This is a genomic window from Micromonospora sp. NPDC049175, assembly GCF_043197345.1.
In the GTDB taxonomy this organism is placed as follows: domain Bacteria; phylum Actinomycetota; class Actinomycetes; order Mycobacteriales; family Micromonosporaceae; genus Micromonospora.
The window spans coordinates 112727-168039 of the sequence record NZ_JBICSY010000009.1; the positions used below are offsets into that span (position 1 = coordinate 112727).

Annotated in this window: 59 protein-coding genes (2 of these 59 running past the window's edge); 35 read left to right on the forward strand and 24 right to left on the reverse strand. The window is 72.9% G+C overall.

Annotation, left to right across the window (positions count from 1 at the left end; translation table 11 throughout):
* Together ACGFH8_RS29235 and ACGFH8_RS29240 are read right to left on the reverse strand one after the other, a co-directional pair.
* On the reverse strand, positions 1–903 hold the 5' portion of the coding sequence (locus ACGFH8_RS29235) for a glycosyltransferase (RefSeq protein WP_393373331.1). It extends 255 nt beyond the left edge of the window; 903 of the gene's 1158 nt are visible here — the first part of the coding sequence; it begins with the start codon at positions 901–903; its stop codon lies beyond the left edge, outside the window.
* A 76-nt stretch (positions 904–979) separates the two neighbouring features.
* Positions 980–1963: a glucosyl-3-phosphoglycerate synthase gene (locus tag ACGFH8_RS29240; protein WP_393373593.1), complete on the reverse strand. Its 984-nt coding sequence runs from the start codon at positions 1961–1963 to the stop codon at positions 980–982.
* Positions 1964–2190: 227 nt separating this feature from the next.
* Between ACGFH8_RS29240 and ACGFH8_RS29245 the strand changes: the two genes are divergently transcribed.
* The 8 genes from ACGFH8_RS29245 to ACGFH8_RS29280 all read left to right on the forward strand — a co-directional run bounded on the left by ACGFH8_RS29245 (position 2191) and on the right by ACGFH8_RS29280 (position 11767).
* Complete coding sequence (locus tag ACGFH8_RS29245) at positions 2191–3201, forward strand: Gfo/Idh/MocA family protein (RefSeq protein WP_393373334.1); 1011 nt, start codon at positions 2191–2193, stop codon at positions 3199–3201.
* Positions 3194–4282, forward strand: coding sequence for a zinc-binding dehydrogenase (locus ACGFH8_RS29250; RefSeq protein WP_393373336.1), 1089 nt, complete (start codon positions 3194–3196; stop codon positions 4280–4282). The genes ACGFH8_RS29245 and ACGFH8_RS29250 overlap by 8 nt, the downstream gene beginning before the upstream one ends.
* 55 nt (positions 4283–4337) lie before the next feature.
* Positions 4338–6143: an ABC transporter ATP-binding protein gene (locus ACGFH8_RS29255; protein WP_393373338.1), complete on the forward strand. Its 1806-nt coding sequence runs from the start codon at positions 4338–4340 to the stop codon at positions 6141–6143.
* 74 nt (positions 6144–6217) lie between these two features.
* Positions 6218–8509: an accessory Sec system translocase SecA2 gene (gene secA2, locus ACGFH8_RS29260; protein WP_393373341.1), complete on the forward strand. Its 2292-nt coding sequence runs from the start codon at positions 6218–6220 to the stop codon at positions 8507–8509.
* Between the two features lie 179 nt (positions 8510–8688).
* Positions 8689–9429: a GAF and ANTAR domain-containing protein gene (locus ACGFH8_RS29265; RefSeq protein ID WP_393373343.1), complete on the forward strand. Its 741-nt coding sequence runs from the start codon at positions 8689–8691 to the stop codon at positions 9427–9429.
* Positions 9430–9814: 385 nt separating this feature from the next.
* Entirely contained in the window at positions 9815–10306 is a 492-nt protein-coding gene (locus ACGFH8_RS29270; protein WP_393373346.1) for a DUF2231 domain-containing protein, read from the forward strand.
* 155 nt (positions 10307–10461) lie between these two features.
* Positions 10462–10656, forward strand: coding sequence for a DNA-binding protein (locus ACGFH8_RS29275; RefSeq protein WP_393373349.1), 195 nt, complete (start codon positions 10462–10464; stop codon positions 10654–10656).
* 352 nt (positions 10657–11008) lie between these two features.
* Positions 11009–11767: a class I SAM-dependent methyltransferase gene (locus tag ACGFH8_RS29280; RefSeq protein ID WP_393373352.1), complete on the forward strand. Its 759-nt coding sequence runs from the start codon at positions 11009–11011 to the stop codon at positions 11765–11767.
* Between the two features lie 101 nt (positions 11768–11868).
* Here the strand turns inward: ACGFH8_RS29280 and ACGFH8_RS29285 are convergent, their stop codons facing one another.
* Entirely contained in the window at positions 11869–12819 is a 951-nt protein-coding gene (locus ACGFH8_RS29285) for a DUF3500 domain-containing protein (RefSeq protein ID WP_393373355.1), read from the reverse strand.
* Positions 12820–12851: 32 nt separating this feature from the next.
* The gene (locus ACGFH8_RS29290; protein WP_393373358.1) at positions 12852–13244 is read right to left on the reverse strand and encodes an ankyrin repeat domain-containing protein; all 393 of its coding nucleotides are present in this window, start codon (positions 13242–13244) and stop codon (positions 12852–12854) included.
* Positions 13245–13471: 227 nt separating this feature from the next.
* On the opposite strand from ACGFH8_RS29290, the gene ACGFH8_RS29295 reads away from it, so the two are divergent.
* The 10 genes from ACGFH8_RS29295 (at position 13472) to ACGFH8_RS29340 (ending at position 19384) form a co-directional block, all read left to right on the forward strand.
* On the forward strand, positions 13472–13849 hold the full coding sequence (locus tag ACGFH8_RS29295; RefSeq protein WP_393373361.1) for a signal peptidase I: 378 nt from the start codon (positions 13472–13474) through the stop codon (positions 13847–13849).
* A gap of 109 nt (positions 13850–13958) precedes the next feature.
* A complete protein-coding gene (locus ACGFH8_RS29300; RefSeq protein WP_393373364.1) occupies positions 13959–14414 on the forward strand; it encodes a cysteine dioxygenase in 456 nt (151 codons plus the stop codon).
* A 46-nt stretch (positions 14415–14460) separates the two neighbouring features.
* Entirely contained in the window at positions 14461–14949 is a 489-nt protein-coding gene (locus ACGFH8_RS29305; RefSeq protein WP_393373367.1) for a rhodanese-like domain-containing protein, read from the forward strand.
* Between the two features lie 50 nt (positions 14950–14999).
* Positions 15000–15548: a winged helix-turn-helix domain-containing protein gene (locus ACGFH8_RS29310; protein WP_393373369.1), complete on the forward strand. Its 549-nt coding sequence runs from the start codon at positions 15000–15002 to the stop codon at positions 15546–15548.
* Positions 15549–15796: 248 nt separating this feature from the next.
* A complete protein-coding gene (locus ACGFH8_RS29315) occupies positions 15797–16402 on the forward strand; it encodes a winged helix-turn-helix domain-containing protein (protein WP_393373372.1) in 606 nt (201 codons plus the stop codon).
* A 99-nt stretch (positions 16403–16501) separates the two neighbouring features.
* Positions 16502–17164 (forward strand): uridine kinase, encoded by a 663-nt coding sequence (locus tag ACGFH8_RS29320; RefSeq protein WP_393373374.1) that lies wholly within the window; start codon positions 16502–16504, stop codon positions 17162–17164.
* Positions 17165–17328: 164 nt separating this feature from the next.
* Complete coding sequence (locus ACGFH8_RS29325; RefSeq protein ID WP_393373377.1) at positions 17329–17727, forward strand: TraR/DksA family transcriptional regulator; 399 nt, start codon at positions 17329–17331, stop codon at positions 17725–17727.
* Between the two features lie 48 nt (positions 17728–17775).
* Entirely contained in the window at positions 17776–18648 is an 873-nt protein-coding gene (locus ACGFH8_RS29330; protein WP_393373380.1) for a DUF72 domain-containing protein, read from the forward strand.
* Positions 18649–18777: 129 nt separating this feature from the next.
* Positions 18778–18963, forward strand: coding sequence for a hypothetical protein (locus ACGFH8_RS29335; RefSeq protein WP_393373383.1), 186 nt, complete (start codon positions 18778–18780; stop codon positions 18961–18963).
* The gene (locus ACGFH8_RS29340; protein WP_355029128.1) at positions 18956–19384 is read left to right on the forward strand and encodes a DUF2267 domain-containing protein; all 429 of its coding nucleotides are present in this window, start codon (positions 18956–18958) and stop codon (positions 19382–19384) included. The genes ACGFH8_RS29335 and ACGFH8_RS29340 overlap by 8 nt, the downstream gene beginning before the upstream one ends.
* Before the next feature lie 48 nt (positions 19385–19432).
* Here the strand turns inward: ACGFH8_RS29340 and ACGFH8_RS29345 are convergent, their stop codons facing one another.
* Positions 19433–20212: a DUF72 domain-containing protein gene (locus ACGFH8_RS29345; RefSeq protein WP_393373386.1), complete on the reverse strand. Its 780-nt coding sequence runs from the start codon at positions 20210–20212 to the stop codon at positions 19433–19435.
* Between the two features lie 157 nt (positions 20213–20369).
* Between ACGFH8_RS29345 and ACGFH8_RS29350 the strand changes: the two genes are divergently transcribed.
* Entirely contained in the window at positions 20370–20675 is a 306-nt protein-coding gene (locus ACGFH8_RS29350; RefSeq protein ID WP_007459745.1) for a hypothetical protein, read from the forward strand.
* Between the two features lie 9 nt (positions 20676–20684).
* The gene (locus ACGFH8_RS29355) at positions 20685–21962 is read left to right on the forward strand and encodes a cupin domain-containing protein (RefSeq protein WP_393373389.1); all 1278 of its coding nucleotides are present in this window, start codon (positions 20685–20687) and stop codon (positions 21960–21962) included.
* On the opposite strand, the gene ACGFH8_RS29360 is transcribed toward ACGFH8_RS29355, so the two are convergent.
* The 7 genes from ACGFH8_RS29360 to ACGFH8_RS29390 form a co-directional block, all read right to left on the reverse strand.
* Positions 21959–22474, reverse strand: a complete 516-nt coding sequence (locus tag ACGFH8_RS29360) for a trypco2 family protein (RefSeq protein ID WP_393373392.1) — start codon at positions 22472–22474, stop codon at positions 21959–21961. The genes ACGFH8_RS29355 and ACGFH8_RS29360 overlap by 4 nt on opposite strands.
* 40 nt (positions 22475–22514) lie before the next feature.
* On the reverse strand, positions 22515–25172 hold the full coding sequence (locus ACGFH8_RS29365; protein ID WP_393373394.1) for a CHAT domain-containing protein: 2658 nt from the start codon (positions 25170–25172) through the stop codon (positions 22515–22517).
* Positions 25173–25260: 88 nt separating this feature from the next.
* Complete coding sequence (locus tag ACGFH8_RS29370) at positions 25261–25923, reverse strand: hypothetical protein (protein WP_393373396.1); 663 nt, start codon at positions 25921–25923, stop codon at positions 25261–25263.
* The gene (locus tag ACGFH8_RS29375) at positions 25920–28595 is read right to left on the reverse strand and encodes an FtsK/SpoIIIE domain-containing protein (RefSeq protein WP_393373399.1); all 2676 of its coding nucleotides are present in this window, start codon (positions 28593–28595) and stop codon (positions 25920–25922) included. Before ACGFH8_RS29375 ends, ACGFH8_RS29370 begins: the two co-directional genes overlap by 4 nt.
* Positions 28588–29706, reverse strand: coding sequence for a hypothetical protein (locus tag ACGFH8_RS29380; protein ID WP_393373401.1), 1119 nt, complete (start codon positions 29704–29706; stop codon positions 28588–28590). The genes ACGFH8_RS29375 and ACGFH8_RS29380 overlap by 8 nt, the downstream gene beginning before the upstream one ends.
* Positions 29707–29712: 6 nt before the next feature.
* Complete coding sequence (locus tag ACGFH8_RS29385; RefSeq protein ID WP_030504016.1) at positions 29713–29973, reverse strand: hypothetical protein; 261 nt, start codon at positions 29971–29973, stop codon at positions 29713–29715.
* Between the two features lie 152 nt (positions 29974–30125).
* The gene (locus ACGFH8_RS29390; RefSeq protein ID WP_393373404.1) at positions 30126–30506 is read right to left on the reverse strand and encodes a hypothetical protein; all 381 of its coding nucleotides are present in this window, start codon (positions 30504–30506) and stop codon (positions 30126–30128) included.
* 140 nt (positions 30507–30646) lie between these two features.
* Here ACGFH8_RS29390 and ACGFH8_RS29395 point away from each other — a divergent pair, with 140 nt between their 5' ends.
* Genes ACGFH8_RS29395 through ACGFH8_RS29405 form a run of 3 tightly spaced genes read left to right on the forward strand, consistent with a single transcriptional unit; the run spans position 30647 to position 33755 of the window.
* Positions 30647–33205 (forward strand): ATP-dependent Clp protease ATP-binding subunit, encoded by a 2559-nt coding sequence (locus tag ACGFH8_RS29395; protein WP_393373406.1) that lies wholly within the window; start codon positions 30647–30649, stop codon positions 33203–33205.
* The gene (locus ACGFH8_RS29400; protein ID WP_393373408.1) at positions 33202–33405 is read left to right on the forward strand and encodes a hypothetical protein; all 204 of its coding nucleotides are present in this window, start codon (positions 33202–33204) and stop codon (positions 33403–33405) included. The genes ACGFH8_RS29395 and ACGFH8_RS29400 overlap by 4 nt, the downstream gene beginning before the upstream one ends.
* Positions 33405–33755 (forward strand): DUF3140 domain-containing protein, encoded by a 351-nt coding sequence (locus ACGFH8_RS29405; protein ID WP_393373411.1) that lies wholly within the window; start codon positions 33405–33407, stop codon positions 33753–33755. Before ACGFH8_RS29400 ends, ACGFH8_RS29405 begins: the two co-directional genes overlap by 1 nt.
* 57 nt (positions 33756–33812) lie before the next feature.
* Here the strand turns inward: ACGFH8_RS29405 and ACGFH8_RS29410 are convergent, their stop codons facing one another.
* The 3 genes from ACGFH8_RS29410 to ACGFH8_RS29420 all read right to left on the reverse strand — a co-directional run bounded on the left by ACGFH8_RS29410 (position 33813) and on the right by ACGFH8_RS29420 (position 35781).
* On the reverse strand, positions 33813–34058 hold the full coding sequence (locus ACGFH8_RS29410; protein ID WP_393373414.1) for a hypothetical protein: 246 nt from the start codon (positions 34056–34058) through the stop codon (positions 33813–33815).
* 47 nt (positions 34059–34105) lie between these two features.
* Entirely contained in the window at positions 34106–35086 is a 981-nt protein-coding gene (locus ACGFH8_RS29415) for a LysR family transcriptional regulator (protein WP_393373417.1), read from the reverse strand.
* An 86-nt stretch (positions 35087–35172) separates the two neighbouring features.
* Complete coding sequence (locus ACGFH8_RS29420) at positions 35173–35781, reverse strand: hemerythrin domain-containing protein (protein ID WP_393373420.1); 609 nt, start codon at positions 35779–35781, stop codon at positions 35173–35175.
* 183 nt (positions 35782–35964) lie between these two features.
* Between ACGFH8_RS29420 and ACGFH8_RS29425 the strand changes: the two genes are divergently transcribed.
* Both ACGFH8_RS29425 and ACGFH8_RS29430 read left to right on the forward strand, forming a co-directional pair.
* The gene (locus tag ACGFH8_RS29425; RefSeq protein WP_393373422.1) at positions 35965–37293 is read left to right on the forward strand and encodes a M20/M25/M40 family metallo-hydrolase; all 1329 of its coding nucleotides are present in this window, start codon (positions 35965–35967) and stop codon (positions 37291–37293) included.
* Between the two features lie 57 nt (positions 37294–37350).
* Positions 37351–38013, forward strand: a complete 663-nt coding sequence (locus ACGFH8_RS29430) for a hypothetical protein (RefSeq protein ID WP_393373425.1) — start codon at positions 37351–37353, stop codon at positions 38011–38013.
* A 47-nt stretch (positions 38014–38060) separates the two neighbouring features.
* Here ACGFH8_RS29430 and ACGFH8_RS29435 read toward each other — a convergent pair whose 3' ends face one another.
* From ACGFH8_RS29435 to ACGFH8_RS29445, 3 genes are all read right to left on the reverse strand, one after another.
* Positions 38061–38252, reverse strand: a complete 192-nt coding sequence (locus tag ACGFH8_RS29435) for a DUF5703 family protein (RefSeq protein WP_013734349.1) — start codon at positions 38250–38252, stop codon at positions 38061–38063.
* A 145-nt stretch (positions 38253–38397) separates the two neighbouring features.
* On the reverse strand, positions 38398–39153 hold the full coding sequence (locus ACGFH8_RS29440) for an SseB family protein (RefSeq protein ID WP_393373428.1): 756 nt from the start codon (positions 39151–39153) through the stop codon (positions 38398–38400).
* Entirely contained in the window at positions 39150–39563 is a 414-nt protein-coding gene (locus ACGFH8_RS29445; protein WP_393373430.1) for a YbaB/EbfC family nucleoid-associated protein, read from the reverse strand. Before ACGFH8_RS29445 ends, ACGFH8_RS29440 begins: the two co-directional genes overlap by 4 nt.
* A 93-nt stretch (positions 39564–39656) precedes the next feature.
* Here ACGFH8_RS29445 and ACGFH8_RS29450 point away from each other — a divergent pair, with 93 nt between their 5' ends.
* From ACGFH8_RS29450 to ACGFH8_RS29460, 3 genes are read left to right on the forward strand one after another with little or no spacing between them, the layout of a single operon-like run.
* Entirely contained in the window at positions 39657–39989 is a 333-nt protein-coding gene (locus ACGFH8_RS29450) for a hypothetical protein (RefSeq protein ID WP_393373433.1), read from the forward strand.
* On the forward strand, positions 39986–41047 hold the full coding sequence (locus tag ACGFH8_RS29455; RefSeq protein ID WP_393373436.1) for a WXG100 family type VII secretion target: 1062 nt from the start codon (positions 39986–39988) through the stop codon (positions 41045–41047). Before ACGFH8_RS29450 ends, ACGFH8_RS29455 begins: the two co-directional genes overlap by 4 nt.
* A gap of 12 nt (positions 41048–41059) precedes the next feature.
* Complete coding sequence (locus tag ACGFH8_RS29460) at positions 41060–41965, forward strand: hypothetical protein (RefSeq protein ID WP_393373439.1); 906 nt, start codon at positions 41060–41062, stop codon at positions 41963–41965.
* 13 nt (positions 41966–41978) lie between these two features.
* Here the strand turns inward: ACGFH8_RS29460 and ACGFH8_RS29465 are convergent, their stop codons facing one another.
* Positions 41979–42950: an aldo/keto reductase gene (locus ACGFH8_RS29465; protein ID WP_393373441.1), complete on the reverse strand. Its 972-nt coding sequence runs from the start codon at positions 42948–42950 to the stop codon at positions 41979–41981.
* 186 nt (positions 42951–43136) lie between these two features.
* Here ACGFH8_RS29465 and ACGFH8_RS29470 point away from each other — a divergent pair, with 186 nt between their 5' ends.
* From ACGFH8_RS29470 to mshC, 6 genes are all read left to right on the forward strand, one after another.
* Complete coding sequence (locus ACGFH8_RS29470; protein ID WP_393373443.1) at positions 43137–44189, forward strand: LLM class F420-dependent oxidoreductase; 1053 nt, start codon at positions 43137–43139, stop codon at positions 44187–44189.
* On the forward strand, positions 44186–45022 hold the full coding sequence (locus ACGFH8_RS29475; RefSeq protein ID WP_357254159.1) for an undecaprenyl-diphosphate phosphatase: 837 nt from the start codon (positions 44186–44188) through the stop codon (positions 45020–45022). Before ACGFH8_RS29470 ends, ACGFH8_RS29475 begins: the two co-directional genes overlap by 4 nt.
* A 146-nt stretch (positions 45023–45168) precedes the next feature.
* Positions 45169–45873, forward strand: a complete 705-nt coding sequence (locus ACGFH8_RS29480; protein ID WP_393373445.1) for an MSMEG_4193 family putative phosphomutase — start codon at positions 45169–45171, stop codon at positions 45871–45873.
* A gap of 157 nt (positions 45874–46030) precedes the next feature.
* Entirely contained in the window at positions 46031–46618 is a 588-nt protein-coding gene (locus ACGFH8_RS29485; protein ID WP_393373448.1) for a DUF3090 domain-containing protein, read from the forward strand.
* Complete coding sequence (locus ACGFH8_RS29490) at positions 46615–47433, forward strand: SCO1664 family protein (RefSeq protein WP_393373451.1); 819 nt, start codon at positions 46615–46617, stop codon at positions 47431–47433. Before ACGFH8_RS29485 ends, ACGFH8_RS29490 begins: the two co-directional genes overlap by 4 nt.
* A 66-nt stretch (positions 47434–47499) precedes the next feature.
* On the forward strand, positions 47500–48738 hold the full coding sequence (gene mshC / locus ACGFH8_RS29495) for a cysteine--1-D-myo-inosityl 2-amino-2-deoxy-alpha-D-glucopyranoside ligase (RefSeq protein ID WP_393373454.1): 1239 nt from the start codon (positions 47500–47502) through the stop codon (positions 48736–48738).
* A 142-nt stretch (positions 48739–48880) separates the two neighbouring features.
* On the opposite strand, the gene ACGFH8_RS29500 is transcribed toward mshC, so the two are convergent.
* The 5 genes from ACGFH8_RS29500 to ACGFH8_RS29520 form a co-directional block, all read right to left on the reverse strand.
* On the reverse strand, positions 48881–50053 hold the full coding sequence (locus ACGFH8_RS29500; RefSeq protein WP_393373456.1) for an alpha/beta hydrolase family protein: 1173 nt from the start codon (positions 50051–50053) through the stop codon (positions 48881–48883).
* Between the two features lie 250 nt (positions 50054–50303).
* Positions 50304–50636 carry a winged helix-turn-helix domain-containing protein gene (locus ACGFH8_RS29505; RefSeq protein WP_393373459.1) on the reverse strand — a complete coding sequence of 111 codons (333 nt, stop codon included), beginning with the start codon at positions 50634–50636 and terminating at the stop codon, positions 50304–50306.
* Positions 50633–51367: a hypothetical protein gene (locus ACGFH8_RS29510; RefSeq protein ID WP_393373460.1), complete on the reverse strand. Its 735-nt coding sequence runs from the start codon at positions 51365–51367 to the stop codon at positions 50633–50635. Before ACGFH8_RS29510 ends, ACGFH8_RS29505 begins: the two co-directional genes overlap by 4 nt.
* 117 nt (positions 51368–51484) lie before the next feature.
* Positions 51485–52276 carry a GntR family transcriptional regulator gene (locus ACGFH8_RS29515; RefSeq protein ID WP_393373595.1) on the reverse strand — a complete coding sequence of 264 codons (792 nt, stop codon included), beginning with the start codon at positions 52274–52276 and terminating at the stop codon, positions 51485–51487.
* 121 nt (positions 52277–52397) lie between these two features.
* Positions 52398–53267, reverse strand: a complete 870-nt coding sequence (locus ACGFH8_RS29520) for a PAC2 family protein (protein ID WP_393373463.1) — start codon at positions 53265–53267, stop codon at positions 52398–52400.
* Positions 53268–53544: 277 nt separating this feature from the next.
* Between ACGFH8_RS29520 and metH the strand changes: the two genes are divergently transcribed.
* Positions 53545–55313, forward strand: partial view of a methionine synthase gene (gene metH, locus ACGFH8_RS29525; protein ID WP_393373598.1) — the 5' portion only. The gene runs 1732 nt beyond the window's last position; 1769 of the gene's 3501 nt are visible here — the first part of the coding sequence; its start codon is at positions 53545–53547; its stop codon lies beyond the right edge, outside the window.

Consider the following 55313-nt stretch of genomic DNA (forward strand, 5'->3'; position numbering starts at 1 on the left):
CAGCGACTCGACGACCGCCGTGCCGCCCGGCTCCTCCCAGCGCAGCGGGAACAGCGACGCGCGGGCGCTGGCGAGCAGGTCGTCGCGCTCCTGACCGGCCACGGTGCCGACCCAGCGGACCAGGTCGCCGTCGACGTGGGGCGCCACCTCGTCGAGGAAGAAGCGCACGTCCGGGTTCTGCCGGGCCTCGTCGCCGGCCGCGGCGAGATCGGCGGGCCGGTGATACGGGCCGACCGGCCCCGCCAGGACCAGCGGGAAACCGACGCGGTGCGCGAGTCGGGCACCCACGTCCTGCCCCTTGCCCGGGTTGATCCGGCCCAGGATGAGCAGGTGCTCGCCCTTCTCGGGTCGGGGCCGCCGGTCGGCGTCGACGGCGAGCGGGGTGGACAGGTGCACGTGGCCCACCGAGTGCTCCCGCAACGCCAGCGGCGCGCGGGCCAGCTGCGACGCGGAGACGCCGTTGACCCGGACCCGGTCGCCGCCGTCCAGGGCGCCGTAGAGCGCCGGATGCTTGGCCAGGTCCCAGTGCAGGGTGTGCAGGGTCGGCGGGCCGGCCGGTCCCATCGCCGCGAGAGTGGCCAGCCCGACCGCCTCCACGTGGTCGTGCACCAGGTCGATGTCGTCGCGGGAGTGCAGCTCCCGTACCACCCCGGCCAGGTGCGCCTGGGCGATCCCGCAGACCTGGTTGTACGGCCGCTGCAACGCGGCGAACTGCCCGTCGGCGAAGACCGACAGCTGTTCGTCCACCGGCAGGGTGCTGCTGCCCACCGAGGCGAGCACCACCCGTACGCCGAGTCGCCGCAGCTCCGGCACCAGCGTGGCGATCACGTTCTCGATGCCGCCGTAACCGGGCGGCGGCACGGACAGCCACGGGCCGGCGTTCATCAGCACGGTCAGGCTCATCGTGCCCGTCCCTTCCCGGCGGCTGCGCTTCCGGTCCCCGACTGCGGGGCTCGCACGATCGGCTCGCTCCTCGCGCTCACGCGGCGGCCACCCGGCGACGGGGCACCCGGTGGCGCAGCTCGGCCAGTGGTGGGCGCTCCTCGATGGACACGTCGCTGACCACGATCTCGCGGTCGAGGTTGGGCAGCGTGTCGGAGCCACCGCGACGGAACTGCGTCAGCAACGCCTCCGGCGTCAGCCCGGGGGTCGCCCAGCCACGCCGCTGCAACCGGGACCAAGCGGTCAGCATGATCTGCGCGGACATCCGGCCGAGGGCGGCCGTGTCCTGGTGCCGGTGCTTGCGCTCACCGAGGTCGACCTGCGCCATCGCGTCCAGGCCGACCAGGTCGAGCAGGTCGATCATCATGGCCGTCTCCACCCCGTACCCGGAGACGAACGGCACCCGGGCCAACACGTCCCGGCGGCCCGCGTACTCGCCGGCGAGCGGCTGCACGAAGCCGGCCAGCTCGGGCCAGAACAGGTTGAGCAGTGGCCGGGCCATCAGCTCGGTCACCCGGCCTCCGCCGTCCTGCTCCACGTTGGCGGCGCCCACGAGTGGGCGGTGGTAGAAGCCCTTCACGAAATCGACCGACGGGTCGGTCAGCAGCGGGCCGAGCAGCCCGCTGACGAAGTGCGGGCGAAACTCCCGCAGATCGGCGTCGATGAATGCCACCACGTCACCCTCGGCGGCGGCCAAACCGGCCCAGAGCGCGTCGCCCTTGCCGGCCAGTCGGGGCAGCCCCCGGGTCATCGCGTCCTGGCTGACCACCTCCGCACCGGCGGCGCGGGCCACCTGCGCGGTCCGGTCGGTCGACCGGGAATCCACCACGATCAACTCGTCGACCAGGGCGACCCGATCCATCAGGTGCTCCCGGATGGTCGACACGATCGCGCCGACGGTGGCCTCCTCGTTGCGGGCCGGCAACACCACACTGACCCGCGTCGCTCCCTTGGCACGCAGCAGCCGACGTGCCGGCCAATCCCCCGCCGACGTCGTCCGGTACGTGGCCCAGGCCTCCACCACCGGTGACACGTTCGCTGTCGTATCCCGCACGGGCACCCCTCCGTTCGTGCGTGGAAAAACCGAAAGTAGTTGTTCCCATTCGGCATCACGCTCTAACCGCTTTCCTGGCAACAGCTTGATCACAAAGGTGACATGTCAGCGTTCCCAGGTGATGAACGTTTGATTGCGCGCACCCCAGGGGACTGCTCCCGGCGCAGGATGAAAGGTCTTCGAAGGGATGTCGAATGCGTGTATGCCGGGTGGGTCTGGTCGGAGCCGGTGGAGTGGCACAACGGCACGCGCGGGTGCTGGCCGGCTTCGACGACGTCGAGCTGGTAGCTGTCACCGACGTCACACCGGAGGCGGCGTCCGCGCTGGTCGGGCGGCACGGCGGGCGAGCCTGCGCCGACGTCGCCGAGGTACTGGCCACCGGCCCGGACGCGGTCTACATCTGTGTGCCGCCGTTCGCGCACGGTCCGGCGGAGGAAGCCGTGATCGAGGCCGGCGTGCCGATGTTCGTGGAAAAACCCGTATCGGTCGACCTGAGTACCGCCGAGCGGATCGCCGACCTGGTCGCCCGCAGCGGGCTGCGTACCGCCGTCGGCCACCACTGGCGTTACCTGACGGTGCTCGACGAGGCCCGCGAACTGCTCGCCGACCGTCCGGTGCGGATGGTCAGCGGCGCCTGGCTGGACAAGGTGCCGCCGGTGGCGTGGTGGTCGCGGCGGGACCGCTCCGGTGGCCCGGTGGTCGAGCAGGCCGCGCACGTGCTCGACCTGATCCGCGTGCTGGCCGGGGAGGTCACCGAGGTCACCGCGTACGGCAACGGCACCCCGCCGCCTGTCGACGGCGCCGACATCGACTCGGTGACCACCGCCGCCCTGCGCTTCGCCGACGGCGCGGTCGGCACACTCAGCGCCGCCTGCGTGCTGGGCTGGAAGCACCGCGCCGGATTGGAGATCCTCGCCGACGGGCTGGCCCTGGCGCTGAGCGAGGACGGCCTGTCGATCCGGGACGCCGACGGGGAACGACACGTCCCCGCCGACCCGGACGCCGCCCGGGTGGCGGTGGACCGCGCCTTCGTCGACGCCGTCCGGGGCGTCGGCGACGACGTGCGCGTCCCGTACGCCGAGGCCCTCGCGACCCAACGGCTGGCCCTCGCGGTGGCCGACTCGGCCCGTACCGGCGCGACCGTCCGACTCGCCGCCCCGGGCCTGCCGGCGGCCCTCGGCACGGGGGTGACCGTCGATGCGTGACACGGTCGTGGTGGTCACCGGCCCGGGCCGCGTGGAGCTGGTGGAGCAGGACGCCGCCCCGCTGCGCCCCGGCACGTTCCGGGTCGAGACGCTGTTCAGCGGCGTCTCGGCCGGCACCGAGCTGAGCTACGTCAAGGGCACCAACCCCTACCTCAACGTCACCTGGAACGCCGACCTGGGGCTGTTCCAACCGGGAGCGGCGAGCACGCCGTACCCGGTGACCCGACTGGGCTACATGCAGGTCGGCCGGGTGGTGGAGAGCGAAACCCCGGCCGTCGCGGTGGGCACGGTCGGCGCGATGACCTACGGGCACCGCACCGGCTGGCTGGCCGACCCGGTCGCCGAGCGGTTCGTGGAGCTGCCCGACGACCTGGACCCGCTGCTCGGCGTCTACGTCGCGCACATGGGCCCGATCTGCGCCAACGGCCTGCTGCACGCCGCCGCCGACCTGCACGGCGTCGACGTGCGCGCGCTCGGCGACGGGGTCCGCGGCCGGCGCGTCGCCGTGGTCGGCGCGGGAGTGGTGGCGCTGCTGACGGCGCTGTTCGCCCGACGCAACGGCGCTGCCTCGGTGGTGGTGCTCGACCCCACCCCGCACCGCCGGCAGATCGCCGAGGCGCTCGGTCTGGAGACCCTCGACCCGGACGCGGACGATCCGGCGGTCGTGCTCAAGACCCGGTGGGCGCACACCGCCGGCGACCGGGGCGCCGACGTGGTGTTCCAGTGCCGGGGGCAGGCGTGGGCGTTGCAGCTCGCCCTGCGGCTGCTGCGGCCCCAGGGCACCGTCATCGACCTCGCCTTCTACCAGGGCGGGGCGGACGCGGTCCGGCTCGGTGAGGAGTTCCACCACAACGGCCTGTCGCTGCGCTGCGCGCAGATCGGCCGGGTGCCGCGCGGACTCGCCCCCACCTGGGACCGGGAGCGGCTCTCCGCCGAGACCGTCGACCTGCTCCGCGCCTACGGAGACGTGATCCGTAAGCACGTCGTCTCCGCGGTGGTGCCGTTCGACGAGGCGCCGACCCTGCTCACCGACCTGGCCGAGCGTCGCCGCCAGGAGCTACAGGTGGTGCTCTCCACCTGAGCGGCCGCGCCGGACCGGGCACCGCGGGGTGACCGGGCCGGTTACCGTTCGCGGGATGAGCGCCTCAACGCACCGGCCGGCCGGTGGCACCTCGACGGACCGGTCGGCCGGTGGCACCGCCGCGGGCCGCCCGGCCGGTCTGACCGCGATGCTGCCGTACCTGCGGGAGCATCGCGGCACCCTGGTCGTGGTGGGCGTCCTGTCGCTCGTCGGCGCGGCGGCGTCGCTGGCCCAACCGCTGCTCACCCGGTCGGTGCTCGACCGGATCAGCGCCGACGAGTCGGTCTCCGACCTGGTGGCGGTGCTGGTGTCCCTCGTGGTGCTCGCCGCGGCGATCGGCGGGCTGCGCGACTATCTCCTGCAACGCACCGCCGAAGGGCTGGTGCTGGGTACCCGGCGGCGGCTGGCCGGGCACCTGCTGCGGTTGCCCATCGCCGAGTACGACAGCCGGCGCACCGGTGACCTGCTCTCCCGGGTCGGCTCGGACACCACCCTGCTGCGGGCGGTCGTCACCGCCGGGCTCTTCGAGACGGTCACCGGGACGGTGATGGTGGTCGGTGCCGGCACCGCCATGGTGCTGCTCGACCCGCTGCTGTTCGGCGTCACCCTGCTCGGGGTGGGGCTCGGGTTGGGCTTCGCGGCCACCTTCGCCCGGCGGGTCCGGGCGTTGGCCCGCACCGCCCAGGAGCGGATCGGGGAGATGACCTCGGCGGTGGAGCGGGCCATCTCGGCCGCCCGGACCATCCGGGCCAGCCGGGCCGAGGCCCGGGAGACGGAGGCCGTCACCGGCAGCGCCCGGGAGGCGTACGAGGCGGGGCTGCGGGTGGCCCGGGTGCAGTCGCTGATCGGGCCGATCGGCTCGCTCACCGTGCAGGGCGCGTTCCTGCTGGTGCTCGCCATCGGCGGCGCTCGGGTGGCCGCCGGGGCGATCACCGTGGGTGACCTGGTCGCCTTCGTCATGTACCTGTTCTTCCTGGCCCTGCCGCTGGCCCAGGTGCTGCGGGCGTACACCCAGTTGCAGTCCGGCCTGGGCGCCCTGCAGCGGATCGAGGAGATCCTGGCCGTGCCGGCGGAGGGCGCGGCGGACCGGCCGGCGTCGGCCGTCGTGACGGCGACCCCGCGCGTCCCCGCCCCCATGATCGAGTTCGACCGGGTGGGGTTCGGCTACCCGGGCGGCGAGCCGGTGCTGCGCGAGGTCAGCTTCGCGGTGCCCGCCGGCACCCGTACCGCGCTGGTCGGGCCCTCGGGCGCCGGCAAGTCGACGCTGCTCGCGCTCGTCGAGCGCTTCTACGAGGTGAGCGCCGGGGCGGTCCGGATCGACGGCAGCGACGTGCGGGACCTGCCCCGCGACGCGCTGCGCGCCCGGCTCGGCTACGTGGAGCAGGAGGCCCCCGTGCTGGCCGGCACGCTGCGGGAGAACCTCCTGATCACCACCCCCGACGCCACCGACGACAGGTTGCGCGGGGTCCTCGACGAGGTCAACCTGAGCCACCTGGCGGAACGCACCGCCGAGGGCCTGGACGTCCAGGTGGGCGAGGGTGGGGTGCTGCTCTCCGGGGGTGAGCGGCAGCGGCTGGCCATCGCCCGCGCGCTGCTCGCCAGCCCGCCGGTGCTGCTGCTCGACGAGCCGACGAGCAACCTCGACTCGCGCAACGAGGTCGCGCTGCGCCGCGCCATCGACGCGGTGGCCGTCCGTCGCACCCTGTTGATCGTGGCGCACCGGCTCGCCACGGTTGTCGACGCCGACCAGATCGTCGTCCTCGACGGCGGTCGGGTGGTGGCCGTCGGCACCCACGCCGAGCTGGCCGCCACCGACCCGCTCTACCGGGAATTCGCAGCCCATCAGCTGCTCGTCGGCTGACACCGTCGGATCGGAGTCAACTTGCCGGCGGCCGGGCCGCGCAAGCCGCTTCGAATCGCGTACCGTTGCCGCTCATGGGTGTGTCGCAACGGTTCAAGAGCAAGTTCCGGCGGTTCCTCCAGCGCCCCGGCTCGACCGTGGATCTTGCTCCGCTGGAGAAGCTGCTGCCGGCGATCGAGGCGCGCGAGGATGACCTGGCCGCGCTCGACGACGCCGAGTTGACCGAGGCCGCGGGCGCCGCCGTCGGCTACGAGGAGATCTGCGCCGTCGGCCGTGAGGCCGCCCGCCGGGGCCTCGACCAGCGGCCGTACGACGTGCAGCTGCTCGGCGCGATGGCGCTGCTGTCCGGCAAGGTCGCCGAGATGGCCACCGGTGAGGGCAAGACGCTGACCGCCACGATCGCCGCGTACGGGCACGTCCGGCTCGGCAACGGGCCGGTCCACGTGCTCACCATCAACGACTACCTGGCCCGCCGCGACGCCCAGTGGATGGAGCCGGTCTACACCCTGCTCGGCCTCACCGTGGGCTGGGTCAACGAGGCCTCCACCCCGCAGGAGCGGCGCGACGCGTACGCCTGCGACGTCACCTACGTCTCGGTCAGCGAGGCCGGCTTCGACTATCTGCGCGACCAGCTCGTCACCGACGTCGACGACCGGGTGCAGCCGGCGCTGAGCACCGCCATCGTCGACGAGGCCGACTCGATCATGATCGACGAGGCCCGGGTGCCGATGGTCCTCGCCGGCGCGGTGCCGGGCGAGCAGGACCCGGTGCACGCCGCCGCCGCGCTGGTCCGCGGGCTGCGGAAGGGCAAGCACTACACGGTCGCCGAGGACGGGCGCAGCGTGGCGTTCACCTCCGCCGGCCTGGCCGCCGTCGAGGCCAAGCTCGGCATCGACCTGTACGACGAGGAGCACGTCACCCAGCTCTCCGCGGTCCACGTGGCGCTGCACGCGCACGCCCTGCTCAACCGTGACGTGGATTACATCGTCCGGGACGGTTCGGTCGAGCTGGTCGACGAGATGCGCGGCCGGGTGGCCCAGCGCCGCCGCTGGCCGGACGGGCTCCAGGCCGCGGTCGAGGCCAAGGAGGGCCTGGACGCCACCGCCGAGGGCGAGGTGCTCGGCACGATCGCCGTGCAGGCGTACATCGCGCTCTACCCGAAGGTCTGCGGGATGACCGCCACGGCCGTGCTGGTCGGCGACCAGTTGCGGGAGTTCTTCGACCTCGAGGTCGCGGTGATCCCGCCGAACACCCCGTGCATCCGCGAGGACGAGCCGGACCGCATCTACGCCACCCGGGCGGAGCGGGACGAGGCGCTGATCGACGAGATCCAGCGCTGGCACGCCAAGGGGCGTCCGATGCTGATCGGCACGCTCGACGTCAAGGAGTCCGAGAGCCTGGCCGCCGGGCTCAACGCGGCCGGGGTGCCCTGCGTGGTGCTGAACGCCAAGAACGACGACGAGGAAGCGGCGATCATCGCCGAGGCCGGCGCGTACGGTGCGGTGACCGTCTCCACCCAGATGGCCGGCCGCGGCGTCGACATCCGGCTCGGCGGCAGCGACCAGAGCGACCAGGAGCGGGTCACCGAGCTGGGTGGGCTCTACGTGATCGGCAGCGGCCGACACGACAGCCGCCGGGTGGACGACCAGTTGCGCGGTCGGGCCGGCCGGCAGGGCGACCCGGGCGGCTCGGTCTTCCTCGTCAGCCTGGAGGACGACCTGGTCGTCCGGCACGCCGCCGACGCGGTTCCGCCGTCGCCGCGGATGAACGCCGACGGCCTGGTCACCGACGAGCAGGTGGACTACGCGGTGGAGCACGCCCAGCGGGTCGCCGAGGGCGTCAACCACGAGATCCACCGCAACACCTGGCGCTACAGCGTGGTGATCGAGCAGCAGCGCAAGGCCCTCGCCGCACGGCGGGAGCGGCTGCTGACCAGCGACGTGGCCGCGGTGATGCTGCTGGAGAAGGAGCCCGAGAAGGCCGGCGAGATGGACGAGGACCTGCTCGCCAAGGCGGCCCGGTCGATCGCGCTCTACCACCTGGACCGGCTCTGGGCCGAGCACCTGGCCGAGCTGTCGGAGGTCCGCGAGGGCGTGCACCTGCGCGCGCTGGGCCGCCTCGACCCGCTCGACGAGTTCCACCGGGCCGCCGTGCCGGCGTTCAACGACCTCGTTCCGGAGATCGAGGCCCGCACCATCGCCACCTTCAACGAGACCGAATTCGACGAGGACTGGCAGCCCGACGACGGCACCCTGGTCCGGCCCACCGCCACCTGGACCTACCTGGTGCACGACAACCCGTTCGGTTCGGAACTCGACAGGTTGATCGCCTCGATCGGTAGGCGACTCAGCGGCGCCTCGCGCTGACGTCCGCAGTCGGGCCCCTGTCACCGCGCATCCGGGTGGCAGGGGCTCCGATTTGCGTCGTTTCGACCCTGGTTTCGCCGGGTAGTAGCACTGATCGGTTGAGGCGGAAGAGAGCAGACGATGACACAGGTGACGATGCCCGCTGGGCAGGCGCGAGGGTGCACGGAGGCTGCGAACCGGTGAACCTCGACACGCGGGAACCGGTGGTGCAGAGTCTCGGCGTCCTGGAAACCGCCGCACTGTTGCGGGAACTGACCGCCGGCCTGATCGCGCTTACCGACTTCGACGAGGCGTTGCTGGCGTTGGTCCGGGTCACCCGGGACGCGGTGGCCGGTGTGCGCTGGTGCGGGTTCACCGCCCTGCGTGCCGGCGAACCGGCCGGCGTGGCCGCCTCCGACGAGCGGCTGGCCGGCCTGGACGACCTGCGGCACGGGCCGGACTCGCCGGCGATGAGCGCGATCCACCGCCGGGAGATGATCCTCGCCGTCGACCTGGCCGCTGAGCAGCGCTGGCCGGTCTGGACGCCGCGCGCCCGCGACCTCGGTGTACACGGGGTGATCTCGGCCCCGGTCGACATCGACGACCAGGTGATCGGGGCGATCAACCTCTACGCGGGTTCGCCCCACGTGCTCACTCCACAGCACCAGTTGACCGCGATGCTGCTCGCCGAACACGCCGGCCTGCTGCTGGCCGCCGTCCGCGACCGCGGCCGACAAACCGCTCTCGCCGGGGAACGCGACGCCGCGCTGCTCCAGGACGGGGTGGTGGGCCAGGCCATCGGCGTGATCATGACGCAGCGCGGGTGCCCATCGGTCGAGGCCCTGGAGGTGCTGCGTACCGCCGCGTCGTCCTTGGACATCCCGCTGCGCGAGGTGGCCGAGCGACTGATCCGAACGGTCTCCCGCCAGCGCGACACCTGACCGCCCACCGCCCGCGTGCTGCGGCCGTCCGCTGGCCGCCCGCGTGCGCTGGCCGCCCGCGTGCGCCGGCCGCCCGCGTGCGCCGGCCGCCCGCGTGCGCCGGCCGCCCGCGTGCGCCGGCCGCCCGCGTGCGCCGGCCGCCCGCCGGGCCATCGTCTGCTTGCGGGCGCTGATCGACTCGGGTTCCCTGACGTCGGGGTGTCCGGTGCTCGCCGATGGGCCGGTTTCCCGGAACCCGAGTCGATCATCCGTTCCGGCCCCGGCGGGGTGGGCCAGGGATGCCCGTTCTCCCTGCCAGCGGCGAGTCGGGCGGCGTCGTTTCACGGTGAGTGCTCTCGGGTAGCACTCTGGGTCAGGTGCGGTGCGCCGACCCGGGGGAGGACCGATGCAGAGTCGTCTACGGGTGCGGGGCCACCCGATCCAACCGATGCTTGTGACGTTCCCGCTCGGGCTCTTCGTGAGCGCCGCCGTCTTCGACCTCACCGACGTCCTCGGCGGGCCGGCGTTCCTGGGTGAGGTCGGCTACTGGACGGCCGTCGCCGCTCTCGTCGCCGCGGCGCTGACCGCGGTGGCCGGCATGGTCGACCTGTGGGACGTGCCGGGTGACCGCACCCGCCGCATCGCGGTCACCTTCAATCTGGTCAACACCGCGATGGCCGCCATGTTCCTCCTCGCCTGCCTGGTCCGGTCGCACTCCCCGCAGCGCGGCGCGTCAGCCGCGATCCTGATCACCGAGCTGGTCGCGTTGGCTGTCGGCGGGGTCGGCGTGCACCTGGGCGCCCAGCTGATGCGCCAGTTCGACACCGGCCGCGCCGAGGCCGGCGGCCTGGACACGCTCGCCGGCTCCACGGTGGAGATGACCCGCCCACGCCCCTGACCGGATCGGGCCCACGCCCCTGACCGGACCGGGCCCAAGCTCCTGACCGGATCGGGTCCACCTCCCTGACCGGGATCGGGGCCCGCCGCCCCCTGGCCGGATCCGGCCCGCCGCGGCGCGCCGGTCGTGTCGGAGCTGGTCATTACTATCCGCGAATGACCTCGCCGCTGGACACACTTCCGAAGATCGGCGCGCCCGCGACGCGCGCCCTGCAGGGTGCCGGCTACACCACCCTGCGCCAGCTCGCCGGCGTCCCCCGGTCGGACCTGGCCAAGCTGCACGGCATGGGGCCGAAGGCGCTCGGCATCCTCCAGGCCGCCCTCGAAGAGCACAACCTCGGGCTCGGCTGAGACCCGCCCCTGCCAGTCGACACCGGTGACGCCCGCCAACGCCGCGCGACCGCCGGCCCGCCGCGATCGAGAGACGTAGCCCGCGCCGGCCCGGCCCCCGTCCGCCCGGCTCCCGCAACACCGCCATCGCCGTCGCCCGCTGCGGCTGCGTCGTGATCGCCGAACCTGCCCGGCCTCCGTCCGGCGTCCGCGCCGCCTCCGGCGACGCTGCCCGCTGCGGCTGCGTCGTGACCGCTGAACCTGCCCGGCTCGGCTCGGCCTGCCGCGCTTGCCCGGTCCGGCGAGGCCTGCTCGGCCGGGCCGTGGGCAATTGGGTTGCCGGCCGCGCGGCCGGCGGGCGAGGCTGATCGCCGTGAACGCCAAGGATGATGCCGAGGAGTTGATCGCACAGGGTGCGGCCGCGCCGGTCGACGGTTGGGGGTTCGGGTGGCTTGCCGGCCGGGCCACCGAGGAGCGTCCATCCTGGGGGTACGCGCGGCTGGTCGCTGACCGGATGGCGCGCGCCGACGCGGCCCTGGACGTGGACACCGGCGGTGGGGAGGTGCTCGCCGAGGTACCGCGTCCACCGAGGCTGCTGGCGGCCACCGAGGGCTGGCCGCCGAACGTGGAGGTTGGCCGGCGGACGCTGCGCCGGGTGGGCGCCACGGTGGTGGCGGTCGCTCAGGAGGGGCCGTTGCCGTTTCGCGACGCCTCCTTCGACCTGGTGGTCAGCCGGCACCCGGTGCGTACCGACTGGGCGCAGACGGCGCGGGTGCTGCGACCCGGCGGCACGTTCCTGTCCCAGCAGATCGGGGCGGGCACCATGCGGGAGTTGAGTGAGGCGATCCTCGGCCCGCTGCCGCCGCCGGCCTTACGGCACCCCGAGCACGCGGTTGCCGCTGCCGAGGCCGCCGGCCTGCGGGTGGTGGATCTGCGTCGGGCCACCCTGCGCGCGACCTTCGCCGATGTCGGGGCGGTGGTGTGGTTTCTGCGCAAGGTGATCTGGACGGTGCCCGGGTTCACCGTCGACCGCTACCGCGACCAACTGCGCGCCCTGCACGACCGCATGGTCAGCGAGGGCCCTTTCGTGGCTCACGCCCAGCGCTTCCTCATCGAGGCCACCCGCCCCTGACCCCCAAGCGCCGTCGATCATGGAGTTGTGCTGCCGAACGGAAGCCGCGCACCGGGGCAAGCCACCCACCACAACTCCATGATCGACGCCAGGTGGGGGTGTTAGTGGGGTTGGGTCCGGTGGTGGGTGGCCAGGATGTCGGCGCCGAAGTCGCTGGCGGGGCGGCGCAGCACGGTGTGCGCGTGGTTGCCGTCGGCGCTTGTGTTGTCGTACTCGATCAGCAGGTCGTCGCCCTGTACGCGGTAGTAGTGCCGCTGGCCGGGGGTTGTCGGGCCGGCCCAGGCGAAGTGCAGGTGGCCGGCGTCCAGTCGGGCCGCCTCGCGGATGGCCAGTTCGGGTGGCAGCCGGTCCAGGTAGACCGCGACCACCTGGTCGAGCAACGCGCGGCCGGTCGGCCCCAACCGGTCCGCCGGCACGCCGAGCGGTTCCAGCGGCCCGTCGACCCGTCCCCGGGTGGCGCTGATGATGTCCGCCGGGGCCTCGTCGGCGATGATCGCGGCGCCCCGCTCGGCCGGCCCCAGGGCGTCGAGCAGTGCCCGGGCCAGATCCTCCTCGACGCCCAGCGGCCGGGAGACCGGGCGGCCGGCGTACCGGACCGCGGCCGGGTTGGCGCCGAAGAAGATCGGTGCGGGGGAGACCTGGTCGTCCACCACCGTCATGGTGACCGACAGGTGGTGTCCTTCCAGCCGCCACCCCCAGCGGTCGTCGCGCGCCGGATCGCCGAAGACAGCCACCCAGTAGTCGCCGCTGTGCCGCCCGCGCTGCCAGTCCTCGGCCCGGTCGAGCACCTCCTCCAGGGAGATGATCGCCATCGCCTGCGCGTACGCCGAGGGGCTGAGCGCGGTGGCCAGCAGCCGGTGCGCGGCCTTGCGGCCGGCGACGTCGAGTGCGGCGAGGCAGACGCCGGGCCGGGGCCGGGGCCGGTATTCCAGCCAGCGTCGGGCCGACTCGTCGTCGAACGGGTGCACGGCGCTGTCGCGGGCGGCGGGGTCGAGCGCGGCCAGCAGCGCGGTGCCGGCGGTGCGCATCTGCTCGGGCAGAGGATCTTCCACCGACCCTGTATACCGGCCGGTCGGCGTCGCTGTCAGCCGGCGCGCAGCAGCCGCGTCATCTCCGGCAGGTCGAAGAACGCCGCGGTGTCCAGGGCCGACGGGTTACCGTGGGCCGGGTCGGCGCCGGCGGCGAGGAGCGCGCGGACCGCCTCGGTGCTGCTGCGGAAGACCGCGGCGGCCAGCGCGGTCTGACCCCGGTCGTTGGCCCGGGTGTGGTCGGCGCCGCGACTGAGCAGGGCGGCCACCGTGTCCGGGTGGGCGTGGTACGCGGCCAGGATCAGCAGCGTGTCGCCCTTGTCGTTGGTGAGGTTGACGGGCAGGCCGGCGTCCAGTTGCGCGGCCAGCTCCTCGGTGGAGCCGGCCCGGGCCAGGTCGAACATCCGGTGGGCGAACGCGAGCGTCTCGGCGTCGAGGTGGTCGGTCACCGGTCCAGGCTAAGGCATGTTTCATCAGAACTGGCCGGCCTGCGGCGGGCCCGGACGACGACCGGCGGCGTTGCGGTTTCGCCCGGATACAACACCGGTATCCGAACGAAACCGCGCCTTGCCGGATCGCCGCCCGGACTCCGCCTCGGCTCGACCGCCCTCATGAAACAGGCCTTGGTCGCCGTGGTCCTGATAGGTTGCTCGGCCGGCGCGCTGGGGAGGGTCCGATGGCGGAGACGGTGTACGTGGGCAACGCGGGTGTCGACGGTGCCGCCGACGCCGGTTGGCTGCTGGGGCACTTCGTGCCGCCGGGGGAGATCCGGCACAGCACCGAGGTCGAGGTGAAGTGGGGCGTGCATCCGCCCGGGCAGGCCCGGTCGCGGTGGGCCACCGGCGAGCGGCGAACCACTCTGCTCGTCCTCGTCGAGGGGTGTTTCCGGGTGGAGTTGCCGGACCGGACGGTACGGCTGGCCGCGCCCGGCGACTACGTGGTCTGGGCTCGCGGGGTGGACCACTCCTGGTTCGCCGAGCGGGCGTCGGTGGTGCTGACCGTGCGGTGGCCCTCCCTGCCCGGTTACCGGGTGGATCCTCCGGTGCTGCGCTGATCGTCGGAGGTGGACCGGCGTCCCACCAGTCGGTATTACCTACTAAACCTATAGGCTTTACCGTCTAGAGTACGAGGGCACCCCGCCGAACGACCCGCGAGGAACCGCCATGACGCACCGCCGCCCGGAGCCCGACCTGCGCACCGTCGCCGCCCGGTGGGCCGACCCGGCCGGCTGGCCGGTCGCGCTGCGCTTCGACCCCGCCGAGCGCTGGTACGCGCGCCTCGACGTCGGCGACGACCACGAGGTGTGGGCGCTGAGTTGGCTGCCCGGGCAGGGCACCGACCTGCACGACCACGGCGGCTCCGCCGGGGCGTTCCGGGTCGTCGACGGCGCGCTCACCGAGGAGACGATCAGCGACGGTCGGCTGCGCCCACGGCTGCTGCCCGCCGGCACCGGTCGCCGCTTCGGCCCCCGACACGTGCACCAGGTGACCAACCGGGGGTCGGTGCCGGCGGTCAGCGTGCACGTCTACCGGCCGGCGCTGCTGCGGATGACCCGCTATCACCTGATCGACGGACGGCTGCGGGTCGCCGAGGTCGCCGAGGCCGGCCGGTCCTGGTGACCGCCGGCCAGCCACGATCCATACCTGTCACCGGAGGGAACCCATAATGCAGCTAACCGCCGAGCACCGCCCGGCCCCCGTGCCGCCGCCGGGCTCTCGGGGCATCGACGAGATCCTGGGCGCCGCGCGTGCCCGCCTCCACCGGCTGGACCCGGAGCGGGCGCACCTGGCGTACCGGGCCGGAGCGCTGCTCGTCGACATCCGGCCGGCCGCGCAGCGGGCCGCGCACGGCATGGTGCCGGGCTCGCTCGTGGTCGAGCGCAACGTGCTGGAGTGGCGCTTCGACCCGCGCTGTCCGGCCCGCCTGCCAGAGGCTGTCGACTACGACGTGCCGGTGGTGGTCCTCTGCCAGGAGGGCTACACCTCGTCGCTGGCCGCCGCCGCCCTGCAGGACATCGGCCTGCACCGGGCCACCGACGTGGCGGGTGGGTTCGCCGCCTGGCGGATCGCCGGCCTGCCGGCCCTCGGGCCGACCCCGCTGCACCGCACCACCCCTCTCGCGCCCCCGGTCAACACCGGGCGAGCCCGCCACTGACCGCCACGCCGTACCCGGCGTGGCGGGCGTACCGCCACTCAGGAGGCACCATGTCCGTCGTCGCCATCCCCACGCGCCGTCACCCCGGGCTGCGCCCCACGCGGCCGCGCACCGCTCCGACCCTGACCATCACCCTCGACCTCGTCCCCGGGCCGCTGAGCCCACGGCTGGCCCGGCTCGTGCAGTTGCTCGGTGAGCTGGCCGAGTCGGGGGAGGGGGAGCTGCGTACCGTCGAGAACGTCGCACCGGGGCCGCGACCGGCCCCGAGCCCGGTCATCGCCGAGCCGCCCGCCGAGGCGGACCACGTCGACATCCTGGCCGGCTCGCGGCTGGTCCGCCGCGGCGGCCGGGTCGTCCCGCTGACCCGCATCGAGTACGAGCTGCTGCTGTTCCTGGCCGAGCGCCCGCGCCGGGTCTTCACCCGCCTGCAGTTGTTGTCGAGCGTCTGGGGTTACGAGCACGCGGTGGCCCGGACCGTGGACGTGCACGTCCGCCGGCTGCGCGCCAAGCTGCCCGGATCGGAGCTGATCACCACGGTCTACGGGGTCGGCTACCGGCTGGCCGAAGACGCGCGGATCAACGTGGACCACAACCGCTGAGCCCAACTCCGGCGGTCCGGTGAACGCCCCGTTGAACAGGACGGGGACCCCCGTATCGGGGCATCGCGTGGGCTCTGCTGTAATCATCTGACCTCACACGCAGAGCGAGCACCTGGCTCCTATGTGTAAGTCAATTGTCACAGTCATGCAACGCGGCCGCCTCTTGACCCTCGCCCAAGCGCCGGGAAACATCGATGAAGCGGCGTCCCGGGCCGTGGGGAGATACCCGGATCAGCCCAAGGAGGACCATGTCGGTCAGCCCTGCCTCGTCGCGCGCCGGATGGCATACGTCCCAACCTCCGGTGCCCGGTCGACCTCCCGGCGGCCAGCGTCGCCCGGCGAACACCGCCGCGCCCGTGCTCACCGTGACGCTGTCCATCCCGCTGGCCTGTGAGGAGTCGCTGACCCCGGCGGCACGCCGGCTGCTCGAAGCCGCCCGCGAAATGCTGGAACGGGGCGAGGGCGTGATCATCGGGGCCGTCCCGGCCGAGCGCCGCCCCGACCAGGCCTCCACCAACAGGTCGCCGACCCGGGCGCTCAGCCCGACCATCCCGGCGCTGCACATCCTCGCGTCGTCCCGCTCGGTGCTGCGCGACGACGAGCCGCTGCCGCTGACCCGGCTGGAGTTCGACCTCCTGCTGCACCTGGTCGCCCACCCGCGCCGGGTGTTCACCAGGCTGCAACTGCTCAACGCCGTCTGGGGCTACGAGCACGCCGGCGTGCGTACCGTCGACGTGCACGTGCGTCGGCTGCGCGGCAAGGTCGGGGTGGACGTGCCACTTGTCACCACCGTCTACGGCGTGGGTTACCGGTTGGCCGACGACGCCCGGGTCACCGTCGACCGCACCGGTTGACCGGCGTCACCGTCGACCGCACCGGTTGACCGGCGTCACCGTCGACCGCACCGGCTGACCGGCGTCACCGACCCGCCCGGCGCGGGGCAGGATGGTCCGGTGCGCATCCGCCCCATCTCGCCCGACCTGCTCGTCGACGAGCTGACCGGCCGGCTGGCCGACGCCGCGACACGCGCCGCGACCGACACCGCCGGGCCCGCGCGCCTGCGGGTGGCGGTGGACGGCGCTCCCGCCGCCGGTGCCGACGACCTGGCCGCCGCGCTCGTCGACCCGCTGCGCGCCCGGGGTCGTCCGGTGCTGCACGTCCGCGCCACCGACTTCCTGCGCCCCGCGTCGCTGCGCTTCGAGTTGGGCCGCACCAACCCGGACTCCTTCTACGAGAACTGGGTCGACGAGGTCGGGCTCCGCCGTGAGGTGCTCGACCCGGCCGGTCCGGGCGGCACCGGCCGGCTGCTCCCGTCGCTCTGGGACGCCGACGCCGACCGGGCCAGCCGCGCCCGCTACGTCCACCTGCCGCCCGGGGGTGTCGTCCTGGTCAGCGGCCCGCTGCTGCTCGGCGGCGGCCTGCCCTTCGACGTCACCGTCCACCTGCAGCTGTCCTCGGCGGCGCTGCGCCGGCGTACCGACGCCGCACTGGCGTGGGCGCTGCCGGCCTTCGACAGGTACGCCGAGGAGGTCGTTCCGGCGAGCTTCGCCGACGTGGTGGTACGGGCCGACGACCCCCGCCACCCGGCACTCGTGGAGGCCGACGGCGACGCCTGAAAACCGCCGAGAAATCCTCGGTTTGCGCGGCTCGTCCGGCGGGTACTCGCCCGGCTCACAGAGCGCGGGTGACCGCCCGCGTACCGAGTGCGACCGTGACCGGGGCGCGACGCCGCCGGCATCCGGTTCACCGTGAGCCACAGGGCCAGGAAAGGCAGGCAGCGATGCTCGTTCACGACACGGTCGGCACGACCCGTCCGCAGGCGGAGATCGACCAGATCCGGCTCTCCCTGCAGTCGCGCTACGACGAGCTGACCGCCGAGTACGACCAGGCCGTGCTCCAGAGCCACGTGCTGCGGCTGGTGGAGGTCGGTGACACCGCCGGCGACGACCAGGCCGACAGTGGCACCAAGACGGCCGAGCGGGACACCGCGCAGTCGCTGTTGCGCACGATCCTCGACCGCCGCGCCCAGTACGAGCACGCCCTTGGCCGGCTCGAGGAGGGCACCTACGGATGGTGCGAGGGATGCGCGGCGGCGATCCCGGTGGAGCGGCTGGAGATCTTCCCGGCCGCCACCACATGTGTGTCCTGCAAGCAGACCCGTGAACGGCGGGCGGCCTGAGCGACGCCAGCGGTTGCCGGTCGGTCCACAACGCGATGGACTTCACCCATGGGTGACATCCTGGTGGGCACCGCGTCCTGGACCGACCGCACCTTGCTGGACTCGGGTTGGTATCCGCAGACCGCGGACACCCCGGAGAAACGGCTGGCCTACTACGCCCGCACGTTCCCGCTCGTCGAGGTGGACGCCACCTACTACTCCCCGCCCGCCGAGGCGACCGCGAAGCTGTGGGCCGAACGCACCCCGGAGGGCTTCACCTTCAACATCAAGGCGTTCAGCCTGCTGACCGGGCATCCCACCCGGGTCAGCGCGCTCTACAAGGACCTGCGGCCGGAGACCGACAAGAAGAACGTCTACCCCGACGACCTGCCGGCGCAGGCGTACGAGGAGGTCTGGACGCGGTTCCTCTCCGCGCTGGACCCGCTTGTCGAGGCGGGCAAGTTGGGCGCGCTGCTGTTCCAGTTCCCGCCCTGGTTCACCATCAAGCGGGCCAACAAGCAGTACCTGCTGGAGGTGGCGAAGCGCTGCTCCCCGCTGCGCCCGGCGTACGAGTTCCGGCACGCCTCCTGGTTCGACGGTGACAACGCCGACGAGACCCTGACCTTCCTGCGCGAGCACAACCTGCCGTACGTCTGCGTGGACATGCCGCAGGGCCACCGCTCGTCGCTGCCCCCGGTGCTGGCCGCCACCGCGGACCTCGCGGTCGTGCGTTTCCACGGCCACAGCGACAAGTGGACGAGCAAGGACATCCACGAGAAGTTCGGCTACCACTACTCCAAGCGGGAGCTGGCCGACTGGGCGCCGAAGCTGCGTGAGCTGGCCGACCAGGCCGGCCAGACCCACGTGCTCATGAACAACTGCTACCGCGATTACGCGCAGACAAACGCGACGACACTGGCCGGGCTGCTCGGCACCGACTGACCGGCCCGCGGCGTCGTGGTTCACCCGATCGGGGTGGTGCCGGCTCACCCGCCCCGCCGGCAGTGTGGAGACGGTGGGCGGGCGCCCCGAGGGTGGCCGACGCCAGAGACGACACGGAGGTGACGGGGGATGACGGTTCGAGTGGTGACGGATCGACGGCGGGGAGCCGTCCTGCACGTGGTCGGCACGCCCGACAACGCCCGGAGCGCCCCGCAGGGCAGCCCGGTGCGGGCCCGACGCGGCCCGGTGGGGCCGCCACGTCGCGCCGACGACCGACGGTGGGACACCACGGAACGGGGGGCCACCGATGGCTGACGCGATGATCTCAGCGTTCGAATCCTCGCTGGACAAGACCAACCTGATCCTGAAGGACATCGAGAACGCCTACGGCTGGCCCAAGGATCGGCGCAACCAGTCGTACGCGGCGCTGCGTACGGTGTTGCACCTGTTGCGCGACCGGCTGCCGGTGGACGAGAGCGTCGAGTTCGCCCAGCAGTTGCCGGTGCTGGTGCGGGGCATCTACTTCGACGGGTGGGTCCCGTCGGACGTGCCGATCAAGCTCAACCGGGACGACTTCCTCTACGAGGTCCGCCAGGGCTTCCCGTACGACGCGGAGGGCGGCCCGGAACGGGTGACGCAGGTGGTGCTCGACACCCTGCGCCGACACGTCACCCAGGGCGAGTGGCAGGACGTGAAGGACACCATGCCGGCCGACCTGGCCACGATGATGCCCTGACGACCTGATGTGCCGCAGAGCCCGTCCGACGACCCGTCGGGCGGGCTCTCAGCCGTCGGTGGGATCCGCCTCGGCGGCGCTCGGCACCCGGGACACCGGATGCCCGGTCCGGCGGGCCAACGCGGCGAACGCGACGGCGTCCACGATCGCGGCGCCACCCGGGTCGTTGTTGAAGTAGACGTACGCCGGTTCGTCCGCGCCGAACGTGTCGGCCAGGCGGTGCGCCCAGGACCGCAGCGCCGCGCGGCCGTACCGGGGCCAGGGTCGGGCGCGGCCCTCGTGCAGCCGCAGGTAGCCGAAGTCGGTGGTACGCCAGAGCGGGGCGACCGGTCGTCCGAGCCGGTCGGCCCAGACCAGCGCCGCCCGACGCCGTTCCAGCACCGCCCGGGTGGCGTCGGTCCACCAGGAGGGGTGCCGGGGCTCCACCGCGACCCGCACGTCCGCCGGAAACAGCCGCAGCGTCGCGTCGAGCGCCGCCACGTCCACCCGCAGGTTCGGTGGCAGTTGCAGCAGCACCGGGCCGAGCCGGTCACCGAGGGCGGTGGCACGACCGAGGAACCGGGCCACCGGCTCGGCCGGCTCACGCAGTCGCTTGATGTGGGTGAGGTAGCGGCTCATCTTCACCGCCACGCAGAAGTCCGCCGGGGTCCGTGCCCGCCAGGCGGCGAAGGTGTCCCGCTCCGGCAGCCGGTAGAAGGCGTTGTTGACCTCCACCGTGGCGAAGCCCTCGGCGAAGTGCTCCAGCCAGAGCCGCTGCGGCACCTGCCGCGGATAGAAGCGGCCCCGCCAGTCCCGATACTGCCAGCCGGACGTACCCACCAGGATCACCGTCCCATCGTGACACTCTGCGCCACCGCTCGTGAACCGCCCGTGTCGCCGCGCTTCGACGTCTACGGTGAGGGTTAGAGAAGATCGCGCGTGGGGTACCACCCGCAGCACGACGGACCCCGGCGTACGGCGGGGCGGCACACCCGAGGGAGTACCGATGGCACTCAACGACGACGACATGCAGACCACGGGCGGCGGCGGCCTGGAGGGCCCGGCCGACGGTGGCGCGACCCCCGGTCACCAGGACGGTGGCGCGGACGGTGGCGCGGAGGGCCCGGCCGACGGTGGCGCGACCCCGGGTCACCAGGACGGCGGCGCCGATGGTGGCGCGGAGGGCCCGGCCGACGGTGGCGCGACCCCCGGTCACCAGGACGGCGGCGCGGACGGTGGCGCGGAAGGCCCCGCCGACGGCGGTGCGACGCCGGGTCAGCAGGACGGCGGCGCCGACGGCAGCGCGCGGTAGCGGCTCACCATGACGCATCTCGACCCGCCGGGCGGCCACGGCCGCCCGGCGGTCTCGTCCGCATCCGCCGCCGCGGCGCTGGCCCGTTGCGTCTCGGTCGAGCCGGCCAAGTTCGCCGCCGCGCACTGGGGCCACACGCCGCTGCTGTCCCGCGCCGCCGAGCTGCCCGACCCGACCGGCTTCACCGACCTGCTCAGCCCTGCCGACGCCGACGAGCTGCTGAGCCGGCGCGGTCTGCGTACCCCGTTCCTGCGGGTCGCCCGGGACGGCCAGTTGGTGCCCGCGGCCCGCTGGACCGGCGGCGGCGGCGCCGGCGCCGAGATCGGCGACCAGGTGCTCGACGAGCGGGTCCTGGAGCAGTACGCCGCCGGCGCGACGCTTGTGTTGCAGGGTCTGCACCGGATCTGGCCGCCGCTGGTCGACTTCGCCCGCGATCTGGGCCTCGCGCTCAACCAGCCGCTCCAGATCAACGCCTACCTCACCCCGGCCGGCAGTCAGGGCTTCGCCACCCACTACGACACGCACGACGTGTTCGTCCTCCAGGTCGACGGCCGCAAACACTGGCGGATCCACCCGCCGGTGCTGCCCGACCCGTTGGAGAAGCAGCCGTGGGGTGGCCGGGCCGACGAGGTCGGGGCGACCGCGCAGGGCCCCGCCGCGCTGGACGTGGTACTCGCCCCCGGCGACGCCCTCTACCTGCCCCGGGGTTGGCTGCACAGCGCGCAGGCACAGGACGCCAGCTCGCTGCACCTGACCGTGGGCATCCGGGCGCTGACCCGGTACGCCCTGGTCGAGGAGCTGCTCGCGCTTGCCGCCGAGGACCAGCGGCTGCGGGCGAGCCTGCCGTTCGGCACCGACGTCGCCGACCCGGACGCCATCGAGCCGGAGCTGACCGAGACTGTGGAGGCGCTGCGCGACTGGCTGCTGCGCGCCGACCCGGGCGCGGTCGCCGCGCGGCTGCGCCAGCGGGCCTGGCCGGCTGCCCGTCCGGCACCCATCCGGCCGCTCGCCCAGGCCGACGCGGTGGCCGCGCTGGACGCCGACGCCCGGGTCACCCTGCGGCCCGGCCTGCGCTGGCAGCTCGTGTCGCAGGGGTCGGACACGGTGGCGTTGCGGCTGTTCGACCGCACCATCACCCTGCCCGCCGAGTGCGAGGCGGCGGCTCGTGTCCTGCTCAGCGGCGCGGTCGCCCGGGTTGGTGACCTGCCCGGCCTGCCCGACGACGCCGACCGGGTCACCCTGACCCGCCGCCTGCTCCGCGAGGCCGTCCTGGTCCCGGCGAGCTAGCCGGCGGTGGCCGCGACCAGCTCGATCTTGAGCGTGTTCGTGATCTCGTCGGTCAGTTCGCCCTCCGCGCCGACCGAGATCGTGCCCTGATCGGTGACGCCGAAGACGAGTTCCACGGTGCCGGCCCTCAGCACCAGCGGGTCGTCACCGCCGCTGCCGGCGGCGACCACGGCGCGGATCGTGGTGATCGCGTCCACCAGGGTCGCCGCGACCGCGCTGTGCCGCAGCTCGTGCCGATCCTGGAGATCCTCGGCGACGAGCGTGATGTCGATCGTGTGGGTCTTCTGGTGGGAGCGGCTGCCGCCCACCTTCACCTTCCAGCCGATCACCGGCACCCGGAAGTCCAGGCCACCGCCGGCCTTCGTGGTGGCGACCGCGCTCAGGATCAGCTGAACGGAGGCGACCCGCAGGTCCCGGCCCTCGTCGGTCGTGGAGATGCCGGCCTGCTCCACCGCGTCCTTCACCGCCGACACCAGTTCCTCGACGGGCACGCTGTAGTCGGTCACGTCCATGCCGTACCTCTTCTTCCGGGGGAGTTGGGTGGCCGACCGGTCAGACGGCGGCGGTGGCGAACGGGTCGCCGTACACGGTGTAGGCCAGCCAGGTCGGGTCGAGCGGATCGTCCTGCTGCTCGACCCGTGCCGCGAGGGCCGCCGCGCCGAGCGTGGCGCCGTCGGCGAGGGAACTGTAGAACGCGGTCGCGAAGCGCGCCGAGCTGTCCGAGCGCACCGCCCAGAGCGTGCCGACGAAGGCGCCCGCCCCGGACGACATGAACTGCTGCGCCCAGCCGAGCATCTTGGTGTACGTCGGGGCCACGCCGGCGCTCCGGCACGCGTTGATGAACACCAGGGGACCCGTCTCCGCCAGCAGTTTGCGGATGCTGGCCTCGGCGAGCAGGTTCGGCTTGAACCGGCCGCCGTCCATGTCGATGAACGAGCCGTCCGCCGAGAACGTGTTGTGGCAGGCGAAGTGGGTCGCTCCCAGCGTCCCCGAATTGATCAGTGCGAGGAGTTCGTCGGCCCTGGTGATGGGCTCGCTGTGGGCCGCGCCGAGGATCGCGCGGATGGCGGCGATCTCGTCGTGTGCGCCGGTGGGGGCCTTCGGCGGCACCACGAAGCGCGGGTTGCGCAGGCCGACCGTCGCGTTCCGGTGTTGACCGTAGGTGCGGCGGACCACGGGGACCTGCTCGACGAGGAAACCGGCATCGCGTTCGGCGCTGAGCGGGTGGAGCAACTCCCACGGGACCACGTCGTGGTCGGTGGCGATCGTGAAGGCGCTCATGTCGGCGCCGACCTGCCAGAACTGGTCCCGCACGTCGGCCGGCACCAGCTCGGACCACAGGTGGATGCCCGCCGACCGGATGACCTCGCGGATCATCGTCGCCGTGTAGCGGGAACCACCGCCGGCCAACTGCTGCATCTCCCGGATCGCGTTCTCCACCGCCGCGTTCGGCGTGTTCGTGACCGACTCGACGACCGGGGCGAACAGCGCCGCGTCGGAGCGCAACTGGAACGTGTACCGGCTGCCGTCGAACCGGACCTCCATGGTGACCTCACCCGGCCGAGCCCGCGGGGCACCCATCGGCGCCGTCTTCGGCTGGCCGTCGCGGAACGGCCCACCGTCCGCGACCGAGACCTCCACCGACACCTCGCCGAGGAACGTGCCGCCGGCCCAGGCGGTCACGTCGACGCGATGCAGACCGGGGGTACGCGCCCCGAAACCGAACCGGATCGGATCCGGATCGTCGTCCGGCGTGACCAGCACCGTCTGCTGGAGTGGGCCGTCGGCGTGCAGGCCGGCGGGCGCGTGGACGGTCACGGTGACCGGTGTGCCGGCCTCGGCGACGAGAAAGCTCCGCATGCGTGCCGACACGGCGTCGGCAGGAACCGATCGTCCCTCGGAAACGAGCCGCACCTCGACGCTCAGGTCCCGACCCGCCGGGACCTGGGTGGGCGCGCGCGCCACCAACAACCGCTCCGGCGTCGGGGTGACGCCCGGGACTGCGGTGGTCGGCGGTCCGGTGAACGTGGGCATCGTCCTGTCCGGGCCCAAGTAGGTCCCCTCGGCGGGCACAATGACGCGGGGGTCATCCGTGAGCGCGGAGCGAGCCTCGCCAGGGGTCGGGACGACGTAGGCATCCTCGGGATCGGCCCACATGCCTTGGTCCATGTCCAGTTGCTGCTCGAGTCGCTTACGCAGATCGTTCTGCTCCCGCCGCAACTCGCGCTCGCGCACATAGCGACCGACTCGTTCGTCGAGGAACAGCCGCACGCTTGCCGGGTAGAGGGTGATGCCGTCGAGAGCGGACGGACCGTGACCGAGTCGTCGGTTGATGGCTGCCTCGGCCTGGATCACCTCGTCGACGGCGTACCGCGACGTGATCGGTCGGCAGGTTTCCCGCAGGAATTCGCGGACCAGGACCGTGGCGTCCTTGATCGCGCGTCGGACGATCCGCGCCGGGTCGGTCACCCGGAAGCGGACAGTGATCGACGCCTCGAAGTGGTATGCACCGCCCCTGGCGGGCAGCCGGAGGTCGACGACGATCGAGTGGTCACCGGTGTCGACCTCGTAGCGCGTCGCGTACCGGGCCAGGAACCCTGGGTGCCACCACGCCATCAGCCGGCCACCGTCGACGACCTCCAGGTCATCCTGACGGGTCGCGTAGACGATCGCCGCCGACGGCCCGTTGCTGGGGGGCGGCATGAGCCATCGCACCGGCTCCACGCTGAGGATCAGCGGGATCGCGGGCCCGGCTGTTGCGGTCTCCGCGCCGAAACGCGCGGCCAGGTCGTCGACCAGGTAGCCGATGTCCGCCGGGGCGCTGCTCCGGTGGACCCGACGGTAGTGCTGCTGGCCAAGCGGTCTGAGCGCCTCGGGTAGGCGCGCCCCACGTGGCAGTTCGGCGTTGTCCACAAGCACCGGTATGACCGGAACCTGCTGTGTGAAGGCGGCAGCGAGCGTCCGGCGGCTGATGCCCGGTAGGCGCTCCATGGAGTCTGCTGACCTGCTGCGTGAGCTCGGTTCGATCACGACGATGAGTGCCGCCGAGGCTGCCAGGCGGTCCCGTAGCTCGGCGGCGGACAGGAGCGCGCTGGGCCCGGCGCGGACGACGCTGTCGCGACCGAATCGAGCGGTCAGAGCGTCGCCCAGCAGGCGCGCGACGACGTTGTCGTCGTCGTCGCCGCGGTAACTGAGGAGGAAGCTGACCATTTGACGTACCGTATCGAAGATCGCGCGCTGATTTTCGCCGCGCCGACGGTCGGCTTCTCGACAACCCTTTGTGGACGCGCCGACCGGCTCAGCGGCCGAGTGCCAGGAGCAGCGCGGTGGTCAGCAGGCCCGCGCCGAGCACCACGATGATCGGCCGGGGGCCGAGCACCGCGTGTCTCCGGTCGGCCAGCACGCGCGCCGGCGCCAGCCCGACCAACGGCCCGATCAGGGTCACCACAAGCGCCAGCACCGGCATCCCGACCGCCAGGTCGCCGCCGTACCCGACGCCCAACGCCCTTGCCCCGAGCCCCAGCGCGTATGCGAGCACCGCGCCGGCCACCCCGCAGAGCGCCAGCAGGGGGTTGACCGAGCCCGGCAGCTCACCCGGCTGCCCGGCCCGGTCGAGCAGGTCCCGGGCCCGGGTGAGCAGCACCACCGCGTCGGTGCCCCCGCCGCTGGCCGCGGGCGCGGGCGGGCCGCCGAGACGACGGGCGCCGAGGCGGGTACGCACCTGCTGCCACAGGTGCGCCACCTCGGCGTCGACCCGTTCCTGCTGTTCGCGCGCCTCGACGAGTTCCACCTCGGCGTCCTGGACCTGCTCGGTGGCGTCGGCGACGGCCCGTTCGGCGGCCGCGCACTGCCGCTCGTACCAGGTGTGCGCCTCGGCGCGCTGCTCACCCACCCGCGCGGTCAGGTCGGCCAGTCGCCGCAACTGCGCCGCGTACGTCTCACTGGCCACTGGTTCGTTCACCGCGACGGTCCATAGGGGATGATCACCTGTCCGGTGCGGTGGACCGCCCGGTCGAAGAAGAGCCCGCGCCAGGGGCGGGGATACCAGTCCGGGCCGCCGGTGCCCGGGTACAGCGACGAACCCAGCTCGCCGCCGTGCGCGTCCAACGCCACCCAGGCGCCGATCTGGTCGGTGCGGGCGGCCGGCCCACCGAGGTCGGCGCGCATCCGGGCCACGCCCCGCCACCAGGCCAGCACGTGCGTCCGTCGTTCCGGCCCGTCGTGCATGATGCGGCGTAGCTGCTCCAGGCCGGTGCGCCGCCCCGTGCGGGCGGCCAGCGCGCCGGCCGCCGCGTCGACAGCGAACAGCAACAGGTAGTGCGGGCTGCCCGGCCCGGTCAGCCCGTCGGCCGTCTCGGCCATCAGCTCGCCGACGGTCTCCTCGTCGTACCAGGCGGCGTCGTCGGCCAGGTCGTCGTACAGGGCACGGGCCATCGGGTCGGCGTCCGCGTCGAGGCAGGCGATGGAGAACCGGGCGGTGCCGGGCGGATGCTGGCGGGCCAGTGACCGGGCCGCCGCGTCGAGCACCGCGCACGCCTCGTCCACCCGGGTGCCCAGCACCGCGAGGTTGCGCCCCGGGGCGCGCGGCAGGCGCAGCGCCGCCGAGCGGGACTGCACGTCGATGATCTCGCCGAGCAGGGCCACCGGGCTGCGCGGCACGCTCCCGTCCGGGGGCGCGGTGAGCGACCGGAAGTCCGGGGCGTCCGGCAGCCGGGGGATCGCGTCGCCGTCGAAGAGTCGGGCCGGCGCCGCGTCGGGTGGGCGCATCCGCCACAGCCGGTGCTGCAACCCGCTCCACGTCTCCCAGTCGCTCGCCGACGGGATCCGGGCGACCTCGTTGCCCTCCACCATGCCCGACTCGGCGTTGACCACCGCGTGCCAGCGGGGCAGCGACTGCGCCGCGTCGTTGCGTTCGGCGAGGATCCGCAGCGCCTTGGGCAGCGCGATGCGCAGGGTGAACTGGGCGACGAGCGCGGGGCGGCCCCACAGCGCCTCGATGCCCCGCACGTCCTGCGAGGCGAGCACCAGGTGGATGCCCTGCGACCGGCCGCGCCGGGCCAGGTCCTCCAGCAGGTCGGCCGCCTCCCGGGCGACCACGTCCCGACCGGCCAGCAGCATCTGGAACTCGTCGACCACCGCGACGATGCGGGGCCAGTGCCCGGTCGGGTCGACCGCGCGCAGTTCGGCCAGCTTGGTCACCTCGTGCTTCTTGGCCGCGTCGGCCCGCCGGCGCAGCTCCTCGGCGAGGAACCGCAGCAGCGCCAGCCCGAACTCCCGGTCGGTGTTGACGTTGATGCCGACCAGGCGCATGTGCGGCAACCAGCTCGGGTCACGCCGGCCCTGCGCGAACCGCGCGAAGGACACCCCCTCCTTGAAGTCCAGCAGGTAGAACTCCAGCTCGGCGGGGGAGTAGCGGGCGGCGAGGGCACCGATCCACGCGAAGATCAGGTTGGTCTTGCCGGTGCCGGACGGCCCACCGATCAGCGCGTGCGGCGGGTAGTCGCCCAACGACAGCCGCACCGGCCGGCCCTGCGGCCCCTCACCGATCGGCGCGGTCAACCCGTCGGCGGAGTCCTCGCGCCACATCAGCTCGGGCGGAGGCAGCAGGTCCGCGAACGGGGTCGGCGGCGGGCCGGCGTTCACCTGGGCGGCGATCTCCCGGCAGGTCTCGGTGACAAGCGTCGCCGGTGGCGGCGGGTCCAACCGGATCGGCAGCCCGGCCGACCCGCCGATCCGCGCGCCGGACGTCCCGGCCACCACCCGGGTCACCGTCGGGTCCTCCGGCACTGGCACACCGTGCACCACCAGGTGCACCCCGCAGGCCGCGCCGGCGCGGACCACCCGGTCGAGCTGGCCGCGCTCGTGCCGGCTGAGCTCGTCGCCGCCGAGCAGTACCGCCACCCGCCACGGTTCGGGGCGTCGGCCGGTCGCCGCGGCCAGCTCACGCAGCGAGGCGTACTCGCCGGCGAGCACCGTCTCGTTGATCCGGCGGATCTGCTCCACCAGGTCGTCGAGCAGGGGACCCAGTCCGCCGGGGCCGACGAACGTCAGCAGCCCCGCCGTGCCCAGCGGCGCGAACCCGGCCAGGCCGCCACCGAGCTGCTCCGGGTCGTACCCGACCAGCCGTACCGCCCCGGGGTCGGCGCGGCCGGCGGCCCGCAGCAGCAACGCGGACACCACCGCGTCGCAGCCGGCCCGGTCGTTCCCGGAGAGGTGGACGTGTCCGGCGTCGAGCAGCGGCACCAGCGCGGGCACCGGGTCGACGCCGTCGATCCGGACCGTGCCGACCCGCAGCGCGCCGGGCGGCTCCGCGCGCCGGGTCGGCGTCGGTGCCCACCCCGCCCAGTCGGCCCCCGCGCAACCGGGCGCCTCCTGCCGGGCCGCCTCGGCGGCACGCCGGGCCAGCTCGGCGATCCGCGCGGAGTAACGGGCGTCGATCTCGGCGATGCGCCGGTCCCGCTGCGCGCCCACCCGCTCCGGGACGGCGGCCGCGGCCCGCTGGACCCGGGCCAACCGTTCCCGCCCGGAGGTCAGCTCCGCCTGGGCGGCGGACAACCGGGTACGGGTGGCGCCCAACGCCTCGGCCAGGGTGTCCCGGATCCGCCCGGCCAGCTGACCACGCCGGTCAGCCATCGGAGCCCCGACGGATCGGCGCGTCCCGCCACGGGCTGCCCGAACGCGGTGGCAGCCCACCGGAGTGCTGTCCTCCCGCGTCCCCCGGCCGGCGGACCGCACCACCGGGGCGGCCACCCGCCCCGCCTGGCTGGCCCGCTTGGTGACCCGCGCCGCGTTGTTGGCCCGCGCCGCCCGGTTGGCCCGCTCCGCGTTGGCCCGTGCCGGCTGGTTGGCCCGCTCCGCGTTGGCCCGTGCCGGCTGGTTGACCCGGGCCCGCTGGTTGGGCCCGGTCGCCGGAGGGCAGGTCCCGGCCGAGGCGGGCGAGCAGCAGCCCGGTCGCCACACCTGCGGTCACCGCGGAGTCGGCGGCGTGCGTGGGTTCGCCGGAGGTGCGCGGCGGCGGCATCCGGCACACCCGGGTCAGCAGCGTCTCCAGCACCGGTGGCGGCAGCCCGGGCAGCAGGTCGCGCACGCGCCCGTCCAACTCTCCGCGCAGTCGAGGAAGGTCTGCGGCGCGCGGCGGGTGCCCCAGCAGCTCACCGGCCAGCTCGCGCAGCAGCGGTGGCGCCAGCGCCGCCATTCCCAGCCCCACGTCGGCCGGCGCCCGGCGCAGCTCCTTGCGGAGCCGGTCCCGGTCGCCGGAGCGGACACCACCCACCACTCGGCGCAGCAACTCCTGGGAGTCGTCCACCCGCCCGTCCGGCTCGTCGTCGGTGCCCTCGCGCCCGCCGGTCAGCTCGGCCACCCGCACCGACCACCAGCGGCTCATTCGCACCTTCTCGGCCGACTCCGGGGCGACTGCGGTGGGCCCGGAGGGCGGCGGCGTGTCGTGTCGGGGAGCGCGTTGCTCAGGGCGGGGCGCCGGAGCGCCGTCCGCGCCCAACCCGATCGCCGTCAGGTACGCCGAGAGTTGTTCCTGGGCCACCCGCAACGCGTAGCCGGCGCTCTCGGCGTGCTCGGTCGCGGCGGACAACTCGGGCACCCCCATCGGGTTCGCCGACTCCTGGCGGACCCAACGCAGTCGCTCGGCGGCCAGGCCGAACTTCTCCAGCGCCTGCCCGAGCAGGGCCAGCGGGAACTCCTCGCTGGCGGCGCGGACCTGCCCCCCGACGTCCTCGATGATGGACACGGCGGCCTACAGGGTCGCGACGTAGAGCTGCGCCTGCTCGACCGCGACAAGTGTCGCGGCGAGACACTCCTCCAGCTCCTGGCTGGCCTGTGTCAGCGACGCCTGGGCCGCCTCCACCGTCTCGTGTCCGCTGCCCTCCAGCGCGCCGGCCAGGGTCTGCTGCGCCTCGGCCAGTTTCTCGCCGGCCGCCTGCACGGCTGTCTGCCCGTCACCGATCTGTTGGAGGGCGACATCGATGGCAGCCTTCAGCTCGGCGACGCTCGCCACGGCGGAACCTCCTGGGGGCGGGGAGATCTCCATTAGAGCCTATCGGCCGCCGCGAAAGAACATCCGCCCTGTCGGTGTTCCTGCCCGCCTGTCCGGTAGGACCCCGGAAGTGCCGGGAGTCCGTTCTGTGGGACTCCCAGTGCGAGAACTTCTCAATTATCTCGGAGCCAGCGGGGCCCGTACACCTCCGCCCCCAGGGCGGTGACCCGCTCGCGCAGCTCCCGGTCCGCGGTGACCACCAACCGGCGTCGCTGCGGAGCGCCCGCGACCAGGTCGACCACGCTGTCGTCGCCGGAGCCGGGGGCGGAGACCACCCGCACACCGTCGGTCCCGGGCACGTCCCGCGCGGCTCCCTCGACCACGAGCACCACCTCCACCGGGGCGGGCAGCCGGGCCGGCAGCCCGACGGTCGCCACCGGCGCGAGCGAGTCGCGCAGGCGGGCCGCCGCCCCGGCACGGTCACGCCACCACCCGTTGGGGCGGGAGCCCACCACGTTGGCGCCATCCACGATCAGCAGCGGGGTCTCATCCATCCGGTCAGCCTGCCACCAACGGCCGGCCCCGACCCCACGCCACTCCCGGGATACCGGTACGCCGTCTCCCGGGGCGTTTGTCGGGGCGCGCGCCGGGTAGCCCCTGCCGACCGTGCCGCGCCCGACTGCGGAGGACAGACATGATGGGACCCGGTGACACCGGCTCCGACCCGTGGGACGAATTCCTGGCCAGGTACTTCGGTCGGGGCGAGGGAGGACGCCGACCGCCGCACCGGGTCGACATCACCCGACTGATGACCGCGGACGCCCGGGAAATGCTTGCCGACGCCGCCCGGCGGGCCGCGCAACGCCACAGCAACGACCTGGACACCGACCACCTGCTCTGGGCGGCGCTGCAACGCGAACAGCTCCGTGACCTGGTACGCCGGGCCGGCGCCGACCCGGACACCCTGCTCAACGCGCTCGGCGGCAAGGGCGACGGGGCGCCCCGCGGAGAGGTGCCGCCCAACCTGTCGCTGACCCCAGCCGCGAAGCGGGCGCTGCTCGACGCCCACCAGCTCTCCCGGGCGATGGGCGCCAACTACATCGGCCCCGAGCACATCCTGATGGCGCTGCCGCTCAACCCGGAGTCGCCGGCCGGTCGGATGCTGGCCGCCGGCCGGATCCAACCCGAGTCGTTGCAGGCCGCCAACGCCGAGCGCGGGCCGATGACCGGACCGAAACCGGATCGCGGCACGCCCACCCTCGACCAGTACGGGCAGGACCTCACCGACCTGGCGCGGATGGACCAGATCGACCCGGTGGTCGGCCGCGCCGACGAGATCGAGCAGGCCATCGAGATCCTGTCGCGGCGTACCAAGAACAACCCGGTGCTGATCGGCGAGGCCGGTGTCGGCAAGACCGCCATCGTCGAGGGGCTCGCCGAACGGATCTGCGACGGTGACGTGCCGCAGACCCTGCTCGGCAAGCGGGTCGTCCAACTCGACCTGGCCGGCCTCGTCGCCGGCACCCGGTACCGGGGGGACTTCGAGGAACGGCTCAAGAAGGTGATCGACGAGATCCGGGCGCACCGGGACGAGCTGATCATCTTCATGGACGAGATCCACACCCTGGTCGGAGCGGGCGGCGCCGGCAGCGAGGGCGGAATGGACGCGTCCAACATGCTCAAACCCGCCCTCGCCCGCGGTGAGCTGCGGGTGATCGGGGCGACCACGCTCGACGAGTACCGCAAGAGCATCGAGAAGGACGCCGCGCTGGCCCGGCGCTTCCAACCGGTGCTGGTGCCCGAGCCCAGCGTCGACGACACCATCGCGATCCTGCGCGGGCTGCGCGACCGCTACGAGGCCCACCACCAGGTGCGCTTCACCGACGAGGCGCTTGTCGCCGCCGCCGAGCTGTCCGACCGGTACGTCACCGACCGGTTCCTGCCCGACAAGGCCATCGACCTGATCGACCAGGCCGGCGCCCGGGTGCGGTTGCGGACCCGCACGCCCGCCGCCGACGTGCGGGAGCTGGAACAGGAGCTCGACGAGGTACGCCGGGACAAGGAACAGGCCGTCACCGACGAGCAGTACGAGCGCGCGTCCGCGCTGCGTGACCGGATCTCCGAGCTGGAGGAGGAGATCCGGCGGGCCAACGGCGACGACGGCTCGTCCTCGTCGCAGGTGCCCGAGGTGGGTCCGCAGGAGATCGCCGAGGTGGTCTCCCGGGCCACCGGCATCCCGGTCAGCCAGCTCACCGAGGAGGAACGGGACCGGCTGCTGCGCCTGGAGGGGCACCTGCATCAGAAGGTGGTCGGTCAGGACGACGCCGTCACCGCTGTCGCCGAGGCCGTCCGGCGCTCCCGGGCCGGGCTGGCCGACCCGGAACGTCCGATGGGCAGCTTCCTGTTCCTCGGCCCGACCGGCGTCGGCAAGACCGAGTTGGCCCGCGCCCTGGCCGAGGCGTTGTTCGGCGAGGCGGACCGGATGGTCCGGGTGGACATGAGCGAGTTCCAGGAACGGCACACGGTCAGCCGACTTGTCGGCGCGCCACCCGGATACGTCGGGTACGAGGAGGCCGGCCAGCTCACCGAGGCGGTGCGTCGCCGCCCGTACGCGGTGGTGCTGCTCGACGAGATCGAGAAGGCCCACCCGGACGTGTTCAACATCCTGCTCCAGGTGCTCGACGACGGGCGGCTGACCGACAGTCAGGGCCGCACGGTGAACTTCAAGAACACCGTACTGATCATGACCAGCAACCTCGGTTCGGAGCTGATCACCGGCGCCCAGCGCTCGGTCGGCTTCGGCAGCGGGGACGTGGGCAGCGAGCAGGAGAACGACGAGCTGCGGGAGCGGCTGATGCGCCGTCTGCAGGAGAACTTCCGTCCGGAGTTCCTCAACCGCATCGACGAGGTCATCATCTTCCGCCGGCTGGAGGCCGAGCAGTTGCGCGACATCACCGCGCTGCTGCTGGAGGAGACCCGCCGCCGCATGCACGCCCAGGATCTCCAGGTGGAGTTCACCACCGCCGGCATCGACTGGCTCGCCGAACACGGCTACCAACCGGAGTTCGGCGCCCGTCCGCTGCGTCGGGTCATCCAACGGGAGGTCGACAACCACCTGTCCCGGATGCTGCTGGAGTCGGCGATCTCACCGGGGCAGAAGGTCACGGTGGACGTCCGGGACGGGGCGCTCACCTTCGACGTGTCCGCGGGCGAGCGGGGGTACACCGCCGCCACGACCACCCACCCGCGATGAGTGGGCCGGCGCGACGAGACGAGCACGAGGACCCGCACGAGTCCGAGAGATCCCGGGACGAGGACGACCATCCCGACCCGATCCTGGCGCCGCCCACCGCGAACCCCCGCCGCACGCGGGTGCCCGCGGAGGGCCTGCACCCCAAGCCCGACAAGGACGACCCGGAGACGTCCGGGAAACCGCCCGGAGAGGAGACCTGATGGTACGCGAAGCGCGGCTCGACCCCGAGGTGGAAGTGCTCTGGGAGGACTTCCACGCCGAGGTCAACGTCCCGTCGGAGCAGCTACGGACGTGGCTGCTGACCCGGGGTTCCGGGGAGGAGTCGTTCAGCCCGAACCCGAACCTCGACCTGCCCCAGCCGGGCCGGGAGATCCTCAAGGTGCTGAACAAGCGCAAGGTCGACCTCACCGGAGAGGACATCGAGGTGATGCGGGAGGCGGTCGAGCGGATCCGCGAGCTGATGGACGCCAAGCCGTCGCGCGGCAACGCCGACGACGACTGGCGGCACTCACTGCTCGACCTGGGGCACGATCCGCTCGTCGAACGCTGAACGACGCCACGCGCGAGCGGCGCCGTCCCGGGCGGGACGGCGCCGCTCGCGTCCGCGCTACTGGCCCTGGTCCGGTTCCAGGCTGGCGATGGTCAGCCCCGCCGCGTCGGCGGCGGCGTCACGGTCGGCACGGGTCTGGTCCTCCCGGGTGAGCAGGTTGGCGTACTCGGTGACGGCGGCCGGGTCGGGCACCTCCGGCAGGCGGCGCAGGAACGCCTCCACCGCACGGGTGGCGGCGGTGTGCGCGGCGGCCGCCGCACGGAGCAACTCGCGGTCGTCGGCGGGCGGGTAGAGGTCGGTCATGTCCGCCAGATACCCGGCCAACGGCGGTTCGCACCGCCACCGGCCGGTTACCTCCCACTCAGCCCGGTCGGCTGCCGGACGCCGAACGCCGGGTGGCGCAACAGCCAGTCCAGGTACGCGGGATGCGGCGCCAACGAGTCGACGTACGCCGCCTTCGCCGTCTGCACCATCAGGTCGGCCTCCCGGGCGGCGGGGGAGTCCGGGTGCCAGCCGAGAAGGAGCCGCCAGCGCAGCGGTATGCCGGCGAGGCGGCGGGTGACCAGACCGCCCACCGGACGGAACGTCGCCTGGCACAGGGCCACCGCCACGCCGGCCTCCACCAGGTCCACGCAGCCGCGGATGTCGGTCTCGTACACCTTGCGGGGGGTGAAACCGGCGCGGGCGCAGGCGGCGGCGAAGCAGTCGGCGAAGCAGCCGTCGCCCGGGGCGGCCACCCACTGCGCGTGCCGCAGGTCGGCCAGGCGCACCTCGTCCTGCGTCGCGAGGGGGTGAGTCTCGGGCAGCAGCACCAGCACCGGGTCGATGGCCACCTCCTGCCAGCTCAACCCGAACCCGGCCGACGGACTGGCGTCGCCGCACACCCCGGTGAGCGCGAAGTCCAGTCGCCCGCCCGCCACCAACTGCGCCAACTCGTCCACCGACCAGGAGGCGAGCGTGGTGATCTGGGCGGGCGGCTGCCGGGCCGCCAGACGGTGCACCATCCGGCCCAGGATCGGGCTGTTCACCCCGCCGAACCGGTAGCACGGCGGCGCGTCGCCGGCCCCGGCCAACCGGGCCGCCTCGTCCTGCAACCCCTTCATCGCCGGCAGCAGCACCCGGGCCCGGGCCAGCACCAGCTCACCGAGGGCGGTGGGCCGGGCGCCGCGCCGGTCCCGGTCGAACAACGGGCCGCCCAGGGTCCGCTCGATGCGCTGGAGCTGGGCGGTCAGCGCCGGCTGCGCCAGGCCGAGCGCCGACGCCGCCTTCGTCACACTCCCCGTCTCCGCGATCGCGCAGACCACCCGCAGGTGACGCAGCTCCAGGTTCATACCGTGACGGTAGGACTACGCGTCGGCCGGCGGAATAGCCCGAGCGGATCGGTGATAATGAATGCACTTGGGATCGTCGCCGTCGGTCAGTCCCGCGGCGACTCCGGCAGGTCCGCCAGGTACGTCGGCCGGCGGGTCACCGCGTCGAGCATCTTGTCCACCACCCCGACCGCCGGCTCGACGATCCGGTTCCACGGAGGGGTCGCCGGGGTGCCCGGGTGCGGTCGGGTCGGTGCCGCCTCCTCGGCGATCTCCAACCGGTTACCCAGCCGGATCAGCTCCTCCTCGGTCGCGACCGCGCGCAGCTCGGTGACGAGCGCACCCACCCCGTCGACGTGCCGGCGGACCCGCTCGGCGACCTCGGTCAACGCCTCGTCGGTCAGGCCCTTCAGGGCGCTGAGCAGGCTGGCGTCGGCGCTGATCTCGGCGTCCACCCGCTCGCCGGCGGCCGGCAGCGCGGCGCGTACCGCCGGCAGCAGGTACTGCTCCTCGGCGGAGAGGTGCCGCGACAACGCGGCGGTGAGCACCGGCAACCCCTCCTGCGGCGTGGCGCCCGGGCCGGTCAGCTGGTCCAGCAGCGCCACCAGTTGACGGTGCTCCCGGTCGACGATGTCGGCGATGTTGCGGCCACCGGGTCGGTAGCCCTCCGCGGGCGCGGGTGCGGGCGGCAGCGGCGGCAGGGGAACGGCGGACATGGTGCCCTCCTCGACTGGCGGGCGAAAGCTCCGACAGGGATGTGCGGTCGTGGGCGGCGGTACCCGAACCCGGTCCCGGCGAAACCGGGCCCGTCGATGCGCCGGTCCCCACACACCGGTGCGCCGGCGCGTCCGTGCCGGTGCGCCGGCCGGCCGGCCGACGCCGACTGGTATGAAGAGGCGATGACGAGCGATGCGGCCTCCGCCCGACCCGACCCCAGCGCAGAGGTCGTGGACCTCTGCCGCGACCTGCTGCGCATCGACACCACGAACACCGGGGACAACGACACGAGCGTCGGCGAGCGCCGCGCCGCCGAGTACGTGGCGGAGAAGCTCGCCGAGGTGGGCGTGGAGTCCGTCCTGCACGAGTCCGCGCCGGGCCGGGCGAACGTGGTGGCCCGCATCCCCGGCACCGACCCGAGCCGGGGCGCGCTGCTGGTGCACGGCCACCTGGACGTGGTGCCCGCCGACGCCGACGAGTGGTCGGTGCACCCGTTCTCCGGCGAGCTGCGCGACGGTTACCTCTGGGGCCGCGGCGCGATCGACATGAAGGACTTCGACGCGATGGTGCTCGCCGTGGTGCGGCACTGGCAGCGCACCGGCGTACGGCCACCGCGCGACATCGTGCTCGCGTACACCGCCGACGAGGAGGCGGGCAGCGACTACGGCGCGCGGTTCCTGGTGGAGAACCACAGTGGCCTCTTCGACGGCTGCACGGAGGCGATCGGTGAGGTCGGCGGCTTCTCCTACTCGGTGAACGACAGCCAGCGGCTCTACCTCATCGAGACCGCCGAGAAGGGCATCGACTGGCTGCGACTGCACGCCAAGGGCCGCCCCGGGCACGGCTCGATGGTGCACGACGACAACGCGGTCACCGCGCTCGCCGAGGCGGTCGCCCGGATCGGCCGGCACCGCTTCCCGGTGGTGGTCACCGACACCGTGCGGGCCTTCCTGGAGGAGGTCTCCGACCTGCTCGGTGTCGAGCTGGACCCGGAGGACCCGGAGACGGCCATCGCCAAACTCGGCCCGATCGCCAACATCATCGGGGCGACCATCCGCAACACCGCCAACCCGACCCGACTCGACGCCGGCTACAAGGACAACGTCATCCCCGGCCGGGCCACCGCCACCATCGACTGCCGCAGCCTGCCCGGTCAGTCCGAGCTGCTGGAGCGGCAGCTGCGGGAGCTGGTCGGCCCGGACATCGCGATCGAGTACATCCAGCGGCAGCCGGCGCTGGAGACGACCTTCGACGGCGACCTGGTCGAGGCCATGTCGGCGGCGCTGCGCGCCGAGGACCCGGGGGCCCGACCGGTCCCGTACATGCTCTCCGGCGGCACCGACGCCAAGGCGTTCTCCCAGCTCGGCATCCGCTGCTTCGGTTTCGCGCCGCTGCGGCTGCCCGCCGACCTGAACTTCTCGGCGTTGTTCCACGGCATCGACGAGCGCGTTCCGGTCGACGGACTACAGTTCGGCGTGCGGGTTCTCGACCGGTTCCTCCGCACCTGCTAGCCGCGCCCGGCGCTGCATCCGGCGCGCGACCTCCCCAACGTGAAGGGACTGCCCCACATGACCGACCAGCACGGTGAGCTGGACGCCGCTCTCGAGCGGGTGATCGAAGCGGCCCGCCACCACCTGGCCGCCGTTCGCGCCGCGCAGGGCCGCGTCGACGACGACGACGTCTGGCAGGCGTACGTGGCGTTGAACAACGCCTCCTTCGCGTACGACGAGCGGTTGCTCGACGCCTTCGGCGAGGTGACGCCGTGGGATGTCGACTCGATCGACCCGGACGAGGCCGACGAGCGCTTCGGTGCTGGCGAGGGCGCCGAGGCCAGTGACCCGCACCCCCGGGTGATCTCGGTGCGCCAGCGTCGCGACTACCGGGTGCCGAGCGTCGCCGCGCTGCTGCGGGTGGCCGACGCGGCCCGTCGCGAGAGCACCCCGGAGGACGACGAGCCGGCGCCGGTGGAGGGCGTCGGCGAGGCGGTGTTGGAGCTGCTGCAGAGCGGCGACGGCTCGCTCGGCGCGCTGGACGTCCCGGAGTTGGAGCCCCTCGACGGGGTGGTGATGGTCAGCGAGGTGGGCACGCCCGTCGATCTGGAGTCGTTCGACGACGACGACGCGGTCGGCCCGTTCCAGCCGGCGGTCGACGACCGACTGGTCGGCCGGCTCGACGAGCACCCGTTCCTGGAGCTCGACGACGACCACGACCACGCCGGGCACCAGCACTGAGGCCTGTGTGACGCCCGGGGCCCAGTGGGGCCCCGGGCGTACGGCCGTCAGTACGACAGGCCCGGCTGCGGCTGGTTGACCCGCCGCCGCCGCAGCACCACCTGCCGTGTGCCGTCGCGGTACAACCGCACCCGGGCCAACTCCCATCCGGAGAACTCCGCCTGGATCGCCAACTGCGCCGCGGCGGTCAACCGGTCGACGTTCGGCGGCAGCCGCAGCGGCGCGTACTCGTAGTCCATGCCTTCCATGCTGCCCAGCCCAGCGGCTGTTCGCCACCCCTCTGGAGTGACCAACGACGCTGCCGTGGGCGGTTCGTCCCGCCCAGTGCCCGCCCACCCGCTCCCACGCCCACCCCGCCGGGCACCCCACCGCCCCGCCGGGGCGTCAGCCGGTGGGGACGTTCGCCGTCAGCAGTGCGGCCAGGGCGGGCGCGGCCAGGGCGACCGCCCGGGCGCTGCCCGGGTCGACCGCCAGCCCCCACGACGGGTCCGGCCAGTCCTGGAACAACTCGGCGCAGGGCAGCGCGACGAACGGCACCCCGGCCCCGGTGAACGCGGTGAGCGCCCGGGGCGAGGTGAAGACCGGCAGCAGCGGCGCGCCCGTCGCGTCGCCGACCACCGTCCAGGGGAAGTCGGAGTCCGGCTCCGGCTCCCCGGCCAGCGGGACACACACCGTGGCGCCGGCCAGCGCCCCGAGATAGCCGGGCAGGTCACGCCTGTCGACGGCCGCGGCGAGCGCCGCCACCACCGCCGGCTCCGCCACGGTGGGCCCGGGGGCGGACGGCGACACCGTCGGGCCCGGGCGGGCGACCGGCGGTACGACCCGACAGGAGAGCGCGCCGGGCTCGTCGGTCAGCAGCTCGGCAGCGGTACGGGTCACGAACACGCTGAGCCGCTCCACCTGCTCCGGAGTGCGCGCCGACTCGTACCACCAGCTCTCGTCACCGGTCGGGCGGTGCCAGCCGAGCGCGGCCAGGCGTGCCTCGTCGTGGCCCGGGCAGAGCGCCCGGACCACCTCGCGGCGTACCAGCAGCCGGATTCCGCGCGGGCCGGCGGACAGCTCCAGGTCGGTGTCCCGGTCGCAGCGGGCGACCGTGTCCCGCAGCCGCGCGACGATCTCCGGCCAGGTCGGCGAGCTCACGCCGGCGGCAGTCGGTCGGTGAGCCGCCCGAGCCGGGCGACGGTCTCCTCCAGACGCCCCAGCGCGGAGAAGTCGCCGGGCTTGCCGAACAGGTCGGTGAGGTCCGCCCCGATGGCGGCCTGCAACCCCTCGGCGTGGTCCTCGACGTGCTCGGTGGCGACCGTGCGGGCCTTGCGGTACGCGTCGAGCACCAGCTCCGCCAGCCCCTCGGTGCCGGCGCGCAGGGCGGCGGGCGCGAGGGTGAGGCCGGTCAGCGCGCCGGTGGCGTCGACGGTCGCCGAGACCAGCCCGCTGTCGTCGAGCGCGGTGCCGGACAGCTCGGCCAGGTCGTCGCCCAGGCCCGCGTACCGGCCTTCGATGTCGGCGATGCGCCCGGCGAGCGCGTCGAACGCCGACGTCGGGTCAGTCATGAGAATCCTCCCCCGTGGACCGTGCCACGGGGTGGTGCCCGGTGGCCCGGGAATCGTATCGTCGGTGCGCTCGACTCATGGGGGAGGAACGGCATGCCGCCGGATATCGATGTCGACGTGCAGGCGGTGCGTCGACTGCAGACAGTCGCCAAACAGGTCGCCAGCTCGCTCGCCGCGCTGGAGGGTCAGATCGTCTCGGCCGGCGACGTGCCGTCGGGCGCCTTCGGCCACCTGCCGTTCGCCAGCGACCTGCTCCGCGCGAAGTACGCCGAGCAGGTCACCGGCGGCCGCGAGCTGTTCGGCGCCGCGAACGCCGCGTTCGACCGGGTCACCACCGCGCTGGCCGACACGGCCGAGGCGTACGAGCGCAACGAGCAGGACCTCGACGCCGGGTTCAAGGCCATCCAGTCGGGGCTGCCCGGATGAGCGGCCCCGCCGGCAGCGCCGTCGAGTTGTGGAACGGCCTCGACAGCGCGCTGTCCGGGGTGGAGGACGCCGTCAACAGTGTCTGCCGGACCCTCGCCTGGCCGCTCATCCAGCTCGTCGACCTGGTCGACGGTGAGCCCGAGATCCTGCGCGCGAAGGCCGCCGAGTGGGACGCGCTGGCCACCCAGGTGCGCGACCTGGCGCAGGGGCACCGCGGGGTCCGCGAGTCCGCGCAGCCCGGGTGGCGCTCACCCGCGGGCCTGGCGTACGGGCAGCGGCTGACCGAGGTGGAGCAGCAGATGCTCGACGTCGCCGACCAGTTCGCGGCGACCGCCGAGTACCTGCGGGGTGTCGCCGACGGCCTGCAGACGGTGCACGACGTGCTCGTCGACCTGTGCGTCGAGTTCGTGAACTGGATGCTGGTGACGCTCGTGACAGCGTTGCTGATGGCCCCGGTGACGATGGGGGCGTCCTGGGCGGTCGGCGTGGGCGTGACCGTGACCCGGGCCCTGACCGTGGCCACCCGGATGCTGAAGGTCATGCGGCCGCTGGCGGCGCACCTGCAGAAGGTCATCCGGCTGCTGCAGCGGGTCATGCTGTACCTGCGCAAGCTGCAGGCACACCTCGACAAGCTGGTCGCGATGCAGGGCAAGCTGCGCACCGGCAAGAAGTACGCCGACAAGCGGCACGCCGCCGGCAAGGCCGACAAGTGGTTCCACAAGCTCGTCGACCCCTCGAAGGGCACCTACAAGCTGGGCAAGTCCGGTTCCCCGTTCGACATGGGCGCCCTCGACCGGGCCGCCGCGCTGCGGACGCACGGCGTCACCGACGGTGCCCGGGTGATCGCCCGGGACTGGGCGACGAACCTGCCGTGGAACGTGCCGAACTCGGTCGTGCACGGCGTCACCTGGGGGACCGTCGCGTTGACGAGCGGGCTGTCCGTTCCCGGCAGCGACCAGGTCAGCGACCAGGTCGACAAGGCGGTGCAGGGCGGGGCGGACTGGATCGACCAGAATGTCTTCGGGCAACCGCCGGCGGGCCAGCCGGCGGGCCGCTAGGGAGGACGCGTGATGTCAGGAGAGCGAGGCCGGCTCGGTCGGCTCACCGACGCGGTGCTCGGCGGCGCGCGGGCCGCCCGGGACAAGGCCCGTGAGCTGCGCGACGAACTCCGCACCAGCGACGAGCCCGAACGCGCTCTCGTCGCGCCGCTGCTGCCCGGGCAGGAGCTGCGCTATGTGGGGCTCGGCCCGGTCCGCGTCCCGTCGACCCACAAGGCCGGTCGGCAGCTCGCCGGTGTGATGGCCGACGAGTTCGTCGACTCGCTCGACCCGAAGGTGCTGTTCGGGCTGCTCAACATCGTCAACCCGGTGGTGTGGGTGGACGCGGTGCTGACGCCGGTCCGGCTGGCCGCGGGCGTCCTGCTGCTGCCCGGCAAGGCCGCTGCCGTCGCCGCCGGTGTGCCGGAGGTGGCCGAACCGGAGCCGGGCCCACCACAGCAGCGGGCGCAGCGGGATCCCATCCCGCTCACCGAGGAGCAGGAGGCGTTCCGCGCCTTGTTCCGGCTCAGCCTGTACCGCCCGCTGGCCGAGCAGCTCGCCGAGATCGCCTACCGTCGCCGGTACGTCTTCAGCGGCGACCTCGCCACCCTCGCCGGCAGCCTGCTGCTCTTCCTGGAACGCTACAACGGCACCCCGCTGGCGGTGACCGACACCCACCTGCACCTGCTGCGGATGGGCCCCCGCCCGGACGCCGACCGGCCCGACCGGCGGCAGCCGCGGGTGCTGTGGAGTTTGCGCCGCGACCGGGTGGCCCGGGTCGACTCGGAGCGCGGCGCGACCGGGCTCGTGCAGCTGACGTCCACGATCGTCTTCGACGACGGCTCGTGGATCCGGCTCACCCAGCCCGCGGTGCGCGACGACCAGTCGCGCTTCCTGACCGCGATCCACGACCTACCCGGGCAGCGCCCCCAGCCGTGACCCGGCCGGTGGCTCAGCCGTCGCGTTCGGGGTAGCCGAGCGGCACCGCCGAGACGTCGTCAAGCGCGGTGGTGATCTCCGTCGGCAGGGTGATCCGTTCCACGCCGAGCGCGCCCAGCAACTGCCCGACCGTCCGCGCGCCGAGGATCGGCGCGGTCACCCCCGGCCGGTCCCGGATCCAGGCCAACGCCACCTCCAGCGGCGACACGCCCAGGCCGCCGGCCGCGGTGGCCACCGCCTCCACGATGCTGGAACAGCGCGGCTCCAGGTACGTCGAGACGAACCGCTCGAAGTGCGGCGACGCGGCTCGGGAGTCCGCCGGACGGCCGTGCCGGTACTTGCCGGTGAGCACGCCCCGACCCAGCGGCGACCAGGGCAGCAGGCCGAGGCCGAGCGCGTCGCACGCGGGCAGCACCTCCCGCTCCACGCCCCGTTCCAGCAGCGAGTACTCCACCTGGGTGGCGACCACCGGCGCCCGCCCCGGCCAGGCGGTCTGCCAGGCGGCGGCCCGCGCGGTCTGCCAGCCGGAGAAGTTCGACACCCCGACGTAGCGCACCTTGCCGCTGGCCACCGCGTGGTCCAACGCCGCGAGGGTCTCCTCCAGGGGGGTGTCCGGGTCGTACCCGTGCACCTGGAACAGGTCGACGTGGTCGGTGCCGAGTCGGCGCAGCGACGCGTCCAACGTCCGCAGCAGGTGCCCCCGGGAACCGTCGCGGCGTCGGCCACTGCCCGGCCGCAACCCCGCCTTCGTGGCGATCAGCAGCTCGTCGCGGGGCACGAGGGAGCCCAGCAGCGAGCCGATCACCGACTCGGCGTCGCCGTCGCCGTACACGTCGGCGGTGTCGATCAGGTTGCCCCCGGCGTCCAGGTAACTCTTCAGCTGGGCGGCCGCGTCGTCGGCGTCGGTGTCCCGGCCCCAGGTCATGGTGCCGAGCGCGAGCCGGGAAACCGCCAGCCCGCTTCGGCCGAGCGGTCGCTGTTGCATGGGTGAACCTTATTTCGAACCTGCCGCCACGGATATCCTCGCTCCCGTATCTCTGCCGGTTCTGCCGGTTCCGCCGCCCTGGGCTGCCCCGATGGAGGGGGGAGCAAAGGGGTCGAGCCGGTGATCGAGTCCGTTATCGGCATTGCGTAACCTGGTGCGACCTGTGCCACGGATGGGGGAGGACCAGTGCGACTCGGGCTCAGTCTCGGATACCAGACGGCGTGGAGCACACCGGCCGACCACCTGGCCCTCGCCCAGGAGGCGGACCGGCTGGGCTACTCGGTGGTGTGGGCGGCGGAGGCCTACGGCTCCGACTCGCCCAGCATGCTCGCCTGGATGGCGGGCCAGACCGAACGGATCGACGTCGGCGCCGCGGTGATGCAGATCCCCGCCCGTACGCCGGCCACCACCGCCATGACCGCCGCCACCATCGACGCGCTCTCCGGCGGGCGGTTCCGCCTCGGCCTGGGCGTCTCCGGCCCGCAGGTCTCCGAGGGCTGGCACGGTGTGCGGTTCGCCAAGCCCCTCGCCCGGACCCGCGAGTTCGTCGACATCGTGAAGTTGGCCATCGCCCGCAAGGAGGTGGCGTACGACGGGCAGCACTACACGCTGCCGCTGCCGGACGGCCCCGGCAAGGCGCTGCGACTGGGCTTCCACCCACCGCGCGAGCACATACCTATCTATCTGGCCGCGGTCGGTCCGAAGAACCTGGAGCTGGCCGGCGAGATCGCCGACGGCTGGCTGGCCGTGTTCTACGCCCCGGAGTTCGCCGAGGAGCAGCTCGCCTCGGTCCGGGCCGGGCGGGCCAAGGTCGGCAAGGACCTGGCCGGGTTCGACGTGGTGCCCTCGGTGCCGGTGGTGATCGGCGACGACGTGGCCTCCTGCGCCGAGTTGGTGCGCTGGTACGCGGCGCTGTACGTGGGCGGCATGGGCAGCCGGGAGCAGAACTTCTACAACCAGCTCGCCACCCGGATGGGGTACGGCGACGCCGCCCGCGAGGTGCAGGAGCTGTACCTGGCCAAGCGGCAGCGCGACGCCGCCGCGGCCGTACCCATGGAGTTCATCGACCGCACCTCACTGCTCGGCCCGAAGGAGCGCATCGCCGAGCGGATGCGGGAGTACGCTGCGGCCGGCGTCACCACGCTGTCGGTGACCCTGTTCGTGGCCGACCGGGACAGCGGTGTGCAGACCCTGCGTACCGTCGCCGAGGCACTTGATCTGTCGGGAGTCGGCGAGTGACCTGGGTTGAGGCAATCGTCCTGGGCATCGTCCAGGGACTGACCGAGTTTCTGCCGGTCAGCTCGTCGGGGCATCTGCGGATCACCTCGGCGATCTTCTTCGACCGCGACGCCGGCGCGTCGTTCACCGCGGTCACCCAGCTCGGCACCGAAGCGGCCGTGCTGATCTACTTCGCCAAGGACATCTGGCGGATCACCCGTACCTGGCTGGTCGGCATCCGGGACACGTCGGTCCGGTCCAGCCTCGACTACCGGATGGGCTGGTACGTGATCGTCGGCTCGATTCCGATCGGGCTGTTCGGTTTCCTGTTCAAGGACCAGATCAAGACCGCCGGTCGCAATCTCTGGGTCGTGGCGACCACGCTCATCGTGTTCGCCTTCGTGTTGGCGTTCGCGGAGTACTGGGGGCGGCAGACCCGCACCCTGGAGAACTTCCGGATGAAGGACGGCATCGTCATGGGCTTCGCCCAGGCCATGGCGCTGGTCCCCGGGGTGTCCCGCTCCGGCGGCACGCTCACCGCCGGCCTGCTGCTCAACCTCACGCGGGAGGCGGCGGCCCGGTACTCGTTCCTGCTGGCCATCCCGGCGGTGGTGATGTCCGGCGTGTTCAGCCTCGGGGACGTCTTCGAGCCGTCCGCCCCGGGCACCTCCGTGCCCACGGTGGCCCAGACGATCGTGGCCACCCTCATCGCCTTCGGCATCGGGTACGCGGCCATCGCCTGGTTGCTGCGCTACGTCGCCCACCACACCCTGTACGTCTTCGTGCTGTACCGGGTCGCGTTGGGCACACTGGTCCTGGCGCTGCTGTTGACCGGCGCGATCGACGCCACCTGACCGACCCGTCGACGGCCCCCGGTCCTGCCTTCGGGCGGGGCCGGGGGCCGCTGTCGTCCTCCCCGCCCGCCGCCCGCCGCCCACCCGGGTGGTGCCTCCGCGGCCCGCGACGGCCCGGCACGGGACCCAGGTCATAGGGTGGTCCCGTGGCGACCCTTCTGCTTCTGCGACACGGCCGAACCACGGCGAACGCCGACGGCGGCCTCGCCGGCCGGCAACCGGTCGAGCTGGACGACACCGGACGCGCCCAGGCCACCGCGGTCGGCGAGCGGCTGCGGGCGGTGCCGCTGGCCGCCGTGGTGACCAGCCCGCTGATCCGGTGCCGGCAGACCCTGGAGTTGGCGCTCCCGCAGGCCGCCCCGGTGGTCGAGGACGGGCTGATCGAGTGCGACTACGGCAGTTGGGAGGGGCAGCCGCTGAAGAAGCTCGCCAAGGAGCCGCTCTGGCCGGTCGTCCAGCAGCACCCCAGCGCGGCGGTCTTCCCGGGTGGGGAGGCGATGGCGGCGATGGCGGCGCGTGCCGTGGCGGCGGTGCGCGCCTGGGACGCTCGAGTGAGCGCCGAACACGGGCCGGAGGCGGTCTGGCTGGCGTGTAGCCACGGCGACGTGATCAAGGCCATCGTGGCGGACGCGCTCGGCGTACACCTGGATGCCTTTCAGCGGATCGTGGCCGACCCCGCGTCGGTGACGGCGATCCGGTTCACGCCGCTGCGTCCGTTTCTGGTGCGACTCAACGACACCGGCGGCGACCTGGCGGCGCTGGTGCCGCCGCCGGCCAAGCGGCGTCGGCGCGCGAACCGCGTGGCCGACTCGGACGCGGCCGTCGGCGGTGGGGCGGGTGGGTCGCGGTGAGGCGCGTCACGACACCGCCCCCGATCGGGGCGTCGGCGCACGCCGCAGAGGCCGCCACGCCCGGTAATCACCCCTGCTCCGCCGGGCGCGGCGTGCCTCGGGCGATTCGGGTCGGTGGGGTGCGCGGTGCCATGGCGGGCCGGATAGGGTCGTGGGTATGACCCACCAGGTGCACGCCTTCGAACCGCCGGAGCGGTTCGTCGCCGGGACTGTCGGGCCGCCGGGGGAGCGCGCGTTCTTCCTGCAGGCCCGCGGCGGCGGCAGGCTGGTCAGCGTCGCGCTGGAAAAGGTTCAGGTGTCCCTGCTCGCCGAAAAGCTGGAGGAGCTGCTCACCGAGGCGCAGCGTCGCTTCGGGGTGGACCTGCCCGAGCTGGCGCCGGTGATCGGCGACAACGAGCCACTGGACACGCCCGTCGACGAGGAGTTCCGGGTCGGGACCCTCGGGTTGGCCTTCGACGTGGACACCGCGACCGTGGTGATCGAGGCGATCGCGGCGGGCGAGGTGGAGCCTGAGGTCGAGCTGGACGACGAGGACGACGAGGACCCCGACGACGATGTCGAGGACGACGAGCCGGACGAGGACCTCGACCGTCTCCGGGTCCGGCTCACCCCGCAGGCGACCCGCCAGTTCATCGAGCGGGCCCGGCGAGTGGTCAACGCGGGTCGGCCTCCGTGCCCGCTCTGCGGCCAACCGTTGGACCCCGCCGGGCACCTCTGCCCGCGGCACAACGGTTATCACCGGTGACCTCGTCCGGCATTCAGCCTCGCCAGGACGGCGACGCGGCGCTGCGGCTGCTGCGAGACGGCACGCTCGACCTGGAGGGTCGGCTTGTCGACGCGTCGAACACCACGTTGCGCGGCATCCTGACCCTGGACGGGGCCACCGCCCGCTGCGTCTACAAACCGGTCCGGGGTGAGCGTCCGCTCTGGGACTTCCCCGACGGCACCCTGGCCGGCCGGGAGGTCTCGGCGTACCTGGTCTCCCGGGCCACCGGCTGGGGCCTGGTGCCGCCCACGGTGTTGCGCGACGGCCCGTTCGGCCCCGGCTCCTGCCAGCTCTGGATCGACGAGCCGGAGGACGCCGAGCCGCTTGTGGGCTTCCTGCCCGCCGACGAGCTGCCGCCACGCTGGTTCCCGATCGCCGCGGCCCGCGACGACGACGGCGCCGCCTACGCGCTCGCGCACGCCGACGACCCACGGCTGGCCCGTCTCGCGGTGCTCGACGCGGTGCTCAACAACGCCGACCGTAAGGGCGGCCACGTGCTGGTCGGCGCCGACGACCGGATCTACGGGGTGGACCACGGGGTCAGCTTCCACGTGGAGGACAAGCTGCGTACGGTGCTCTGGGGCTGGGCCGGCAAGCAGTTGCCCCCGGATGCCGTGGAGATGCTCGACGGGCTCGCCGGGCAGGTCGCCGGGGCGCTCGGCGCGGAGCTGGCCGACCACCTCACCATCACCGAGGTGACCGAGGTGGCCTCCCGGATCGACAGGTTGCGCGAGACCGGCCGCTTCCCGCAGCCACCGGAGGACTGGCCGGCGATCCCCTGGCCGCCAATGTGAAACGTTGTCATCTTGATCACCCGTGGGGCGCTCCGACGTGGTCGTCTGGCTGGCTAGGCTGATCCCATGGAGTCTTGGGCGGGACACGAGGTGCCACGGCTGCCGGGCAGGGGCGAGCCGCTGGCGTTGTACGACTCGGCACGGCAGGGTGTCCACCCGAGCGAGCCGGCCGACGCGGGCAGCATGTACGTCTGCGGCATCACCCCGTACGACGCCACCCACCTCGGTCACGCCGCCACCATGATGACCTTCGACCTGGTGCAGCGGATGTGGCGGGACGCCGGCCGTCCGGTGCGCTACGTGCAGAACGTCACCGACATCGACGACCCGCTGCTGGAGCGGGCCGCCCGCGACGGCGAGGACTGGGTGGTCCTGGCGATGCGCGAGACGGCGCTGTTCCGGGAGGACATGGAGGCGCTGCGGATCATCCCGCCGGCGCACTACGTGGGTGCCGTCGAGTCGATCCCGGACATCGCCGACAAGGTCGAGGTGCTGGTCAAGGACGGCGCCGCGTACCGGCTCGACGACGGCACCGGCGACGTCTACTTCGACATCTCCGCCACCGGCCGGTTCGGCTACGAATCCAACCTGACCCGCGAGCAGATGCTGGAGATCTTCCCGGAACGCGGCGGTGACCCGGACCGGGCCGGCAAGCGCGACCCGCTCGACCCGCTGCTGTGGCGCGGCGCCCGCGAGGGCGAGCCGTCCTGGCCGGGCGGCGAGCTGGGTCCGGGCCGTCCGGGCTGGCACATCGAGTGCGCGGTGATCGCGCTGAACCTGCTCGGCGACCGGATCGACGTGCAGGGCGGCGGCAACGACCTGCTGTTCCCGCACCACGAGGCGTCCGCCGCGCACGCCGAGCGGCTCACCGGCCAGGCGCCGTTCGCCACGCACTACGTGCACGCCGGGATGATCGGCCTCAACGGCGAGAAGATGTCCAAGTCCCGCGGCAACCTGGTCTTCGTGTCCCGGCTGCGCGCCGACAAGGTCGACCCGATGGCGATCCGGCTGGCGCTGATCTCCGGGCACTACCGCAGCGACCGCACCTGGACCGATGAACTGCTCACGGCCGCGCAGGAGCGCCTGGCCCGCTGGCGTCGGGCCGCCGCCGCGCCCGCCGGGCCGTCCGGGGCCGAGCTGCTGGCCGGGGTACGCGAGCGCCTCGCCGACGACCTCGACACCCCGGGCGCCCTGGCGGTCGCCGACCGCTGGGCCGACGCCACCCTGGCCGGCGCCACGGATGACCCCGAGGCTCCCGCCCTCTTCGCGAAGACGGTGGACGCCCTCCTGGGAGTCCGCCTCTAGCCCAGCCCTCCCGGCGGACGGCCGCCCGCCGCACGTCCCGTCCGTGCCGCCCCGGGCGGGTGATCGACTCGGTTTCCGGGATGTCGCGGTGTCCCGACGGGTGCGACACACCGATTTCCAGGAAGCCGAGTCGATCACCGCGTCACGGAATGAACGTCACCTCCGGGAAGGACCGGCTCGGGCCGTTCAACAGGTGGCCGCCGCGGTGCCGTAGGTGCAGGTCGAAGAACGCCAGCGGGTACGCCTGCCCGATGCGGACCGCGCGGGCGGGGTCGAGAGTGCCGATCCAGTCGGCGAGGTCCTCGTCGCTCATCCCGACGACCCGTGCCAGTTGCGGCACCAGCCACTGGTTGTCGCCGTACGACACGTGGATCGCGCCCTCGGCCTGAACATTGAGCCGCCACCCGCGCAGGTGCGTGAAGAATTCGGCGACGGCGGGTTCGGTGGCCCGGGTGTAATCCGCCGTCATCAGCATGAACGGCCGGTACAGGTCGGTGGCGGGCAGCGGCTGCGACACCATCGGGCCGTCCAGGCTCAGCCCGGCGCGGATCCGCCGGTCGGTGCCCATGGTCAGAGCCGTCGCGGTGCCGCCCTTCGACCAGCCGAACATGCCGATCCGGCTCAGGTCGAGGGCGGCGCCCAGCCCGGCCGGCAGCGGAGTGTGGTCCACGTCGGGGTTGCGCCCGTCGGCGAGGTCGGCGATCTGGTCGAGGACGAATCGGACGTCGCGGGTGTAGGTCCACGGGGTGGAATCAACGTTGTCCTCCCGGACGGTGACCCGGCCGTCGGGGAACTCGCTGAACCCGTCGTACGTGTGGTCCACCGTGACGACCACGTAGCCGTGGCTGGCCAGTTCCTGCACCACGATTGTGGTGTCCGAACGGTGGCTGCCGGCGCCGTGTGAGTACACCACCACCGGCAACCGCCGGCCCGAATGCCGTACGGGTGCACCCTCGTGCCCGGCCGTCAGGGGCGCCAGCGCGGCGTCAGGTGCGAACTCGGCGGAGTCCAGCAGCGCGCGCATCGACGCGGGGGTCATCCAGGGGGCACGCGGGTACCGGCGCACGTCCCGGGCGGGATACCAGACGCTGACCATCAGCTCCCGGTACCGGCCCGGGCCGGCCAGCGGATCCGGCTGCGAACGGTCGACCAGGTGCAGCGACACCGTTCCCACGCGGTACGGCCCGGTCGGCTGGGGCAGAGTGAGCCGGACCAGACCCGGATCGGCGGTGGCTGCGGTGGCCCGGCCGGCGATGCCCAGCGGCAGACTTACCCCGGTCGCCAGCGCCGCTCCGACGAGGCCGCGGCGCGTCATTCCCCGTCCACCCATTGGCTGCACGGTTTTCATTTGTCCTCCCCTGGGTTTCTCGACGCCGCAACGGAGCGCTCCGGCCATCGATACAATCGCAGTGTATACACTGAGGGTGTAGTTGCGGCGGCGTCAGCGCTCTTCGATGAGGAAGACATCAGTGCTCCGATGGTGGAGACACCGGGCCTGCCCGTGGCCGGGCGGACGGACCCGTGCGGCACCGGATCCGGTCCGCGCACGTCGGCTGGCCGTCGGGTCACCGGTCGGCGGTCGGCGCCGTCTCCGCTTGTTCGACCTGATGAATGAGTTGCTTGAGGTGGGCGATCTCATCGCGCAGGGCTGCCTGACCGGCAGCGGTGAGAGTCACCCAGGTGCGTGGGCGCTTGCCCTCGTAGCCCTTCTCGATCTCAATCAGCTCGGCCTTCTCCAGGACGGTCAGGTGCTGCCCGAGGTTGCCGGCGGTCAGCTGCAGGGTGGTGCGCAGGAAGCCGAACTCGACCTGGCGGGCCTCGTGCGCGATGGCCAGGATTCCCAGTCGGACGCGCTGGTGGACCACGTCGTCGAGGCCGTTGGTGGGATGGTCGGTCATCGCCCCGGAACCTCGGTGGTCGCCCGGATCAGGGCGAAGGCGCCACTGCCCAGCAGCAGCAGCGCCGCCGGGACGAGCAGGTACGGCAGGAAGAACCACGGCGAGGTCGAGTGGATGACCTGGCCGCCCTGCACCAGCACGATCGCCAGGTAGACGAGGCTGTACGCCAGCAGCGCCCAGTTGTGTTCGACCCACGCGAGCACCAGCAGCGCCAGCGCGATGACCGCTATGGGACTGGCCAGCCCGTTGACGAGCCACGCCGCCGGCCCGACCTCGATCTCGACCGGGCCGGTGGAGAAGGGGTCGGTGGGGACGGGGATGAGCGGGTGGAACGTCAGCCAGATCGACACGGCTGCCATCAGCACGGCCAACGCGACGCCGACGACGACGTAGGGGCGGATCGGGGTGCCCACGCCACGCCGTCGGGACTGCCTGACGTAGAAGCCCGCGATCGCCGCGTAGGCGAGCACCAGCGCGACCGTCCAGTACCCGAGCTGCGCGGGGTTGGGAGCCGTGCAGACCGTGTGCTGCGGCCGGGATCGGCAGGTGTCGAAGAGATCGAGGTAGGGGGCGTACCGGTAGACGGGTATCGCGACCAGGGTGATCACCGCGAAGACCAGCAGTGGAAACCAGGTGCCGCGCTGGGCGACACGGACCTGGTGTGTCAGGTCGCGCACGGCCGCCAACAGCTCGTGAGGCCCGTCCGCCTGGGAAGCGGATTCATGTGTCATGCAGTCAGCTTTGCATTACAGACCTATCCGCGCAAGAGAGTTAGTCGCCCTCAATCGCGTCGTGGCCCTGGACGTGGCCACGCGCCATGCCCGGCGGACATGATCGGCGAGCCGGACCTAGCCCAGGACCAGGCCGGGGTCCGGGTCCTGCTCGGGGGTCGGGGCGGGGATCTTGTACTCCTCGGTGAGGGTGGTCATCGGGCCGGGCCAGGTGGCCTGGGCTACCTCGATGGGCTTGCGGCGGGCGTCGTACGCGACGTGCAGCAGGTGCAGCACCGGGGTGTCCGGCCGGATCTGGAGCGTCTCGGCCTCCTCCCGGCTGGGCTGGCGGGCGCTTATCGTGTCGGTGGCCGACACGTACCGCCGCCCGGTGACCTCCTCGGCCTCCTGGTAGAGGGGGCGGCCGAACGCCTCGGCGCGCTCCAGCGAGGTGCCCGCCGTGTCGGTGGGCAGGAACCAGGAGGCGCCCACCTCGACGGGGGAGTCGTCGGTGCGGACGAGGTGTCGGCGGCAGAGCAGGTCGGTGCCGTCGGGCACGCCGAACGCGTCGGCAACCTCGGCGGGGGCGGGGGCGCGACCGACCGAGACGAGTTGCTGACGGTAGCGGGCGGCCAGATCGGTGTGGTAGCCGCGGAAGCCGCCGTACCGGCCTCGGGAGAGGCGGTTGAGTCGGCGTCGGGTGCCCCGGACGTACGTACCGGAGCCGGGTTTGGTGATCAGGATGCCCTCGACCCGCAGCTGGTCGACGGCGCGTTGCACGGTCTGCTTGGCGACGCCGAACATCTCCGCGATGGCCGGGATGGACGGCAGCCGCTCGCCGGGCCCCCAGTCGCCGCGGCGCACCTGGGCCTTGAGCTGCGCGGCGATCTGTCGGTGTGGGAACTCGGCGGCCCCGGGATTGATCTGCACACCCGCCTCCTTGATCACGTCTAGGTTCCTAGGATGCCTTAGAGGGTGTGTCGGCGCTACCCCGGACACGCGAAAACGGGCCCCCGGACCACGAAGGTCCGAGGGCCCGCGATGAGCAGTGCTACCAGGAGCCGGCGGTGGGGCCCGCCGAACCGCCCCGGCGGCGCAGGTACTTCTCGAACTCCTGAGCGATCTCGTCACCGGTCAGCGGGGTGATGCCCTCGTCGCCGACCCGTTCCTCCAGCTCACGGACGTACTCGCCCAGCTCGGCGTCCTGCTCGGCGGCGCTACGGACGCGCTGCTCCCACTCGGCGGACTCCTCGGCCAGGTCGGCCATCGGCACCGGCAGGTCGACGACCTCCTCCACCCGGTGCAGCAGGGCGACGGTGGCCTTCGGGCAGGGCGGGTTGTTGGCGTAGTGCGGCACGTGCACCCAGAACGAGACGGCGTCCACGTCGGCGCGGGTGCACGCGTCGTGCAGCACGCCGACGATGCCGGTCGGCCCGTCGTAGCGGGTAGGGGTGAGCTGGTAGCGCTCGGCGGCCTGCGCGTCGGAGGCGCTGCCGCTGATCGGCAGCGGCCGCGTGTACGGAACGTCGGCCAGCAACGCGCCGAGCAGCACCACCCGTTCCACCTCGAGGCTGTGGCAGATCTCCAGCACCTGCTCGCAGAACGTGCGCCAGCGCATGCTCGGCTCGATGCCGCGGATCAGCACCACGTCACGGTCGGTGCCCTCCGGGCTGGCCACCATGAACCGGGTCGTCGGCCACTCCACCCGGCGGGTCTCCCCGTCGGCCATCGTGATGGTGGGCCGGCTGACCTGGAAGTCGTAGAAGTCCTCCGGATCCAACTCGGCGATCTGCCGGGCGTTCCAGACCTGCTCGAGGTGCTCCACGGCGGCGGTGGACGCGTCGGCGGCGTCATTCCAGCCCTCGAACGCGGCGATGGCCACCGGGGACCGCAGCACCGGCAGTCCGTCGAACTCGGTCACGCCGTCACCTCACCCTGCTCGTCGCGGCCGGCGCCGGGATGGCGCCCGGTCGTCGTACCGTCGTGCACGGCGGCGTCCCTGTTGTCCTTCACGTCCGTCAGCCTACGTCCCGGGCGGAGGTACGGCCTGTCGGCCGCGCCGGTCGGCCGCTTCCAGGCCCGGTCATACACGAACGGACCGGACAGCGTGATCCCGCTGACACAATGTGGGATCGGGTGTCGAGGGCCGATGAGCCGGGCGGCAACCGCACTAACCTGGACAGGTGCGGAATTCGTTGATGGATGCGCTGGCCGACCGGATTCTCATCGCCGACGGGGCGATGGGCACGATGCTGCACGCCGCGGACCTCACGCTCGACGACTTCGACGGCCTCGAGGGGTGCAACGAGATCCTCAACGTCACCCGGCCGGACGTGGTGCGCGGGGTGCACGACGCCTACCTGGCCGCCGGCGCGGACTGCGTGGAGACCAACACCTTCGGCGCCAACCTCGCCAACCTCGGTGAGTACGACATTCCGCAGCGCATCCGCGAGCTGTCCGAGGCGGGCGCGCGCATCGCCCGGGAGGCCGCCGACGCGGCCAGCACCCCGCAGCGCCCCCGCTTCGTGCTCGGCTCGATCGGGCCCGGCACCAAACTTCCCACCCTCGGGCACGCCGCGTACGCGACCCTGCGCGACGCGTACCAGGAGAACGCCGCCGGTCTGATCGTCGGTGGCGCGGACGCGTTGATCATCGAGACCTGCCAGGACCTGCTGCAGGTCAAGGCGGCGGTGGTCGGGTCGAAGCGGGCGATGGCCGAGCTGGGCCAGTCGGTGCCGATCATCTGTAACGTGGCCGTGGAGACCACCGGCACCATGCTGGTCGGCAGCGAGATCGGTGCGGCCCTGGCGGCGATCGAGCCGCTCGGGGTCGATCTGATCGGGCTCAACTGCTCCACCGGCCCGGCCGAGATGAGCGAGCACCTGCGCTACCTGTCGCAGCACTCCCGCATCCCGCTGTCGGTGATGCCGAACGCCGGCCTGCCGGTGCTGACCGCCGACGGGGCGTACTTCCCGCTGACTCCCGTGGAGTTGGTCGAGGCCCTGGAGCGGTTCATCACCGACTACGGCGTGGGTCTGATCGGCGGCTGCTGCGGCACCACCCCCGAGCACATCCGGGTGCTGTCCGAGCGGCTGCACGGGGTCGCCGCCCCGGCCCGTGAGCCGCGGCACGAGGCGGGCGTCTCCTCGGTCTACCACCCGGTGCCGTTCGCCCAGGACGCGTCGGTGCTGATGGTGGGGGAGCGGACCAACGCCAACGGCTCGAAGGCGTTCCGGGAGGCGATGCTCGCCGGCGACTGGCGGGCCTGTGTGGAGATCGCCCGCAGTCAGGCCCGGGACGGCTCGCACCTGCTCGACCTGTGCGTGGACTACGTGGGCCGCGACGGCACGCAGGACATGCGCGAGCTGGCCGGCCGGTTCGCCACCGCGTCCACCCTGCCGATCATGTTGGACTCCACCGAGCCGAACGTGGTGGAGGCCGGCTTGGAGATGCTCGGCGGTCGCTGCGTGGTCAACTCGGTGAACTTCGAGGACGGTGACGGCCCCGAGTCCCGGTACGCGCGGGTGATGCCGATCGTCCGTGAGCACGGCGCGGCGGTGGTGGCGCTGCTCATCGACGAGGAGGGCCAGGCCCGTACCCAGGAGTGGAAGGTCCGGGTCGCGGCGCGGTTGATCGACGACCTGACCGGCCGCTGGGGCGTGGACCGCTCCGACATCCTGATCGACGCGCTGACCTTCCCGATCGCCACCGGCCAGGAGGAGACCCGCCGCGACGGCATCGAGACGATCGAGGCGATCCGGGAGATCTCCCGCCGCTACCCGGGTGTCAACTTCACCCTGGGCATCTCGAACATCTCGTTCGGGCTCAACCCGGCGGCCCGGCAGGTGCTCAACTCGGTGTTCCTGCACGAGTGTGTGCAGGCCGGCCTGTCCTCGGCGATCGTGCACGCCAGCAAGATCCTGCCGATGTCGAAGATCCCCGACGAGCAGCGCGAGGTCGCCCTGGA

Excerpts from the sequence above, each read along its gene's own strand:
- ACGFH8_RS29245 (WP_393373334.1), top strand. The coding sequence starts at position 2,191 with ATGCGTGTATGCCGGGTGGGTCTGGTCGGAGCCGGTGGAGTGGCACAA.
- ACGFH8_RS29250 (WP_393373336.1), top strand. The coding sequence starts at position 3,194 with ATGCGTGACACGGTCGTGGTGGTCACCGGCCCGGGCCGCGTGGAGCTG.
- ACGFH8_RS29255 (WP_393373338.1), top strand. The coding sequence starts at position 4,338 with ATGAGCGCCTCAACGCACCGGCCGGCCGGTGGCACCTCGACGGACCGG.
- secA2 (WP_393373341.1), top strand. The coding sequence starts at position 6,218 with ATGGGTGTGTCGCAACGGTTCAAGAGCAAGTTCCGGCGGTTCCTCCAG.
- ACGFH8_RS29270 (WP_393373346.1), top strand. The coding sequence starts at position 9,815 with ATGCAGAGTCGTCTACGGGTGCGGGGCCACCCGATCCAACCGATGCTT.
- ACGFH8_RS29275 (WP_393373349.1), top strand. The coding sequence starts at position 10,462 with ATGACCTCGCCGCTGGACACACTTCCGAAGATCGGCGCGCCCGCGACG.
- ACGFH8_RS29295 (WP_393373361.1), top strand. The coding sequence starts at position 13,472 with ATGGCGGAGACGGTGTACGTGGGCAACGCGGGTGTCGACGGTGCCGCC.
- ACGFH8_RS29300 (WP_393373364.1), top strand. The coding sequence starts at position 13,959 with ATGACGCACCGCCGCCCGGAGCCCGACCTGCGCACCGTCGCCGCCCGG.
- ACGFH8_RS29305 (WP_393373367.1), top strand. The coding sequence starts at position 14,461 with ATGCAGCTAACCGCCGAGCACCGCCCGGCCCCCGTGCCGCCGCCGGGC.
- ACGFH8_RS29310 (WP_393373369.1), top strand. The coding sequence starts at position 15,000 with ATGTCCGTCGTCGCCATCCCCACGCGCCGTCACCCCGGGCTGCGCCCC.
- ACGFH8_RS29315 (WP_393373372.1), top strand. The coding sequence starts at position 15,797 with ATGTCGGTCAGCCCTGCCTCGTCGCGCGCCGGATGGCATACGTCCCAA.
- ACGFH8_RS29325 (WP_393373377.1), top strand. The coding sequence starts at position 17,329 with ATGCTCGTTCACGACACGGTCGGCACGACCCGTCCGCAGGCGGAGATC.
- ACGFH8_RS29330 (WP_393373380.1), top strand. The coding sequence starts at position 17,776 with ATGGGTGACATCCTGGTGGGCACCGCGTCCTGGACCGACCGCACCTTG.
- ACGFH8_RS29335 (WP_393373383.1), top strand. The coding sequence starts at position 18,778 with ATGACGGTTCGAGTGGTGACGGATCGACGGCGGGGAGCCGTCCTGCAC.
- ACGFH8_RS29340 (WP_355029128.1), top strand. The coding sequence starts at position 18,956 with ATGGCTGACGCGATGATCTCAGCGTTCGAATCCTCGCTGGACAAGACC.
- ACGFH8_RS29350 (WP_007459745.1), top strand. The coding sequence starts at position 20,370 with ATGGCACTCAACGACGACGACATGCAGACCACGGGCGGCGGCGGCCTG.
- ACGFH8_RS29355 (WP_393373389.1), top strand. The coding sequence starts at position 20,685 with ATGACGCATCTCGACCCGCCGGGCGGCCACGGCCGCCCGGCGGTCTCG.
- ACGFH8_RS29360 (WP_393373392.1), bottom strand. The coding sequence starts at position 22,474 with ATGGACGTGACCGACTACAGCGTGCCCGTCGAGGAACTGGTGTCGGCG.
- ACGFH8_RS29365 (WP_393373394.1), bottom strand. The coding sequence starts at position 25,172 with ATGGTCAGCTTCCTCCTCAGTTACCGCGGCGACGACGACGACAACGTC.
- ACGFH8_RS29375 (WP_393373399.1), bottom strand. The coding sequence starts at position 28,595 with ATGGCTGACCGGCGTGGTCAGCTGGCCGGGCGGATCCGGGACACCCTG.
- ACGFH8_RS29390 (WP_393373404.1), bottom strand. The coding sequence starts at position 30,506 with ATGGATGAGACCCCGCTGCTGATCGTGGATGGCGCCAACGTGGTGGGC.
- ACGFH8_RS29395 (WP_393373406.1), top strand. The coding sequence starts at position 30,647 with ATGATGGGACCCGGTGACACCGGCTCCGACCCGTGGGACGAATTCCTG.
- ACGFH8_RS29400 (WP_393373408.1), top strand. The coding sequence starts at position 33,202 with ATGAGTGGGCCGGCGCGACGAGACGAGCACGAGGACCCGCACGAGTCC.
- ACGFH8_RS29405 (WP_393373411.1), top strand. The coding sequence starts at position 33,405 with ATGGTACGCGAAGCGCGGCTCGACCCCGAGGTGGAAGTGCTCTGGGAG.
- ACGFH8_RS29410 (WP_393373414.1), bottom strand. The coding sequence starts at position 34,058 with ATGACCGACCTCTACCCGCCCGCCGACGACCGCGAGTTGCTCCGTGCG.
- ACGFH8_RS29415 (WP_393373417.1), bottom strand. The coding sequence starts at position 35,086 with ATGAACCTGGAGCTGCGTCACCTGCGGGTGGTCTGCGCGATCGCGGAG.
- ACGFH8_RS29420 (WP_393373420.1), bottom strand. The coding sequence starts at position 35,781 with ATGTCCGCCGTTCCCCTGCCGCCGCTGCCGCCCGCACCCGCGCCCGCG.
- ACGFH8_RS29425 (WP_393373422.1), top strand. The coding sequence starts at position 35,965 with ATGACGAGCGATGCGGCCTCCGCCCGACCCGACCCCAGCGCAGAGGTC.
- ACGFH8_RS29430 (WP_393373425.1), top strand. The coding sequence starts at position 37,351 with ATGACCGACCAGCACGGTGAGCTGGACGCCGCTCTCGAGCGGGTGATC.
- ACGFH8_RS29435 (WP_013734349.1), bottom strand. The coding sequence starts at position 38,252 with ATGGACTACGAGTACGCGCCGCTGCGGCTGCCGCCGAACGTCGACCGG.
- ACGFH8_RS29445 (WP_393373430.1), bottom strand. The coding sequence starts at position 39,563 with ATGACTGACCCGACGTCGGCGTTCGACGCGCTCGCCGGGCGCATCGCC.
- ACGFH8_RS29450 (WP_393373433.1), top strand. The coding sequence starts at position 39,657 with ATGCCGCCGGATATCGATGTCGACGTGCAGGCGGTGCGTCGACTGCAG.
- ACGFH8_RS29455 (WP_393373436.1), top strand. The coding sequence starts at position 39,986 with ATGAGCGGCCCCGCCGGCAGCGCCGTCGAGTTGTGGAACGGCCTCGAC.
- ACGFH8_RS29460 (WP_393373439.1), top strand. The coding sequence starts at position 41,060 with ATGTCAGGAGAGCGAGGCCGGCTCGGTCGGCTCACCGACGCGGTGCTC.
- ACGFH8_RS29465 (WP_393373441.1), bottom strand. The coding sequence starts at position 42,950 with ATGCAACAGCGACCGCTCGGCCGAAGCGGGCTGGCGGTTTCCCGGCTC.
- ACGFH8_RS29485 (WP_393373448.1), top strand. The coding sequence starts at position 46,031 with ATGACCCACCAGGTGCACGCCTTCGAACCGCCGGAGCGGTTCGTCGCC.
- mshC (WP_393373454.1), top strand. The coding sequence starts at position 47,500 with ATGGAGTCTTGGGCGGGACACGAGGTGCCACGGCTGCCGGGCAGGGGC.
- ACGFH8_RS29500 (WP_393373456.1), bottom strand. The coding sequence starts at position 50,053 with ATGACGCGCCGCGGCCTCGTCGGAGCGGCGCTGGCGACCGGGGTAAGT.
- ACGFH8_RS29505 (WP_393373459.1), bottom strand. The coding sequence starts at position 50,636 with ATGACCGACCATCCCACCAACGGCCTCGACGACGTGGTCCACCAGCGC.
- ACGFH8_RS29510 (WP_393373460.1), bottom strand. The coding sequence starts at position 51,367 with ATGACACATGAATCCGCTTCCCAGGCGGACGGGCCTCACGAGCTGTTG.